This window comes from Stenotrophomonas sp. GD04054, assembly GCF_029836955.1.
Classification (GTDB): Bacteria; Pseudomonadota; Gammaproteobacteria; order Xanthomonadales; family Xanthomonadaceae; genus Stenotrophomonas; species Stenotrophomonas maltophilia_A.
Map to the genome: position 1 here is coordinate 226023 of NZ_JAOECR010000001.1, position 56678 is coordinate 282700.

Annotated in this window: 49 protein-coding genes (2 of these 49 cut by a window edge); 28 read left to right on the forward strand and 21 right to left on the reverse strand. The window is 65.8% G+C overall.

What is annotated here, in order from left to right; all coding sequences use genetic code 11:
• Nucleotides 1-201: the start of a LysR family transcriptional regulator gene (locus N7573_RS01100; RefSeq protein ID WP_121503309.1), read on the reverse strand. It extends 714 nt beyond the left edge of the window; only the first 201 of its 915 coding nucleotides appear in the window; the start codon lies at nucleotides 199-201; its stop codon lies beyond the left edge, outside the window.
• 175 nt (nucleotides 202-376) lie between these two features.
• On the opposite strand from N7573_RS01100, the gene msuE reads away from it, so the two are divergent.
• From msuE to N7573_RS01115, 3 genes are read left to right on the forward strand one after another with little or no spacing between them, the layout of a single operon-like run.
• Nucleotides 377-958, forward strand: a complete 582-nt coding sequence (gene msuE / locus N7573_RS01105; protein ID WP_279911813.1) for an FMN reductase — start codon at nucleotides 377-379, stop codon at nucleotides 956-958.
• A 58-nt stretch (nucleotides 959-1016) separates the two neighbouring features.
• Nucleotides 1017-1994: a DUF1852 domain-containing protein gene (locus N7573_RS01110; protein ID WP_121503311.1), complete on the forward strand. Its 978-nt coding sequence runs from the start codon at nucleotides 1017-1019 to the stop codon at nucleotides 1992-1994.
• Between the two features lie 38 nt (nucleotides 1995-2032).
• Nucleotides 2033-3067: a methionine synthase gene (locus tag N7573_RS01115; protein ID WP_107431956.1), complete on the forward strand. Its 1035-nt coding sequence runs from the start codon at nucleotides 2033-2035 to the stop codon at nucleotides 3065-3067.
• Nucleotides 3068-3122: 55 nt separating this feature from the next.
• On the opposite strand, the gene N7573_RS01120 is transcribed toward N7573_RS01115, so the two are convergent.
• The 3 genes from N7573_RS01120 to N7573_RS01130 form a co-directional block, all read right to left on the reverse strand.
• Nucleotides 3123-4151, reverse strand: a complete 1029-nt coding sequence (locus N7573_RS01120) for a tetratricopeptide repeat protein (protein ID WP_279911814.1) — start codon at nucleotides 4149-4151, stop codon at nucleotides 3123-3125.
• A 114-nt stretch (nucleotides 4152-4265) separates the two neighbouring features.
• The gene (locus tag N7573_RS01125) at nucleotides 4266-4787 is read right to left on the reverse strand and encodes a hypothetical protein (protein WP_279911815.1); all 522 of its coding nucleotides are present in this window, start codon (nucleotides 4785-4787) and stop codon (nucleotides 4266-4268) included.
• A gap of 24 nt (nucleotides 4788-4811) precedes the next feature.
• A complete protein-coding gene (locus tag N7573_RS01130) occupies nucleotides 4812-5024 on the reverse strand; it encodes a hypothetical protein (RefSeq protein ID WP_012511105.1) in 213 nt (70 codons plus the stop codon).
• 245 nt (nucleotides 5025-5269) lie between these two features.
• Here N7573_RS01130 and N7573_RS01135 point away from each other — a divergent pair, with 245 nt between their 5' ends.
• Nucleotides 5270-6517, forward strand: coding sequence for an arsenic transporter (locus N7573_RS01135; RefSeq protein WP_279911816.1), 1248 nt, complete (start codon nucleotides 5270-5272; stop codon nucleotides 6515-6517).
• Nucleotides 6518-6543: 26 nt separating this feature from the next.
• Here N7573_RS01135 and N7573_RS01140 read toward each other — a convergent pair whose 3' ends face one another.
• Both N7573_RS01140 and N7573_RS01145 read right to left on the reverse strand, forming a co-directional pair.
• Nucleotides 6544-7695 carry a serine hydrolase gene (locus tag N7573_RS01140; RefSeq protein ID WP_279911817.1) on the reverse strand — a complete coding sequence of 384 codons (1152 nt, stop codon included), beginning with the start codon at nucleotides 7693-7695 and terminating at the stop codon, nucleotides 6544-6546.
• Nucleotides 7696-7799: 104 nt separating this feature from the next.
• On the reverse strand, nucleotides 7800-9452 hold the full coding sequence (locus tag N7573_RS01145) for an ABC transporter ATP-binding protein (RefSeq protein WP_279911818.1): 1653 nt from the start codon (nucleotides 9450-9452) through the stop codon (nucleotides 7800-7802).
• 113 nt (nucleotides 9453-9565) lie between these two features.
• Between N7573_RS01145 and N7573_RS01150 the strand changes: the two genes are divergently transcribed.
• Genes N7573_RS01150 through N7573_RS01165 form a run of 4 tightly spaced genes read left to right on the forward strand, consistent with a single transcriptional unit; the run spans nucleotide 9566 to nucleotide 15501 of the window.
• Nucleotides 9566-11956 carry a TonB-dependent receptor gene (locus tag N7573_RS01150; RefSeq protein ID WP_279911819.1) on the forward strand — a complete coding sequence of 797 codons (2391 nt, stop codon included), beginning with the start codon at nucleotides 9566-9568 and terminating at the stop codon, nucleotides 11954-11956.
• Between the two features lie 6 nt (nucleotides 11957-11962).
• Entirely contained in the window at nucleotides 11963-13426 is a 1464-nt protein-coding gene (locus N7573_RS01155) for a DUF3526 domain-containing protein (RefSeq protein WP_279911820.1), read from the forward strand.
• Entirely contained in the window at nucleotides 13423-14778 is a 1356-nt protein-coding gene (locus tag N7573_RS01160) for an ABC transporter permease subunit (RefSeq protein WP_279911821.1), read from the forward strand. Before N7573_RS01155 ends, N7573_RS01160 begins: the two co-directional genes overlap by 4 nt.
• A 12-nt stretch (nucleotides 14779-14790) precedes the next feature.
• Nucleotides 14791-15501: an ABC transporter ATP-binding protein gene (locus N7573_RS01165; RefSeq protein WP_279911822.1), complete on the forward strand. Its 711-nt coding sequence runs from the start codon at nucleotides 14791-14793 to the stop codon at nucleotides 15499-15501.
• Here the strand turns inward: N7573_RS01165 and N7573_RS01170 are convergent.
• The 3 genes from N7573_RS01170 to N7573_RS01180 all read right to left on the reverse strand — a co-directional run bounded on the left by N7573_RS01170 (nucleotide 15498) and on the right by N7573_RS01180 (nucleotide 18289).
• On the reverse strand, nucleotides 15498-17339 hold the full coding sequence (locus N7573_RS01170) for an asparagine synthase-related protein (RefSeq protein WP_279911823.1): 1842 nt from the start codon (nucleotides 17337-17339) through the stop codon (nucleotides 15498-15500). The genes N7573_RS01165 and N7573_RS01170 overlap by 4 nt on opposite strands.
• An 11-nt stretch (nucleotides 17340-17350) precedes the next feature.
• Complete coding sequence (locus N7573_RS01175) at nucleotides 17351-18052, reverse strand: lasso peptide biosynthesis B2 protein (protein WP_121503323.1); 702 nt, start codon at nucleotides 18050-18052, stop codon at nucleotides 17351-17353.
• 75 nt (nucleotides 18053-18127) lie between these two features.
• Entirely contained in the window at nucleotides 18128-18289 is a 162-nt protein-coding gene (locus tag N7573_RS01180; protein WP_162292259.1) for a hypothetical protein, read from the reverse strand.
• A 205-nt stretch (nucleotides 18290-18494) separates the two neighbouring features.
• On the opposite strand from N7573_RS01180, the gene N7573_RS01185 reads away from it, so the two are divergent.
• Nucleotides 18495-19421, forward strand: coding sequence for a hypothetical protein (locus N7573_RS01185; protein WP_279911824.1), 927 nt, complete (start codon nucleotides 18495-18497; stop codon nucleotides 19419-19421).
• 627 nt (nucleotides 19422-20048) lie between these two features.
• Complete coding sequence (locus N7573_RS01190) at nucleotides 20049-20570, forward strand: AraC family transcriptional regulator (RefSeq protein WP_279911825.1); 522 nt, start codon at nucleotides 20049-20051, stop codon at nucleotides 20568-20570.
• A gap of 49 nt (nucleotides 20571-20619) precedes the next feature.
• Here the strand turns inward: N7573_RS01190 and N7573_RS01195 are convergent, their stop codons facing one another.
• A complete protein-coding gene (locus N7573_RS01195; protein WP_279911826.1) occupies nucleotides 20620-21624 on the reverse strand; it encodes a PHB depolymerase family esterase in 1005 nt (334 codons plus the stop codon).
• Between the two features lie 197 nt (nucleotides 21625-21821).
• Here N7573_RS01195 and N7573_RS01200 point away from each other — a divergent pair, with 197 nt between their 5' ends.
• The 4 genes from N7573_RS01200 to N7573_RS01215 are packed head-to-tail and all read left to right on the forward strand — an operon-like array spanning nucleotide 21822 to nucleotide 28758.
• Nucleotides 21822-24008, forward strand: coding sequence for a TonB-dependent receptor (locus N7573_RS01200; protein ID WP_279911827.1), 2187 nt, complete (start codon nucleotides 21822-21824; stop codon nucleotides 24006-24008).
• Nucleotides 24009-24040: 32 nt separating this feature from the next.
• Entirely contained in the window at nucleotides 24041-24919 is an 879-nt protein-coding gene (locus N7573_RS01205) for an alpha/beta hydrolase (RefSeq protein ID WP_049461116.1), read from the forward strand.
• On the forward strand, nucleotides 24916-25392 hold the full coding sequence (locus N7573_RS01210) for a MaoC family dehydratase (RefSeq protein ID WP_279911828.1): 477 nt from the start codon (nucleotides 24916-24918) through the stop codon (nucleotides 25390-25392). The genes N7573_RS01205 and N7573_RS01210 overlap by 4 nt, the downstream gene beginning before the upstream one ends.
• 36 nt (nucleotides 25393-25428) lie before the next feature.
• On the forward strand, nucleotides 25429-28758 hold the full coding sequence (locus N7573_RS01215; RefSeq protein WP_279911829.1) for a PAS-domain containing protein: 3330 nt from the start codon (nucleotides 25429-25431) through the stop codon (nucleotides 28756-28758).
• 4 nt (nucleotides 28759-28762) lie between these two features.
• Here the strand turns inward: N7573_RS01215 and N7573_RS01220 are convergent, their stop codons facing one another.
• A complete protein-coding gene (locus N7573_RS01220; protein WP_032127250.1) occupies nucleotides 28763-29437 on the reverse strand; it encodes a response regulator transcription factor in 675 nt (224 codons plus the stop codon).
• Nucleotides 29438-29566: 129 nt separating this feature from the next.
• Here N7573_RS01220 and N7573_RS01225 point away from each other — a divergent pair, with 129 nt between their 5' ends.
• Complete coding sequence (locus N7573_RS01225) at nucleotides 29567-31213, forward strand: fatty acid--CoA ligase (RefSeq protein WP_279911830.1); 1647 nt, start codon at nucleotides 29567-29569, stop codon at nucleotides 31211-31213.
• 127 nt (nucleotides 31214-31340) lie between these two features.
• Here N7573_RS01225 and N7573_RS01230 read toward each other — a convergent pair whose 3' ends face one another.
• The 3 genes from N7573_RS01230 to N7573_RS01240 all read right to left on the reverse strand — a co-directional run bounded on the left by N7573_RS01230 (nucleotide 31341) and on the right by N7573_RS01240 (nucleotide 35748).
• Nucleotides 31341-31832, reverse strand: a complete 492-nt coding sequence (locus tag N7573_RS01230) for a hypothetical protein (RefSeq protein ID WP_049421668.1) — start codon at nucleotides 31830-31832, stop codon at nucleotides 31341-31343.
• 178 nt (nucleotides 31833-32010) lie between these two features.
• Entirely contained in the window at nucleotides 32011-32754 is a 744-nt protein-coding gene (locus N7573_RS01235) for a FadR/GntR family transcriptional regulator (RefSeq protein WP_032127248.1), read from the reverse strand.
• A 102-nt stretch (nucleotides 32755-32856) separates the two neighbouring features.
• On the reverse strand, nucleotides 32857-35748 hold the full coding sequence (locus N7573_RS01240) for a TonB-dependent receptor (RefSeq protein WP_279911831.1): 2892 nt from the start codon (nucleotides 35746-35748) through the stop codon (nucleotides 32857-32859).
• 241 nt (nucleotides 35749-35989) lie between these two features.
• Here N7573_RS01240 and N7573_RS01245 point away from each other — a divergent pair, with 241 nt between their 5' ends.
• The 6 genes from N7573_RS01245 to N7573_RS01270 are packed head-to-tail and all read left to right on the forward strand — an operon-like array spanning nucleotide 35990 to nucleotide 44000.
• Nucleotides 35990-37429 carry a polysaccharide lyase 6 family protein gene (locus tag N7573_RS01245; protein ID WP_343238851.1) on the forward strand — a complete coding sequence of 480 codons (1440 nt, stop codon included), beginning with the start codon at nucleotides 35990-35992 and terminating at the stop codon, nucleotides 37427-37429.
• Nucleotides 37426-39654 (forward strand): oligoalginate lyase, encoded by a 2229-nt coding sequence (locus N7573_RS01250; RefSeq protein WP_279911833.1) that lies wholly within the window; start codon nucleotides 37426-37428, stop codon nucleotides 39652-39654. Before N7573_RS01245 ends, N7573_RS01250 begins: the two co-directional genes overlap by 4 nt.
• Complete coding sequence (locus N7573_RS01255; protein WP_279911834.1) at nucleotides 39651-40955, forward strand: MFS transporter; 1305 nt, start codon at nucleotides 39651-39653, stop codon at nucleotides 40953-40955. The genes N7573_RS01250 and N7573_RS01255 overlap by 4 nt, the downstream gene beginning before the upstream one ends.
• A gap of 60 nt (nucleotides 40956-41015) precedes the next feature.
• The gene (locus tag N7573_RS01260; RefSeq protein WP_049461094.1) at nucleotides 41016-41768 is read left to right on the forward strand and encodes a glucose 1-dehydrogenase; all 753 of its coding nucleotides are present in this window, start codon (nucleotides 41016-41018) and stop codon (nucleotides 41766-41768) included.
• A gap of 14 nt (nucleotides 41769-41782) precedes the next feature.
• A complete protein-coding gene (locus tag N7573_RS01265) occupies nucleotides 41783-42970 on the forward strand; it encodes a GDSL-type esterase/lipase family protein (protein ID WP_279911835.1) in 1188 nt (395 codons plus the stop codon).
• A gap of 10 nt (nucleotides 42971-42980) precedes the next feature.
• Nucleotides 42981-44000: a sugar kinase gene (locus N7573_RS01270; protein ID WP_279911836.1), complete on the forward strand. Its 1020-nt coding sequence runs from the start codon at nucleotides 42981-42983 to the stop codon at nucleotides 43998-44000.
• A gap of 213 nt (nucleotides 44001-44213) precedes the next feature.
• Here N7573_RS01270 and N7573_RS01275 read toward each other — a convergent pair whose 3' ends face one another.
• Nucleotides 44214-45665, reverse strand: coding sequence for a S41 family peptidase (locus N7573_RS01275; RefSeq protein WP_279911837.1), 1452 nt, complete (start codon nucleotides 45663-45665; stop codon nucleotides 44214-44216).
• 87 nt (nucleotides 45666-45752) lie between these two features.
• Nucleotides 45753-47327 carry an alpha/beta fold hydrolase gene (locus tag N7573_RS01280; RefSeq protein WP_279911838.1) on the reverse strand — a complete coding sequence of 525 codons (1575 nt, stop codon included), beginning with the start codon at nucleotides 47325-47327 and terminating at the stop codon, nucleotides 45753-45755.
• Nucleotides 47328-47479: 152 nt separating this feature from the next.
• Here N7573_RS01280 and N7573_RS01285 point away from each other — a divergent pair, with 152 nt between their 5' ends.
• The 3 genes from N7573_RS01285 (at nucleotide 47480) to N7573_RS01295 (ending at nucleotide 49813) form a co-directional block, all read left to right on the forward strand.
• Nucleotides 47480-48340 carry a hypothetical protein gene (locus N7573_RS01285; protein ID WP_279911839.1) on the forward strand — a complete coding sequence of 287 codons (861 nt, stop codon included), beginning with the start codon at nucleotides 47480-47482 and terminating at the stop codon, nucleotides 48338-48340.
• The gene (locus tag N7573_RS01290; RefSeq protein WP_279911840.1) at nucleotides 48337-48783 is read left to right on the forward strand and encodes a hypothetical protein; all 447 of its coding nucleotides are present in this window, start codon (nucleotides 48337-48339) and stop codon (nucleotides 48781-48783) included. The genes N7573_RS01285 and N7573_RS01290 overlap by 4 nt, the downstream gene beginning before the upstream one ends.
• A 289-nt stretch (nucleotides 48784-49072) precedes the next feature.
• Complete coding sequence (locus N7573_RS01295; RefSeq protein ID WP_049401504.1) at nucleotides 49073-49813, forward strand: DNA/RNA non-specific endonuclease; 741 nt, start codon at nucleotides 49073-49075, stop codon at nucleotides 49811-49813.
• 77 nt (nucleotides 49814-49890) lie between these two features.
• On the opposite strand, the gene N7573_RS01300 is transcribed toward N7573_RS01295, so the two are convergent.
• Nucleotides 49891-50928 carry an NAD(P)-dependent alcohol dehydrogenase gene (locus tag N7573_RS01300; RefSeq protein WP_049401503.1) on the reverse strand — a complete coding sequence of 346 codons (1038 nt, stop codon included), beginning with the start codon at nucleotides 50926-50928 and terminating at the stop codon, nucleotides 49891-49893.
• Between the two features lie 116 nt (nucleotides 50929-51044).
• On the opposite strand from N7573_RS01300, the gene N7573_RS01305 reads away from it, so the two are divergent.
• Both N7573_RS01305 and N7573_RS01310 read left to right on the forward strand, forming a co-directional pair.
• On the forward strand, nucleotides 51045-51974 hold the full coding sequence (locus tag N7573_RS01305) for a LysR substrate-binding domain-containing protein (RefSeq protein ID WP_279911841.1): 930 nt from the start codon (nucleotides 51045-51047) through the stop codon (nucleotides 51972-51974).
• A 34-nt stretch (nucleotides 51975-52008) separates the two neighbouring features.
• On the forward strand, nucleotides 52009-52704 hold the full coding sequence (locus N7573_RS01310; RefSeq protein WP_049401501.1) for an HAD family phosphatase: 696 nt from the start codon (nucleotides 52009-52011) through the stop codon (nucleotides 52702-52704).
• A gap of 7 nt (nucleotides 52705-52711) precedes the next feature.
• Here the strand turns inward: N7573_RS01310 and N7573_RS01315 are convergent, their stop codons facing one another.
• Genes N7573_RS01315 through N7573_RS01330 form a run of 4 tightly spaced genes read right to left on the reverse strand, consistent with a single transcriptional unit; the run spans nucleotide 52712 to nucleotide 54765 of the window.
• A complete protein-coding gene (locus tag N7573_RS01315; RefSeq protein WP_049461076.1) occupies nucleotides 52712-52942 on the reverse strand; it encodes a hypothetical protein in 231 nt (76 codons plus the stop codon).
• Nucleotides 52939-53364 (reverse strand): VOC family protein, encoded by a 426-nt coding sequence (locus N7573_RS01320; RefSeq protein ID WP_121503347.1) that lies wholly within the window; start codon nucleotides 53362-53364, stop codon nucleotides 52939-52941. The genes N7573_RS01315 and N7573_RS01320 overlap by 4 nt, the downstream gene beginning before the upstream one ends.
• Before the next feature lie 10 nt (nucleotides 53365-53374).
• Nucleotides 53375-53842 (reverse strand): helix-turn-helix transcriptional regulator, encoded by a 468-nt coding sequence (locus N7573_RS01325; RefSeq protein WP_180837192.1) that lies wholly within the window; start codon nucleotides 53840-53842, stop codon nucleotides 53375-53377.
• Nucleotides 53839-54765, reverse strand: coding sequence for a LysR substrate-binding domain-containing protein (locus N7573_RS01330; protein WP_182266111.1), 927 nt, complete (start codon nucleotides 54763-54765; stop codon nucleotides 53839-53841). Before N7573_RS01330 ends, N7573_RS01325 begins: the two co-directional genes overlap by 4 nt.
• 91 nt (nucleotides 54766-54856) lie before the next feature.
• On the opposite strand from N7573_RS01330, the gene N7573_RS01335 reads away from it, so the two are divergent.
• Together N7573_RS01335 and N7573_RS01340 are read left to right on the forward strand one after the other, a co-directional pair.
• Nucleotides 54857-55897, forward strand: coding sequence for a hypothetical protein (locus N7573_RS01335; RefSeq protein WP_279911842.1), 1041 nt, complete (start codon nucleotides 54857-54859; stop codon nucleotides 55895-55897).
• On the forward strand, nucleotides 55894-56678 hold the 5' portion of the coding sequence (locus N7573_RS01340; protein ID WP_279911843.1) for a hypothetical protein. It continues 97 nt past the right edge of the window; only the first 785 of its 882 coding nucleotides appear in the window; the start codon lies at nucleotides 55894-55896; its stop codon lies off the right edge, out of view. Before N7573_RS01335 ends, N7573_RS01340 begins: the two co-directional genes overlap by 4 nt.

Below are 56678 nucleotides of genomic sequence, written 5' to 3' on the forward strand. Positions count from 1 at the left end.
CGCCAGCAGGTACTGCCCGGCCTGGGTCAGGCGCAGGCTGCGGCCTTCGCGCAGCCAGACGTCGGTGCCGAGCTGCTGCTCCAGCTTCTTCATGCTGTGGCTCAGGGCTGACTGGGTCAGGTTGAGTACGCCGGCGGCAGCGGTCAGCGAGCCCTGTTGCTCGACCTGCTGCACGATGCTGAGGTGGATCCGTTCCAACATGACGATGAATACCGCTCATGGATTGGTGAAGTAATACCATTTTACGTCATGGAAGGGCATGACTAGGATCGGGTCATGCCTTCGGTCGCCTGCCAGCCCGGTCACCTCGCCGGCCTGCAGGACTGCGCCCCCGCAGATTGCCCGAAGGAGCCCCTCCCCTGCTGAAAACGAACAGATGACCCGCCCCCTCCGTATCGTCGCCGTTTCCGGCGGACTGCAGCGCCCCTCCAGGGCTGCAACCCTGGCCGAGCACCTGCTGGACCTGATCGGCGAGGACGTTGCCTGCGAGCCGCACCTGATCGAGCTGGGCGAACTGGCGCCGCAGCTGGCCGGTGCGCTGTGGCGCTCGCAGCTGCCCGAGGCTGTGGAGCGGCAGCTGGTGGCCGTTGAACAGTCAGACGTACTGGTGGTGGCCACGCCGGTCTACCGCGGTTCGTACACCGGCCTGTTCAAGCACTTCTTCGATTTCATCCACCAGGATGCGCTGGTCGACACCCCCATCCTGCTGGCCGCCACCGGCGGCAGCGAGCGCCACGCACTGGTGATCGATCATCAGCTGCGGCCGCTCTTCAGCTTCTTCCAGGCGCGCACCCTGCCCCTCGGCGTCTACGCCACCGACCGCGATTTCGCCGAGGGCCGCGTGCACAACGACGCTCTGATCCAGCGCGCACGGCTGGCGGTGCAGCGGGCGATGCCCCTGCTTGCCCTGTCCCATCGCGCAGCGCCTGCCACTGCCGAGACCGCTGCAGTCCTTTGAATGCCGAATGCCAGCGACCCGCATTCGGATGTCACCTCCGCAACCCGGAACGCCGCCCATGACGACCGAGAACTTCACCTTCAGCATCACGCGCATCCCTTTCAACGAGGACTACCAGCCCGCTGACGGCACGCGCATCACCACCAACTTCGCCAACCTGGCTCGCGGCGAGTCCCGCCAGGAGAACCTGCGCAACACGATCAGCATGATCAACAACCGCTTCAACGATCTGGCGCACTGGGACAACCCGAGCGCGGACCGCTACGCCGTTGAGCTGGACATCATCTCGGTGGAGATGCACATCGATGGAGCCGACGGCAGCGATCCGTTCCCGCTGATCGAAGTGCTGCGCCCGACCATCGTCGACACGCACACCGGCGCGCGCACCGAGGGCATCGTCGGCAACAACTTCTCGTCCTATGTGCGCGACTACGACTTCAGCGTGGTACTGCCGGCCAGCAACGAGGGAAAGGCCACCTTCGGCATTCCGGAAGGCTTCGGTGATCTTCACGGCAAGCTGTTCCAGCACTTCCTGGAATCGGAGGCCTACCGCGCCAATTTCAGCAAGGGGCCGGTAATTTGCATCAGCGTTTCCAGCAGCAAGACCTACCACCGCACCGAGAACCACCATCCCATCCTGGGCGTGGAGTATCGCCAGGGCGAGTTCTCCCCCACCGACCAGTACTTCGACAAGATGGGCCTGCAGGTGCGCTATTTCATGCCGCCGGGCAGCGTCGCGCCGCTGGCGTTCTACTTCCAGGGCGACCTGCTGGGCGACTACTCGAACCTGGAGCTGATCGGCACCATCAGCACGATGGAAGCCTTCCAGAAGATCTACCGGCCGGAGATCTACAACGCCAATTCCGTGGCCGGCAAGGTCTACCAGCCCAGCCTGAAGCACCAGGACTACTCCTCCACCCGCATCGTCTACGACCGCGAAGAGCGCAGCCAGCTGGCGGTCAAGCAGGGCAAATTCACCGAAGAGCACTTCATCAAGCCGTATCGCGCCGTGCTTGAGCAGTGGGCTGCCCGCTGATCCACCGATTTCCCATTCGCCCCAGGACACAGAACGCAATGTCGACGAAGAAACTGCTCCCTACCTCCACCGCCGGCAGCCTGCCCAAGCCCTCCTGGCTGGCGGAGCCCGAAAAGCTCTGGTCGCCCTGGAAACTGCAGGATGAAAGCTTGACCGAAGGCAAGCAGGATGCCCTGCGCCTGTCCCTGCAGGAACAGCAGCACGCCGGCATCGATATCGTCAGCGACGGTGAGCAGACCCGGCAGCACTTCGTTACCACGTTCATCGAGCACCTCAACGGCGTCGATTTCGAGAAGCGCGAAACCGTGCGCATCCGCAACCGCTACGACGCCAGCGTGCCGACCGTGGTCGGCGCCGTGAGCCGCCCCAAGCCGGTGTTCGTGGAGGATGCGAAGTTCCTGCGCCGGCAGACCACGCAGCCGATCAAGTGGGCACTACCCGGGCCGATGACCATGATCGACACCCTGTACGACGCGCACTACAAGAGCCGAGAGAAGCTGGCCTGGGAATTCGCGAAGATCCTCAACGAGGAAGCGAGGGAGCTGGAAGCCGCTGGCGTCGACATCATCCAGTTCGACGAGCCCGCCTTCAACGTGTTCTTCGACGAAGTGAACGACTGGGGCGTGGCCGCACTGGAGCGTGCGATCGAAGGACTGAAGTGCGAGACTGCCGTGCATATCTGCTACGGCTACGGCATCAAGGCCAACACCGACTGGAAGCAGACGCTGGGCTCGGAATGGCGCCAGTATGAAGAGTCGTTCCCGAAGCTGCAGACCTCCAACCTCGACATCATCTCGCTGGAATGCCACAACTCGCACGTGCCGATCGATCTGATCGAGCTGGTGCGCGGCAAGAAGGTGATGGTGGGCGCCATCGACGTGGCTTCCAGCACGGTGGAGACGGCTGAGGAAGTGGCCAACACCCTGCGCAAGGCGCTGCAGTTCGTGGATGCCGACAAGCTCTACCCGAGCACCAACTGCGGCATGGCGCCGCTGGCGCGTGACGTGGCACGGGGCAAGCTGCGTGCGCTCAGCGAAGGGGCCAGGATCGTGCGCGAGGAGCTCTCGGCGTAACCGCTGCAAGCGATCTGCGTCCGGACCTCTGTGCGGGGTCCGGACGCATCGGCACTCAGCGCTTGCGCGCGCGCCGTTCGGGGCACTCCTTCGGATCGAACAGATCGTAGGTCTGCTTGATGGCCAGATTGCGGATCGCCCTGCGGTTTCCCTGCGCTGCAGCCTCACAGGTCCAGTAGATATCCTCTTCCTGGTCCTGGGGCACCCCGCGCCCGATGGAGTACAGGTATCCCAGCTCGGCCTGTGCAGGCGCGTAGCCCGCCATTGCCGCCTTGCGATACAGGTCGGCGGATCGGGCCTCATCCTTCTGTACGCTGATACCCTTGGCATACATCAGGGCGAGCCTGGTCTGCGCCTCCACATCACCGCCATCGGCAGCCGCTGTGAATGCTTCAACCGGGCCAAACGCGCCGGGCGTGTCCATCTCGGCACACCACACCTCGTTCTCCTTGCGATTCAGGCACAGCTCCAGACGGGCCTCCTTGACTCCCGCTAGGCCGAGCTCCTGCACGGCTGCCCTGGCATACCACTGCATGGCCTGGGCCTCGTCTTTCGTGAGGCCGGCGCGTCCCTTCTGATAGAGATTGGCAAGGCTGTACTGCCCGGCCGGCGAGCCGAGTTCAGCGGCTCGGCGGAGCCACAGGACAGCCTGGGCATCATCCTGCTGCGGGCCCAGGCCCTGCAGGTACATGATCCCGAGATCGGACTGTGCGTCCGCATTGCCCTGATCGGCAGCCTTGCGTACCCAGTGCAGGGCCTGAGCGGAATCCTTCGGCACGCCATTGCCTCGCAGATACAGCACACCCAGCATGGACTGTGCCGGCGCATAGCCCTGATCGGCCGCCTTGCGGTACCAGTCCGCTGCCTTCGCTGCGTCCCTGTCGACGCCTGCGCCGCGCAGATACCTGTCCCCAAGTTCATTCTGGGCTTCCGCGTTGCCGGCCTTCGCCGCAGCCATCACGCGATCCCGCTCGGCCGCGTTGTCATTGCCAAGTGCAGGCGTGCTGCAGGCCAGGGCAGCCAGCCCCGCACAGAGTGCGACGCGCCGCAGGGCGCCAATCCATTCTTCCGTGAACGTCTGCATTCTTGATCAACTCCAGATGGATGCCGCAGGTAGACCCGGCAGGTGCCTCGATCAGCAAGTGATCGGGGCCGGGGGCGGCATTATAGGTGCGCGCAGGACCACGTGGCCGAGGTTCTATCTGGGTAGCGGGCGTGCCTGCTCCTGCGCTCGCGACATCGCAGGGGTCCGTCTCAGCGCCAGCGCCTCCTTGATCCGGCCCATCTCGCGCGCCCCGGCCTCGGCCAGGCGGCGGGCCTGCTGCCGCTGCTCCCGCGTAGGCGCCGGAGGTGATGGAGCACCGGTATCTACCAGCCGCGCCACCGCATCGCGCAACCGCAACTGCGGGCAAAGCCGGGCGGCACACCAGCGCTCGGCGTAGCGCTTGGCCTGGCGAGCATTCACGGCGGCCACGACCTTGGGCTGGGGTGATTTCCGCGCGGCGAGGAACAGGCGGACCCCGAGCACGGCATGCGGCACGACGTTGGCCACACAGCGGCCGTTCCACCACAGGTCCCAGCGGTCACCGCTCTGCACCCAGCCGGAGGGCCGGGTAGCGGTCATGAAATCGGGAGGGCTGGAGGGTGAATGCATGGCCCGAAGAATACGGTCGGCCGTCGCATGGAATGAGATTGCGGAGTTGCGCTGGCGACCTCTCAACGCTTCTGCCGTAGCGAAGCCCTCTCACCACTCTGGGCCGAGCAGCTTCTCCACCTCGGTTTCGAGCTTCTTTGCGGCTTCGGCCTGCGAGGCTACCTTGATGCACAGCCCGGACTGCGCGGGACCCGGAGTCAACTGGTAGCGGTTGATGGTGCCGCCGCCGTCGCCATCCAGCTCCACCCGGGCCACCAGGGTTCGGCCGTTGGCATTGAAGATCCAGTCCCGGTATTCGGACATCGTTGATTCCATGCGTGACACTTTGAGTGGCCTTCACTCTAAGCGGAGCGACGGTGAAGAGCGCCCGAAGAAAACGTTCGCGGAGCGTGGGTGCCGGGGGCACGCGGCAAGCAGACAAGCATGGGCTGGGCTCCACAGCTCGGGCGCGGCTCACGGAGTATGATGCCGCCTTCCCCGAACTGCCGTGATTGCAGCGGGCGCGCTCCTGCGAGGTACGCGTCGGCGCCGCTGAGACACCCCGCCCGATGCTCGTTTCCTACTCCTCTTTCCTCATCTGGGCGGCCGTGGCCGTTGCCACCGTCGGCCTGCTGTTCCGGCCGTTCCGCATTCCGGAATATGTGTGGGCACTGGGGGCTGCCCTTCTGCTTCCACTGCTGGGAGCGGTGTCGTTCGGCACGACCTTGCACGCGGTGGCCGAGGGGCGCGATGTCTATCTGTTCCTGGTCGGCATGATGGTGCTGGCCGAGCTGGCCCGGCGCGAAGGCCTGTTCGACTGGCTGGCGTTGTACGCGGTCCGTCATGCGGGAGGCTCGGGACGACGCCTGTTCGACCTGGTGTTCCTGGTCGGCACGCTGGTGACCGTGTTTCTTTCCAACGATGCCACGGCAGTGGTGCTGACCCCGGCGGTCTACGCAGCCTGCAAGGCGGCCCGTGCCAACCCCCTGCCCTATCTGTTCGTCTGTGCGTTCATCGCCAATGCGGCCAGCTTCGTGCTGCCCATTTCCAACCCGGCCAACCTGGTGGTGTACGGCCAGCACATGCCGCCCTTGATGCAGTGGTTGGCACAGTTCGCGCTGCCGTCGCTGGCCGCGATCGGCGCCACCTATCTGGTGCTGCGCTGGGTGCATCGGCGCGAGATCGCGCAGCCGCTGGTGGCGGCGCCGGCGCATCGCCCGCTGACCGAAGGCGGCCGGCTGAGCGCGCTGGGCGTGTTGTTCACCGGCACCGTGCTGCTGGTGACCTCCGCACTGAACGGCCCGCTCGGCCTGGCCACGTTCTGCGCAGGCACGCTGAGTGTGGCAGTGGTGGCGATGCGCCAGCGGCGCAGTCCGTTGCCGCTGCTGCGCCATGTGTCATGGGGCGTACTGCCGCTGGTGGCTGGCCTGTTCGTGCTGGTGGAAGCGGTGGCACAGACCGGTGTCATCCAGACGGCGGCCAGCGCGCTGCAGGCCGTGGCGCAGGCAGCGCCACACCGGGCCAGCTGGCTGGCCGGTGCCGCGGCCGCGCTGCTGAGCAACGTGGCCAACAATCTGCCGGTCGGCCTCGCCGCAGGCTCGCTGGGCCAGATGGCCGACCTGCCGGCGCAGACGCGCGCCGCATTGCTGGTCGGCGTGGACCTGGGCCCCAACCTGTCGGTGACCGGCTCGTTGGCCACGATGCTGTGGCTGGTGGCGCTGCGCCGCGAGGGCGAGCATGTCAGCGCGCTCGACTTCCTGCGCGTCGGCGCGCTGGTGATGCCGCCTGCGCTGATCGGGGCACTGTTGCTGCTCTAGTCGGGGGCTGCCGGGCGCCCCCCGGACTATGGGGTCTTGCCTGCAGCAATCTTCCCGACCAGGGCATCGATCGCCGCTTCCATGGCATGCGCGGTCTGGTCGCCACTCTGATTGGTGATCACGAAGATGCCCAGATCGTGCTCGGGCATGATGTAGATGTAGCACTGTGAGCGCGGTACGCCACCGTGATGGGCATAGTAGAGGCCCTTCTGGCGATCGCCGGCGACGATGTTCCAGAAGTAGCCGATGCTGAACTCGTCGTCGAATCTGGCCAGGGCGCGATGCGATTCCTTTACCACCGGCCCATTGGCCAGTTGGAACTGAAGGTACTTCACCATGTCCGGGACGGTTGCTTTGACGTTTCCGGAAGCGCCCCATGGCAACTGCGGCATCGGCGTGGTCGGTACGGGGTTGTCGCTGTGATAGCCGGCCGCCAACCGCGGCGCTTCGGCATCATCCAGCCTGATCCGGAGGCCGGTCATCGCCGCGGAGTCGCTGAAGAAGCCACGCAGCAGTGATGCGTAGTCGGTCTTGTAGGCCACCTCCAGAACATGCGCCGCCAGCTCGGTCCCTGCGCTGGAGTAGGCGTATTCCTTGCCTGGCATCCGCGGGATCTGCACGGCGTGCAGGTCCCGGAGGAAATCCGTCTTGCCGTAGTGCGCGTAGAGCGCATTGAGTTCGCCCGGCGTGCGGTGATCGGTAAAGTCCTCCAGTACCGTGTTCGCGCGCTCCGGCAGCATGTTCGGCAGGCCACTGGTGTGCGACAGCAGGTGGCGGACGCGGATGGGTTGGCCCTGGTACTGCAGGTTGGGATAGTCGCCCTGCAGGTACGTGCGAACGTCATCCTCCAGGCCCACCCTGCCTTCCAGCACCGCATTGGCCATCAAGGTGCCGGCCAGCGTCTTGCTCAGTGAGCCGATCTCATAGAGCGTGGCATCGGTCGGCGCGCCGGCTGTACCGGCCACCATGTCGCCGCGATGGCGGATGAAGGTCCTGCCCCGGTACACCACGCCGATGGAGGCCGAGTGCAGCAAGGGCTGCTCGATCAGGGTCTGCGCAACCTCGTCGATCTCTGCCCCCGGTTCCTTCGATGGCGCCTTCCCGCCCGTGCATCCGGCACCAAGGAGTACGACGGACACGACGAAGGCATGAAACCAACGTCTGTTTCGAACGGTCATCGAAGTGGCTTCCATGCGTTGGCGCTTGAAGGGCGATCAGGAAAGAGCGCTCACGATAGCCGATTGTGGAGGCGAACACGCTGGCTGCGGAGCGCCTCCTGGCCCTAAGCATCGCCCCTGAGATCAATCACCCGGTCAGTCGGGCTCACGATACCGCGCCGATGGGTGATGGCCACTACGGTTACATCGTTCGCCAGTGCGCGGATATGGTCCATGATCTCGCGTTCAGTGGCCTCATCCAGCGCGGAGCTTGCCTCGTCCAGGAACAGGATCGCCGGCTCGCCATACAGTGCACGGGCAATCGCGATGCGTTGGCGTTCACCGCCGGACAACTTCAGGCCGCGCTCGCCCACCGTCGTTTCAAGGCCCTCGGGCAGCGCCTCGATCAACGGCAGGATCGCAGCCTTGCGTGCGGCACGCTGCAGCCGATCATCATCGCGTGCGCGCCCCAACAGGATGTTGTCGGCCAGGCTTTCGTTGAGCAGGATGACATCCTGCGGAACCACCGCGACAGCGGCATGCCAGGCCGCACGGTCGATCCGGGACAGGTCAAGGCCATCGACCAGGATCCGGCCACGCTGGGGATCGATCGATTTCAGGGCGAGCTTGAACAGCGTCGACTTCCCTGCCCCGGTCGGCCCGATCAGGAAATTGATGCCGCCACGTTCGGCCTCGAAGGACACATCGCTTACCCCGCGACCGTTGCCATAGCGGTGGCTGACCCGCTCGAACGCCAGGCCACCGCTTTCCCCGGCGAAGCGCTGGGCATCGGCCACCTGCTGCTCCTCGGGCGCCGCCCACAAGGTGGAAAGCGGAGCCAGCATGCTCCACGAGCGCGCGACGTCATCGATCGAACGGGCGATCATCTCGAACGGCATGTTGAGCTGGAGCAGCAGCAGATTGAACAGGACGATGTCGCCGACGCTCAGACCGCCGCTCTGGTAGCGCGGCAGCAACAGATGGAAGGTAACGATGAACTCGACCGCCAGGCCGATGCCCAGCAGCGCAATGAAGCCGATCCGCTGCAGTACGTAGGCGCGCCAGCTGTCGCGCACTTCCTGGGCCTTCTGCTCGAAGCGCTGCACCATCCAGGCGCTGCCGCCGAACTGGCGCAGCGTCTCCATGGCATTCATGGCATTGCCGACGAAGCGCGCGTTCTGCTGGCCGGCCTCGACCGCAGCTTCGCGATGGATGCGTGCGCGCCGGGTAGCGATGGCGGAAAGCGTGACGGCTACCGTGCCGTAGGCCAGCACGATGGCCACCACCTGCAGATTGATCAACGCACCCAGCGTTATCAGCGTCAGCAGGATCTGCAGCGCACTGGGAATGAAGGCCACCAGCCCCAGCTGCACCACGATCTTCAGCGCGCCACGGCCTTTCTCCCCTGCAACCTGCAGCTCGGCGGCGTTGTATTCCAGGAAGAAGCTGTTGGTCTTCTTCAGCAGACGGGCGAAGTAGCGGGTACTGGTGATGAAGCCAAGATTCTCGCCGCTGAGGAACGACAGGTACTGCACGGTGTTCTGCAGGGCGCTGCCAGCGCCAAGCATGACCGCATACAGCAGGAAGCCGCCCGCGAGAGCGCCGACCCCGTCGATGGGCAGACGGTCGATCAGGCGTGAGAAAAGATAGGGCGCCGCAACATTGGCCAGGCTGGACAGCACGACACTGCCGGCGATGAGCAGCAGCAGCCTGCGGTCGGCCTTCCAGTACGTGCCCAGGATTTCAGCGACGGGCGGCGGAACAGCAGTCTTCTTCATCGGCCTGGTTCCGGCGTGGACTCAACCCCAGAATGATATGCTATAACATATCCATTCAGGAGCGACGTAGCCACGTCGCAGGCCACTTTCGGATGGGATCGATGGACCGGGGAATGACGAACGTATCCGCTGCCATGCCACGCGCGCTCATGGCCCTCAGCATTGCCGCTGCACTGTTGGCCAGCGTGCCTGCGATCGCCCAGAACCCCGGCGATGCCCGGCGCTCGCGGGCCGCAGGCGCAGCACCCGAGGCGCCGACCGCCACCCTGGACAAGGTGCTGGTGGTCGGCAGCAACATCCGCGATGCCATTGGCGGAGGCGCCTCGCCGGTGATCGTGATCGACAAGGAGGCCATCGACCGCACCGGCGCGGCCACCGTGCAGCAGCTGTTCGAGAAACTGCCGCAGAACTTCGGCGGTGGCGCCAATGGTGCCAACGTCGCCAATCTTGGCGTCGACCGCGATACCGGCAACAACTTCGGCCAGGGCACCGCCATCAATCTGCGCGGTCTGGGAACCGGCACCACGTTGACCCTGATCAACGGCCACCGCGTGACCTCGTCGAACCGCTACCAGTACGTGGATGTCTCGCTGATACCGCTGAGTGCGGTGGAACGCGTTGAGATCCTCACCGATGGTGCCTCGGCCATCTATGGCACCGATGCGGTCGGCGGTGTGGTCAACATCATCCTGCGCCGCGACTTCACCGGGTATGAGACCGCTGTGCGTTACGGCGCCGTGACCACCGGCGGCATGGAGGAATACCAGGCCTCGCAGTCGGCAGGCTGGTCGTGGGATGGTGGCCATGTGCTGGCCAGCTACGAGTTCCTGAAGCAGCGCAACCTGCCGGCGGTGGACAAGGATTTCTCGAAGAACGTGCGGGTCAAGCCGTACGACCTCTACCCCGGTTCGAAGCGCCACAGCCTGTACGTGGACGGCGTGCAGCAGCTCAGCGATGTGCTGACCCTGAACGTGACCGGCTCGTTCGCCAAGCGCGAGATGGACACCACCATTTCCGGCACGGCCGACGAAACCCGGTTGTTCCCGCATACGCGCCAGTTCGACCTGTTCGCCGGACTCACCCTGGATCTTCCACGCGGGTGGCAGGCGCGCCTGGATTCGGGGTTCGGCAGGAGCGATGTGTCCTATCAGCGCACCACCATCACCGGCAGTTCGGCCAGTACGGCGCCACCGACCGATACGAACTCCGAATCCCGCTACCTGGATGTGGTCGCCGACGGCGAGTTGTTCAACCTGCCCACCGGGCCGATACGCGCAGCGTTCGGCGCGGGCTACCGCCGCGATGGCTATGAGCTGATCGATCATCGCGGCCTGGAAAAGCCACTCGACCTGCATCGAACGATCAGGTCCGCCTTCGGCGAGCTCAACATCCCGCTGCTGAAGGACATGCCGGGCGTGCGCAGCCTGTCCCTGACCGCCGCAGCGCGCTATGACGACTACAGCGATTTCGGTTCCACGCTGAACCCCAAGTTCGGCCTGCTGTGGGAGGCGACCCAGGGGCTTTCGTTCCGCACCAGCTACGGCCGTTCCTACCGGGCGCCGGTGTACCAGGACATGCAGTTGAACAACACCGTGGTGGTGGCGAACGTGCCCAATCCGAGCGCAGCCAGCGGCAACACCATCCTGATGATGCTCTCCAATGGCAATCCCGATCTGGGCCCCGAACGGGCCAAGACCTGGACCGGCGGTTTCTCGTTCGCGCCGCCGTCGCTGCCGGGGCTCAAGATCGATGCGAACTACTACCACATCGAATACGCCGACCGTATCGGCAGCGGCTTCGGCGGCAGCTTCCCGTCGCTGTTCCTGCAGTCCACCGCACCTTACGCAGACATCCTGACCACCAATCCCACGCAGCAGCAGATCCAGCAGGCACGCCAGCTGGGCGTATCGGGGCTGGGCCTGTTCGTCTCGCGCGTGGGGCCATATGCGTTGCCGCCAGGCACGGACGAAACCAACAGCCAGGTGATCCTCGACAACCGCTTCCGCAACAACGCCTTTACCCGGCAGCGTGGTGTCGACTTCAGCGGATCCTATGGCTTCGATGCCGGCCAGACCCACATCGGGCTGAACCTGGCCGGGCAGTACATCATCGAGTCGAAGCGGCGCGTGACCAGTACGTCGCCCGAGGTGGATGCGGTGAATTCGGTGTACTACCCGGTGGACCTCAAGATGCGCGGTGGCATCGTGCTGAGCCGGCAGCAGGCCGCGGCGGGGATCTTCGTGAACTACGTGGACAGTTATCGCGACCCCGCCAATGTCGCCCGGCCCCACGTCAGCTCCTGGACGACCGTAGATCTGAACCTCGCCTACCACTTCGGTGCATCGGCGGACCCGCAGCGTGGCACATCGCTTGCGTTCAACGTGCAGAACCTGTTCGACCGGGATCCGCCGTTCATCGTCAACAGCATCAACACCGGCTATGACCCCACCAATGCAACAGCGCTGGGTCGCTTCCTGTCCATGACGCTGACGCACCGCTGGTAAGCCGCCATGCGCGCCGAAGCCCCTGCCCTGTCCCGGTCCGTCATGGCCATCCAGCAGGCGTTTGCTGTTGCGGCAACCCAGCTCACGCTGATGTGGCGCGAGCGGCGCGTGCTGTGGCTCGCCCTTGCCCTGTTGCTGATTGCGGGAGCATCGGTGCTCAGTGGTGCTGCACGCCTGACCCTGCAGGCGCAGGAGCGCCAGGCAATGAGCGAGGAAGAGGCGCGGCTCTGGGACAGCCAGGGCACAATCGACCCGCATAGCGCCGCACATGTGGGGCGTGCCATTGCTGCCCCTTTGCGGCCACTGGCTGCACTGGACCCGGGGCTGACGGACTACCTGGGAACCTCGGTGTTCATCGAAGGCCACGCGCAGAACCCGGCCCGGCACCGTGCCGTGGATGGTGGCACCGCACTCAGCCGCTTCGAGGGTTTCTCTGCGGCGTGGGCGCTGCAGGTGGTGGCGCCGCTACTGATCATCCTCGCCGGGTTCGCCACACTGTCCGGCGATGTGGCCCGCGAGACGCTGCGCCAGGAACTCGGCACCGGCGCCTCGGCCGGCGTGCTGATCTGTGGACGCTTGATTGCCCTGGCGGCCGCCTCGCTGCTGCTGGTGCTGGCCATGCTGCTGATCAGTCTTCCGGGGCTGTCCATCCAGTACGGCGACGCCACGGATCTTGCCGCCCTGCTCGCACTGGCGGCCGCCTACCTGCTCTATCTGCTGGTGTTCTGTGCACTTACCGTGGGGGTGTCGGCACTTGCCGGCTCGGCACGGACGTCACTGGTCGTGCTGCTCGGCTTCTGGGTGGTGTCCACGCTGCTGCTGCCGAGGGTGGCGCCTGCGGTTGCCGAATCCCTGTACCCGACCCCTTCGGCACCGGCGTTCAGGACCGGCGTGACCGAAGAAGCGGAGAACGGCGCGGATGGCCATGACCCGGCCGACAAACGCCTTGATGCCTTGCGCGCGGCGTTGATGGCACGCTACCGGGTCGACAGCGTTGACGACCTGCCGCTGAACTTCCGCGGTGTGGCGCTGGAGTTTGCCGAGGCCAACTCGACGCGCGTCTACAACCGCCATTTCGATCGCCTGCATGCCACCTACCAGCAGCAGGACGCCACCCAGCGCCTGTTTGGCCTTGCCTCGCCGACGCTGGCGCTGCAGTCCTGGTCGCGCGCCTTCGCCGGCACGGATTTCCCGGCGCATCTGGCGTTCCTGCGCGGCGTGGAGGACTACCGTTATCGGTTGATCCAGGCACTCAACCAGGAAGTGAAACTGCACAAGGCACCACAAGGCGGGAAGCATGTGGCCGACATCGCCGGCATCACCCGTTCAGTGCACTACCGGCCGCCGCAACAGACCCTGGCCGGTACCGCTACCGCGCAGCGCGGAAATCTCGTCATTCTGCTGGTCTGGCTGATGCTGGGTTGCGTGGTGGTGCTCATCTCCGCTCGGAAGCTAGGGAGATCGCCATGAACGTTGTGTCGATTGCCCGCTATGAGATCCGCCGATTGTTGCGCGATCGAGCGCTGCCGGTGCTGCTTGTCCTGCTGCTCGGGCTGGGTGCCTACGCCGCGTGGAACGGCCGCGCATGGGTGGACCAGCGGGAGGCGGCCATCGCCCTGATCAAGCAGGAAGAACAACAGACGAAGGAACGCAGCCGGGCATTCGTCGGCAAGGCGCCCTCGGTGCTGCCCCGCGCCCAGCCGGTGCTTGCGCCTGCCGCCATGGCACCGCTGTCGATCGGCCAGGCAGACGCCTACCCCTACACCGCCGATGTGGTCGCGCTGGGCGATCCGACCCTGCTGCTCAAGCACGTCTGGGCCGACATCGGCTATCCAGCGGCACGGGCTGCGGGACGGTTCGACCTCGCCTTCGTCATCGTCTTCCTGCTGCCGCTGGTCATTCTCGTGGCCACCCACGATCTGTGGTCACGTGAGCGCGAGCGCGGCATCGCGGCGCTGGTGCTGTCACAGCCGGTGTCGGCAACGCGTCTGCTGGTGGTCAAGGTGCTGGCCCGTGGCCTGATGGTGCTGCTGCCCGCACTGGCCATCCTCCTGGCGGTGACGATCGGGGCCGGCGCGCGCAGTCCTGCGGGCCTGGCCATGCTGGCCCTGACCGTCCTCCTGTACGGCGCGTTCTGGCTGGCCCTTGCACTGCTGATCGGCTGCCTTGCCCGGCGCACCACCGAGGCGGCCATCGCCGCCGGCGCGCTGTGGCTGCTGATCGTGGTCATGGCGCCGTCGCTGGCGCTGGCCACGGTGAACCTGATCGCGCCGCCACCGTCACAGATGCAGTTCGCCACCGAAGTGAAAGCGATGCAGTCCGATATCGCCACGCGCCAGCAGCGCGAGCATGCGAGGTCGGCGCCAGTGAATTCGCCGTCCCCCGTCATCTCCGACACTGTGCGCCAGGCCTACGCCGATCGGGTTGCAGCTGACCGGGAACTGGAACGCCTGATCGCCTCGCATGCGCAGGCCGAGGCCGCACATCGCCAGGTTCTGGACAAGGTGCGGCTGCTGCTGCCGGCCGTCGCGACACAGGACGCGCTCGACCGCATCGCAGGCTCGGATGCCGACCGCGCGCTCGACTTCCAGGGGCAGGTCCACTCCTTCTGGCAGGCGCGGCGGCTGTTGCACAAGGCCTATCTGGATCGTGACGCGCCGCAGACCTTCGAAGAGTACGACACCCTGCCCCGCTTCCAGTTCCACGAAACAGCCGGCGTCGCCCAACGTGGTGTCCTCGCCGATCTCGCCGCACTGATCATTGCCACCCTGCTTGTCCTGCTTGCAGCCGGTGCATTGCGCAGCCGGCTGGCAACGCCCTGAGGAGACGTCCACATGCTGTCTGCAAAAAGCCTGGTCATGGAACACGGTGCACATCGGGCGCTGGATGACGTCAGCTTCGAGGTGAAGCCCGGCGAGATCTTCTGCCTGCTGGGCGCCAACGGCGCCGGCAAGTCGACCACCATCAAGCTGTTCCTTGCCTTTCTGAAACCCACCTCCGGTGCGGCCGAAGTGGACGGTCTCAGTGCGCACCAGCAGCCGCAGGAGGTACGCCGGCGGCTGCTGTACATCCCCGAGACCGTCGCGCTGTACGACGAGCTGACCGGCTACGAGAATCTGGACTACTTCGCCCGCCTGGCCGGTGTCGAGGAACGCTCGCCAGCGCGGTTGAACGACGCACTCAGGTCAGCCGGCCTGGCGAGCGACGCATTCGGGCGACGCGTGGGTCTCTATTCCAAGGGCATGCGGCAGAAGGTCGGCATCGCACTGGCCATCGTCAAGGAAGCCAGCGCCCTGTTGCTGGATGAACCCACCTCGGGCCTGGACCCAACGGCGTCAGCCGAATTCCATGAGTTGATCGTGCGGGAACGCGATCGCGGCACGGCGATCCTGATGGCCACCCACGATCTGTTCCGCGCCCGGGAAGTGGCGACCACGATCGGCCTGATGCGGGCCGGCCGCCTGCGCAGGACGCTGGATGCCAGCACGATCACCGCGAACGATCTTGAGAGCCTGTACCTGGAAGAAATGAGCCGCAGCGCCTAGGCCACGGCGGCCGCCTGCGCGCCACGCTGGCCGGACCAGCGCCGCAGCCACGCTTCGATGTTGATCTGCGGGCCGAATATGCCGAGCACCTGCGACGAGTGGTCCGGGCCGACCTGCTGGATGCCGGCATCGGCCAGCGCGCTGTCGAGATAGCCGCGCCTGGCCAGCATTCCATCGACCAGCAGATTCCTGATGAACTGCTGGTGCCCCTGGGTGACCGCCACGGAGTGATCATCCAGATAGGATTTCACCTTCCGCGACAGCAGCACCTCCGGCAACAGGCCTTTCATTGCACGCCGCGCGATGGTGCGGTCTTCCGCGTCCGCGATGAGCAGGTGCAGCGGAATGCGCGCGAACAGTTCGACAAGCGGCTGTGCACTGATCGGCGATACGCCATGCCAGTGGCCTGCACCTTCGAAGGGATCAAGGACGCTGGTCGGAAACACCATGCGGCCGATATGGGCCAGCTTGTAGGGTGATACGTGATGCCCCAGCGCCTGCGCGTGGCGCAACCAGGCCGGCTGCAGGCCATCCTGCTCGGCGCGGTCCACCCGCACCCATGGGCAGGGTTTGCCCCAACGACCATTGATGCGGCCTGGCCGCTTGAGCAGACCATGGACCATCGCATCCTTCAGCACGCCGTACAGTGAATCGCCGGACTGCGCGGTTTCGAAGGCGACGCGGAAGAAATCCCGGTCGATGCCGCGTCGCCAGGCGTAGTCGATCGCAGCGGCATTGCCCTTGAAACGCAGGAACACCGCATCACCGCCAACACCGGTGAACTGCACGGTGTCACCGTCGAAGGCCACGTCACGGCGGTGGAGAAGATAGCCGGAACAATGCGCCGGCCGGGCTGTACGCGGGAAGGTCATGATCTCTTCCAGCGCGCAGTGAGCTTGCCTTCGATACTCGATGTAATCGCAACGCCTGCCCGAGGAATCACTGGCCCCTTGCACTGCCATCCGCGCGAACAGCCGTTCGTCGGCGCCGATGCCATCATCGTAGTGGTGGACACACGTCACCTCCGGTGCCGACGGCGCCTGCAACAGGCCGGCCAGGATGATCGAGGAATCCAGCCCGCCCGACAGCTGCAGCTGGATGCGCCGGTGCTGGCTGGCCAGTGCACCGATGCAGCCCAGCAGCGTGGAACGCGCCAGGGACACGGCTTGCTGAAGATCTTCGATCGGCGCGTCGCGGGCCAGCCGCACCACGTCCCACTGGCAGTGCCGGCCCACCGGCTCACCATCGAGGATTGAAACCGCTTCACCCGCTTCGACCGCCGTGACCTCCTGGAAGCCGGTCTGCAGGCCATCACGAAACGGGTACAGCAGCGAGTACGACAGGAAGGACCAGTCAACGCTGAAATCGCGCAGGCCCAGCATCAGGCAGTCTTCCATGTTGGAGAAGACCAGCGTCAACTGGCCCACCGTGGTCATGTAGCACGGGATCTCCGCAGTGGGATCGCGCAGGACGAACCAGCTCGACGTTTCCTGCTGGAAGCCGAACGCCACGTAGCGGCCCCAGTAGTGTTCTACGATGCTGCGGCCCTGGCTGCTGCAGGCGGCGTCCGCTGTGGCGGGATCCAGGTTCACGCAGCAAGGCACTTTGCCTTCGCCGAACGTTTTGTGAAACAGCTTGCCCAGTACCACCAGCGAGTTCGAGCGATTGCATTCGAAATAGCCGTGGTTGTCGCTCTGCACATGGATCGCCGCGCCATTGTCGTTCAACACGCAGGCGATGCCGGGCAGCCTGGCGCCGATCCTTTCCACGATGCGTTCCGCCTGCGCCGTCGCGGATTCCGAGTGGGTGTTCCAGAGCACGGCGATGTATCGGTACATGGCAGGTTTCGTTACAGCACCAGGATGGGAACCATCCGGCGCAGGTTGAAGGGAATGTCGGTCAACACCTGATCGCCGTGCTGCAGCCAGCAATGCGCGGCGAACGGCTGGGTTCTGACCGCGAACACCCAGGCCGGAGCGATGCCGTAGTTCGACAGGAATCCGCGCATCGCCAGGCAGTAGAGAAAGCACTCATCGGTTTTCCTGAAGGCCAGGGGCCGAAGCCAGTCGAACACCCGCACCCGCAGGGCCAGTTCTTCAGCGCCTACCGGCCTGCTGTGGCCGCGATCCGCCCGACGGCGCACGGCCGACACCGTGGAACTGAAAGGAAGGAACGTTCTGCTGCAGGCGGCATAGGCGCACGAGGCGATGAATCGACGCAGGTCACGCGCCACGATGGGTGGACGGCCACGCGGCGCGCCTTCGCGCGCCCAGTACCGAGGCAGCGCAATGGCAGGGCTGGCAGCGGATTTCCCCTGCTGCGGATCCGCGGTGATCAGGCGGCGGTCGATCAATGCCTGCAGAAGCCTGGGCGTGCTTGCGTCGTCGGACTGCAGGGGCCAATCGAGAACGAGCTTGCCAAGGCCTGCGGCGCCGCGTTTTTCAAGGGAGAGATACTTTCCCGTGGCCTGGTCCAGAATCACCATCGCATCGCCGGTGACACAGACGTGGGCGTGCTTTGACAGGAAATACGGGGCGGCAGCCTGCTCCATCATGCGCTCCTGCGCCGGAACCGGAGAAGCGGTGCATGCAGGGCATGCACCGCAGATGCGACATTGCGCGGCAGATCAGGGCGACGTGGTCGGGAACACGCCATCCCACAACGTGCCGTGGTTGTGCGCCTTCGTTTCCGAAACCACCGAGCCCAGCTCGATCAGTTCGCCACCCATGCCCTGATCCTCAGGGTTCTGCTGTCCTGCCACTACACCCAGCTCAATCAGCTCGTTCATGAACATCTCCTATCGTCAGTGGATGTACCCGCGCATTGCGTTGGATCGCGCTGCATTGGATACGGAGCAGCCAAGCCACCATCGCCGCCACATTGCAGGGCGATTGCCGCCAAGGCACCGAAATGTTACGATATAACATATTATTTTGGCGTGACGAATGACGCTGCCTGCCCGCTGTCGATGCGACCCATGAGAGGCAAGAGGGATGAACACCGAGATCAGTGATGACGGGCTGGATCCCACGCTTCTGCTGAAGGGGATGTTTCCCCTGCCGAAGTTCATCCGCTTCGTACGGGAGCGTTGCCCACCGGGCCGCTTTGACGAGGCTGCGCTGGTGGAGGACTGGCGGACGGCTCGTGCCGAGGTGCTCAGGCTGCAGCAGGAGGAAGCCGGTGAGGCGGACGCCATCAATGTCCATGTGTTGCCGGATGAGATGCTGCCGCTGGCTGAGCAGGCGCTGCGGCAACCTTCGATGCACCGCATGACGAGTGTTCTGCCGCGCAGTTGGCAGATGGTCGATATCGATCGACTGGTGATCTTCCAGGAGTGCATCAACCTGCGTCACATCGACCAGTTGGCGGCATCCCTGACCGCCTCGCCCACCGCGCAGGAGGTCATGCAGCTTGTCGCGCGCAGCGGCAGCCATGCACATCCGGAAGTGCGCTTCACCCAGTCCGATGGCAGCTACACCTTCGCGTCCACCTCGAACGACCTGCGTTTCCTCGACGTGGCGACCCTCGATCCGGCTGCCATCACCGATTACGAACCGTTCGGCGCGGCCAGCCACGCCGTCGTCATCTATCTTGGTTTCAGTGACAACCTGATCAGCGCCACCAGGTTTGGCAAGCGCCTGGTGCTGACCAATGGCTCCCATCGCCTGTACCTGCTGCGCCGGCTCGGGTTCCGCCATGCGCCCTGCCTCGTCACCGATGCCTCCGACAGCGACCTCAGCGAGGTTCTGCTGCCGGCAGCGGTCAAGCAGGATCGCGGGTTCTACCTGTCTTCTCCACGGCCGCCGCTGTTCAGGGACTATGTCGATCCCCGCCTGACCTGCGTCGTTCCGGTTACCCGCAAGCACTACGCTCTGAGGGCCAAGCTCGACCTGCAGAGGATCACGGTTCCGGCCTTGTAGGCCTGGCTGTCCAGCTGCTTCGATGTCGTGCGGTCGATATGGCCGGATTGGTGAATCACCTGGCGGAACTGTCGAATGACGCCTGTCGGGTTGACCCATACGCTTCTCATCCTCAACCAGAGAGGATGTCAGCGTGATTGAACAGCCATGGGCTGCCGAACCCGCAGGAAAGGACGCTCCGATCGTCCATGTCCTGATGGGACTGATCTGTGTCTGGCATAAGCGCGAACCGGGATCGGCACGCGATGACGAGTAAGCGCCGCCGTACTGCCCGGCGTAGTTCTGAGTCGTAGGTCCGGCGTGGAGATTTCGATTGCGGGGCTGAGCGAGGTTGGGCCCGACTATCCGGACCGTGTCGATCTTCCGGTGATGGTGCTTGGACTGGAACCCATTCCAGATGCCTGGCAGATGCCCTTCCATGCGCACCGGAAGGCACAGCTGCTGGTTGCCACGCGCGGCTTGATCATGCTGGAGACCGCAGCCGGCCTGTGGGTGGTTCCCCCACAGGGTGCGATCTGGATTCCCGGTGGCCTGTCCCATCGGGCCAGCAGCAGTGGGCGGCCGCACGGGTTCGTGGTGTTCGTGGAACCCGGTGTCGTGCCGGGGCTGCCGACGCACTGCGCTGCAATGGCGATCACCCCGTTCATGCAGGCCCTGCTGCAGCGGGCGTCCGCCCTTCCCGGGCACTACGAGCCCGGCAGCGCGCAGGACCGCCTGATGGCCGTGTTCCTGGATGAGCTGATCGCCGCGCCACCGGAGTGGCTCCATCTGCCCATGCCATCCGATGCAAGGTTGCGCCGGCTTGCCAACGCAATGCTGGACACGCCAGCCGAACGGGCAACGCTTGAAGTCTGGGCGAGCCGGATTGGAATGAGCGAGCGCAACATGTCGCGCCTGTTCTCTGGAGAAACCGGTTTAAGCGTAAGGCGCTGGCGCAGGCAGCTGCATGTTGTGGTCGCGCTGCCGCTGCTGGCCAAAGGCAGGACAGTACAGGCCGTTGCGGACCACCTGGGCTATGACAGTGCCGGAGCGTTCGTGACCATGTTCCGCAAGACCGTGGGTGCGCCGCCCAAGCGTTTCCTGGCGGAACGAGGCACTCGGCAGCGGGCATCGGACGCCGACGATCAGCAGCCGCAGGAGCCACGTTGACGGATGCGGGAGCGCGTGGCTCCCGCACCGGCAAGGATTGTCCTTCCCCTCAGCGCTGGTAGTCCTTCAGGAACAACCAGGTGATCAGCGTGGCATCCGGCCCCTTCGGGTCGGTGAACGGCAGGCCGGACTGGCTGCCGCTCCACGCATGGCCCATGCCCTGCACCACATAGTGCTGCACCAGCGTCATGCCACCGTAGGCGTAGGTATCCACTGTATACGCACGCCCACCCGGCACCTGGCCGTGATAGCTGCTGGTCGGCACGTACTTCACCGAGTCGTTGTCCAGGCCGTCGTCGGCCAGATCATTGGTCTGCAGGAACTGGCGCACGGCCTGCTGGCCGTTCACCGGATTGACGGTGAGATCGGCGCTGCCATGGAACACCAGCACCGGCAGCGGTCGCGGCGACGGCGATCCCGAGCACTGCCAGGCCAGACGGCCATTGCTGTCCGGCGAATAGATGCTGCCGGCCAGCAACGCATAGGCGCTGCCGGAAATCGTGGTCGCACCCTTGAACATGCCGCCGGAGTGGATGGCGCCGGCAGCGAACACATCCGAATAGCAGGCCAGCATGATCGAGGTCATCGCGCCGCCCGCGGAAATGCCGGTGACATAGACCCGGTGCGGATCCACGCTGTAGCCCGCTTTCACCTTGTCCACGATGCCGGCCAGGATCGATGCTTCGCCGCTGTCGCGGGCCTGGTTGATCGGCAGCTGCCAGTTCCAGCAGCGGGCCGGATTGGAGGTGACGTTCTGCCGGGGGTAGACCACGATGAACCCCTCAGTGTCGGCCACATCGTTGAAGCCAGACGCCTCGCCCATCAGGTTCGGCCCGGTCACACAGCCGTGCAGCACCAGCAGCAGGGGCAGTGGTTGGGCCGCGTCGTAGCCGGCCGGCACCCATACCTGGTACTCGCGGGCGCCGAACAGATTGCCGTACAGGCCGATATCCCAATGCCCGGCCGGGCCAGCGGCAAGCGCGCTGCCCGCCATCGCCAGCCAGCTGCACAACATCAGCAGTACCGCCTTGATCGAATCGATTCCGGATTTCATGACCAGATCCTCGTGCGTGAGTCGTGGATGAAGGAGTACCGGGGACCGCTTCCGGCTGGGGGCGCGCCCAGTATCCGCATCCACCGGCCGCTGCCGACTGGACCTAGGTCCACTCGCTGCTGGCCGATGACACCGCTAGCCTTGGCTGCAGGGGTGGCAATGGGCCATCCGCACGCTCATGCCTGGGGGAGGACCGAATGAAACGGAATTGTTTGAGTCTCATGATCGGCGCGCTGCTGGCCACGGGGCCGGTACTGGCACAGGAATCACCGACGGCAGGCAGATCCGCTTCGCCGACCAACCTGGACAGCATCAAGGTCACCGCGCGCAAGCGTGAGGAAACCCTGCAGGAGGTACCGGTTGCCGTCACCGCCTTTACCTCCGAGGCGCTGGACAAGATGAATGTCCAGGACATCAGCGACCTGGACGCGCAGGTGCCCAACCTGACCATCTACGCGGCGCGCGGCGCCAGCAGCACGGTCACCGCCTACATCCGCGGCATCGGCCAGTCCGATCCCACCTGGGGCGCCGATCCGGGTGTAGGCATCTACCTGGATGACGTCTACATCGCACGCCCGCAAGGTGCGCTGCTGGATGTGTTCGATGTCTCGCGCATCGAGGTGCTGCGCGGCCCGCAGGGCACGCTCTACGGCAAGAACACCATCGGCGGCGCGATCAAGTACATCTCGCGCGGCCTGCCCACCCAGACCGAGGGCTTCGCCCAGATCACCGTGGGCAACTACAGCCAGCTGGATGCGAAGGCGGCCATCGGCGGCCCGATTGGTGGTGCCGACAGTGGCCTGCGCGCCCGCGTGGCGGTGGCCAGCATGAACCACGACGGGTTTGGCGAGAACACCTTCAACGGCCAGCCGGTCAGTGACAAGCAGATCAACGCGGCACGCCTGAACCTGGGCGCGTACGCGGGCGATGACTTCGACGTGCAGTTCGCACTGGACTGGATCGACGACCAGTCCGGCATGCGCGGCTCGAAGATGCTGGCGCCCAATCCGTTCCTGCGCGCATACCCGCCGATGGACAGCCGCTATGACATCCGCTCGGGCATGCGCAACCTCAACAACGTGGAGAGCAAGGGTGCCTCGGCCACGGTGAACTGGCGGCCGAACGAGGACATTGCGCTGAAGTACGTGGTCGCCAAGCGTGAATCGGACAGCGAGGCCAACATCGACTTCGATACCGCGCCGGTCAAGCTGGCCGACGTGGGCGGCACCTATCACGACGACCAGGTCAGCAACGAAGTGCAATTGAACTACGATGCCGGCGGCCGGGTGCGCGGTGTGGTCGGCCTGTACCAGTTCAGTGGCGAGGCGGGCGGCCAGATCCAGAACAACTACTTCAGTGCGCAGTTCGCCGACAACCAGGGCAAGGTGTTGACCGACAGCATCGCGCTGTACGCGGACTGGACCTTCGACCTGACCAGCAAACTCAAGCTGGATGTAGGCGCCCGTTACACCGACGAGGACAAGCGCGCGATCGTGCTGAACCGCCTGTACGCCGACCCGGCCTTCAGCCGCCCGGTAGCGGTGACCGCGGACTTCGACAAGAAGACCAACTTCAAGAACGTCTCGCCCAAGGTCTCGCTGGACTACCAGATCACTCCGGACATCATGGTCTACGGCCTGGCCACGCGTGGCTTCAAGTCCGGTGGCTACAACATCCGCGCCAACGCGGTGGCCGTGCCGCGCTCGGCCGAACCGTTCGATGACGAGACCGTGGACAGCTACGAGGTCGGCAGCAAGATGGCCTTCCTCGACCAGCGCCTGTTCCTCAATCTGTCGGCCTTCTACAACAAGTACAAGGACATCCAGCTATCGGTCTTCACCGGCCTGGATACCAATGGTGATGGCATCGACGATTCCTTCTTCGGTGATTTCACCAATGCCGGCGCAGGTACGGTCAAAGGCCTGGAAGTCGAGTACCAGTACCTGCCCAGCCAGCACTGGCTGATTTCCGGCAACCTGGCGTGGCTGGATACCAAGTACGACGAGTACATGGATCGTGGCGTCAATGTGGCCAGGCAGATGAAGTTCACCAATGCACCGGAATTCTCCGGTGCGTTCAACGTGGAATACCGCACCGACCTGGCCAACGGCAGCAACCTGTCAGCGCGGGTGAGCTACAGCTATCAGAGCGAAGTGTGGCCGACCACTGATCTCAGTCCGGTGATCCGCCAGCAGGGTTACGGGCTGGTCAATGCCGGCGTCATCTGGCGCCTGGATGATGCGTGGACCTTCTCGCTGCAGGGCACCAACCTGGCCGACAAGGAATACCGCACCACCGGCTACAACATCCCGGCGGTCGGCACGCTGATTGGCTTCTATGGTCCGCCACGCCAATATAGCCTCAGCGTCCGTTACGATTTCTAGCGCATCCGTTACGATCTCCAGGAAGCTTCTGCATGACGCAGTCTTACGACGACCTGTACTGGAACAGCAATGATGGGTTGCGCCTGCACGCGCGCGACCATGCACCCGATGCGGGGCAGGCAGCGCGTGGCACGGTGGTCTGCATTCCCGGGCTGACCCGCAATGGCGCTGATTTCGATGCGCTTGCCGATGTGCTTACCGCCGAGGGCTGGCGCGTGATCGCGGTCGACCTGCGCGGTCGCGCAGGGTCGGAACGCGCATATGACCCGTCCAGCTACAACCCGCGTGCCTATGCGGATGACATGGTTGCGCTGCTGCGCTCGCAGAACATCGCCAAGGCGGTATTCGTCGGCACCTCGCTGGGCGTGCTGGTGACCATCACCCTCGCCTCGCGCGCGCCCGAGCGGATCGCGGGCGCGGTGCTCAACGATGCCGGCCCCAAGGTGCCGCGTGAGGCGCTGGCACGGATCGGCAAGTACGCCGGCAAGCCGGTGCCGCCGATGGACCTGGTGCAGGCCACCGCTTACGTGGAATCCATCGGCAAGGCCGCGTTCCCTCGCTTCAGTACCGACGACTGGCGGCAGATGGCGGTGCGCACCTTCCGCCCGCGCAGCGATGGGCTGCTGGAGCTGGATTACGATCCGGCCGTGATCCGAACGACACGTCCCTGGCTGCTGTGGTTGCTGCGGCCGGTGCTGTGGCGTGCGGTTCGTGGGCTGACCGCACGGGTGCCGGTACTGGTGGTGCGCGGTGCGCTGTCCGACATCCTGCCGGCCGATGTCGCGCGGCAGATGGCGGCCACCTCGGAAAGTGCCCGCCTGGTGGAAGTGCCGGATGTGGGCCATGCGCCGATGCTGTCCGAGCCAGAGGCACGTGACGCGATCCTGACCTTGCTGGAGCGTGTGGCGTGAGTGCAGACAGCAACCTGCCTCCCGCGCTGCAGGCGTTGCAGCAGTGGGCGGCCAGCGAGCGGGTGAGTGGCGTGACCCACGTGGACCAGGCGCGCATCGATGCCTTTGCCGACGCCACCGGCGACCACAACTGGATCCACGTCGATCCAGGCCGCGCGCAGACGCAGCTGCCGGGCGGGCAGACCATCGCGCACGGTTTCCTGCTGCTCTCGCTCACCGTGCAGGACGATGTGGCCGCCCTCACCGGCTTCCCCGGCATCGCCCATGTGCTCAACTACGGCCTCAACAAGGTCCGCTTTCTGGCGCCGGTACCCAGCGGGTCCGGGGTGCGGGTACGCTCGCAGCTGGTGTCACTGGAGGCGCGCCAGCCCGGCCAGTGGCTGCTGACCCAGCGCAAGGCCGTCGAGCGGGTTGCCGATGGCGAGCTGGCACTGGTCGCTGAGCAGCTGTCACTGATCGTGGTCGCTCCCTAGCACCACCCTGCCCGGTTCTCTCCCTACACTGGAGCGATGTTGACGCCCTCCATCGTCCTCTTCGCCTGCATTGCATGGACCGCACTGCTGTTTGGCGTGGCGCTGTGGGGTGAGCGCCGGGGGCACCGGCTTTCGAAGGCATGGCCGCTCATCTATGCGCTGTCGCTGGCCGTGCACTGCACCGCGTGGACCTACTACGGCGCGGCCTCGCAGGGACTGCAATGGGGCTTCCCGATTCCACCCACCCTGGCCGGCATGGCGTTGATCTTTGCGTTCGGCCTGCCGTTCCTGCTCCGCCTGGGGCGGCTGGCCAAGCAGCACAACAGTGCCACCATCGCTGATCTGGTCGTCGCACGACTGCGTGCCGATCGCGGCCTCGGCTTCACCATCACCCTGGTGGCACTGTTCGGCATCATTCCCTACATCGCCCTGCAGCTGAAAGCCGTAAGTCAGGGCCTGGGCGCCCTGCTGGGCGATCGTTTCGCGCCTGCTGCCGTGCAGCTGGACATGTCGTTCTGGTTCGCCCTGACGATGGCGGCGTTCACCCTGCTGTTCGGTGCACGCAAGGCATCGGCCACCGAGCCCAATCGTGGCATCGTGGTCGCCCTGGGGCTGGAGTCGGTATTGAAGCTGGTGGCGCTGCTCGCCATTGGCCTCTATGCGGCGCTGTCGGTGCGCCAGGCGGGCACGCCGCTGCTGGAAAAGATGGCGCAGCTGCCGCCACCGGCCATCATGCCGGACTATCTGACCATGGTCGCGCTGGGCGCGATCTCCGCGTTCACCCTGCCGCACCAGTTCCATGTCGGCGTGGTCGAGCTGCGCCAGACCTCGGACCTGAGGACGGCACGCTGGTTGTTCCCGGTCTACCTGCTGCTGATCGGGCTGCCGTCGGTGCCGATGGCGCTGGCCGGTGCCGCGCAGCTGCCCGCATCGGTGTCGCCTGACCTGTACGTGCTGGCGCTGCCGCAGGCCGGTGGCCACCACCTGCTGGCCTTGCTGGCCTATCTGGGCAGCCTGAGCGCCGCCACCGGCATGATGATCCTTTCGGGGCTGACCCTGTCGATCATGCTCGGCAACCATGGCTTCGGCTCACGGTTGCTGGACGGTATTGCCGGCGGTGCCGCGGCGGCCGACCTGCGTCCACGCGTGCTGGCCTTCCGCCGTGCCGGCATCCTCGCCGTGTTCCTGATGTCGTGGCTGTACAGCCGGGCGATGAGCGACACCGAGGCACTCAGCGATTTCGGCCTGATGTCCTTCACCGCCCTCTCGCAGCTGGCGCCGGCGGTCCTGCTGGCGGTGTATCGCCCGCGCACGCCTTCTCCGGCCATCATCGCCGGCATCGTGCTGGGGTCGTTGGCCTGGCTGTGGCTGGTGCTGCTGCCGATGGTGATCCCTGCCACGCCCCCAGCCTCGGGCCCCGATGACCTGCACTGGCTGTCCGTGGTCTCGCTGCGCCTGCAGTCGGGCCATATCGCCATCAGCATGGGCGCCAGTCTAGCGGTCAACCTGCTGACGGTTGCGCTGGTGTCGCGCGCGGTGCGTCCCTCGTTGCCGCGACGACGGGATGCGGTGGCAGCAGCCTCGCTGCGCAGGACGGCCGGACGCTTCCTCGGCCAGGAGCGGGCCCGGCAACTGATGGATGGGCATGCCGGGCAGCTGCTGGACGACGACCGGGTCATCACCATCGAACGCGAACTGAGCGCCGTGGTCGGCGCGGGAATGGCGCGCCTGCTGGTGGAGGCCGCTCGCGATGGCGGTGCCGCGCCCTTGGATGCGGTAACCCGTGCTGTAGGCGAAGCCACCCAGGCGCTGCGCTTCAACCAGCGCCTGCTGGAAGCGGCGCTGGAAAACATGAGCCAGGGCATCAGCGTGGTCGACGCGCAGCTGCAGCTGGTAGCCTGGAACAGCCGCTACGCCGCGTTGTTCAAGTTTCCGCCCGAGTTGCTGCAGGTCGGGCAGCCGGTGGTCAATCTGACAGCGTGGGCGCTGGCCGAACTGAAGATCGGCGACGGCCCTGGTGACTCTCGCGACAAGGCCCTGCAGCGTCGCGCCGCACACATGCGGCGTGGCACGCCGCATCTGTCCGAACGGATCTTCCCCGACAACACCATCGTCGAGATCCGTGGCAATCCAATGCCCGGCGGTGGCTACGTGGCCACCTTCACCGACGTCACCGCCTTCCGCCGCGCCGAGGAAGCGCTCAAGCGCAGCAATGAAACCCTGGAGCGCCGCGTACAGGACCGCACCGCACGGCTGGAACAGGCAGTGCACGAAGCCGAGCGCGCGAACGTTGCCAAGACACGCTTCCTGACGGCGGTCGGCCACGACCTGATCCAGCCACTGCATGCGGCGCAGCTGCTGACCGATGCGATGTCGCAGCACATCGAATCGGAGTTCCTCGACAGTTTCCTGCGCCAGATCCGTGGTGCGCTGGACTCCACCGACGACCTGCTGTCCGGGCTGCTGGATATCTCCCGGCTTGAGGCGGGTGGACTGGTCGCCGATCCGCGCCCCTTCGCGCTGTCGACCGTCCTCGATCCGCTCGCGCAGGAGTTCGCGGTACTGGCGGCGGCGCGCGGCCTGCAGTTCCGCCAAGTGCGGAGCCAGGCCTGGGTCCATAGTGACCCCCTGCTGCTGCGCCGGGTGCTGCAGAACTTCCTGGCCAATGCCATTCGTTACACCTGCCATGGCGGTGTGTTGCTCGGTGTGCGCCGCCAGGGACAGGCACTGCTGATCGGTGTGCATGACACCGGCCCCGGCATTGCTCCGGAGCAGCAGGCGGTGGTGTTCGAGGAATTCCACCGGGTCGATCGCAGCAACGGCCAGGGACTGGGCCTGGGCTTGACCATCGCACACCGCATCGCCGACCTGCTGCACGCACCCCTGCACCTGCGCAGCGTGCCCGAGCACGGCTCGGCCTTCTCGATCAGCGTGCAACGCGCAGCACCCCCTGCGACCCCGCGCAGCTCGCCGCCGGCAGCCGGCAGCAGCGCGCTCAAGGGAGTCCGCGTGCTGGTGGTCGACAACGACCCGGACGCACTGGAGGCGATGCGGCAGCTGCTGCTTTCCTGGGGTTGCGATGTCATCGCGGCAGGCCAAGCCGATGACATCGGACCGTCAGCGCACGAGGCGGCGCTGTGGCTGTTCGACTATCACCTGGATGATGGCGATACCGGTGTAGCGCTGTGGAAGCGGCTGGTAGGCATGCATGGGCCGCGGCCGACGGTGATCCTCAGTGCGGATGCCGGCAGCGAGACGCGCGAGGCGGTGCGCGGCGTTGGGCTGTCCCTGCTCAACAAGCCGTTCAAACCGTTGGCGCTGCGCTGGGCGATCAACCACCTGCTGGCGGCCAGTACCACGCCCTGACCGGTCAGGGCTCAGGCAGTTCTTCGATCTGCCGGGACGGATCGGCCAATCCCATTTCGTGCAGCACGCGGATGGCCTGCGCGCGGTTGCGCACGCCCAGCCGCTCCATGATGCGTGTCATGTGCGCCTTGACCGTGCGCAGCTGTACGCCCAGCCGGTCGGCAATCTGCTTGTTGAGCAGGCCCTCGGCCACCAGCCCCAGCACCTTGTACTGATGTGCCGACAGGCTGGCCAGGCGTGCGGCCAGGTCAGCATCCCTGCTGAACGTCGCCACCCGTGCCACCGGTTCGCGCAGCAGCGCCGGGATCCAGCGCTCGCCCTCCAGCACGGACTGCAGCGCGGACTGCAGCTCGTTCAAACCCGAGCTCTTGGGCAGATAGCCCGCGGCGCCAAGGTCGATGGCACGCCGGATGACCTGCGGCTCCTCGTTGGCGGAGACGATGATGATCGCCAGGCCCGGCTGCAACGCACGGATCGTGGCCAGCCCGGCCAGTCCGTGGTTGCCCGGCATGTGCAGGTCCAGCAGCATCAGATCGATCGACTGGTTCTCGATCACCTCCAGCACGCTGTCCAGCGAATCAGCTTCGCTGATCTGCAGATCGGCGACCGCCTCTTCCGCCGCGCGATGCAGTGCCGCGCGGAACAAAGGGTGATCGTCGGCGATGAGCAGGGTGGGCATGTCCTGGCGAGATTATCAAATCGGGTGCGCGCGGGAACAGGTACCTAGGTACGCTGGTGCAGCAGGAAGGGCTTGCTAGTGTGGTGCGGAGAAGGCCGGCGACCGCAACGCCGCCCACGAGGAAATGCCATGTCATCTGCCCCCACTCCCGATGCCAATGCCTATCCACTGCTGATCAAGCAGCTGCTGCTGATGCCGCTGGCGGTGAGCCCTGAACAGGAGATCGTCTACGGCGACCAGGTCCGATTCGACTACCGCACCCTGCAGGCGCGCATCGGCCAGCTGGCCGGCCTGTTGACCTCGCTGGGAGTCGGCCACGGCGACACGGTGGCGGTGATGGACTGGGACAGCAACCGCTACCTGGAGGCCTACTTCGCCGTGCCAATGATCGGTGCGGTGCTGATGATGGCGAACGTGCGCCTGGCCCCAGAGCAGATCGCCTACACGCTGAACCACAGCGGGGCGCGGGTGATCCTGGCCAACCGCGAGTTCCTGCCGTTGCTGGACGCCATCGACGAGCAGCTGCCGGACCTGCGCACGCGCATCCTGCTGGACGATGCAGGCGGTCCGCTGCCGCCAGGCTTCGCCACCGAGTACGAAGCGGGGTTGCGCGATGCCACGCCGATCGTCCGCTTCCCGGACTTCGACGAGAACGCCCGTGCCACGGTGTTCTACACCACTGGAACCACCGGGTTGCCCAAGGGCGTGTATTTCAGCCACCGGCAGCTGGTGTTGCATTCGCTGGCGGCGATGGCCGCGCTTGGCGGTGCACCCCGTCAAGGCCGCCTGCATCGCGACGATGTCTACATGCCCATCACCCCGATGTTCCATGTGCACGCGTGGGGCCTGCCCTACGTGGCTACGGCGATGGGCATCAGGCAGGTCTATCCGGGGCGCTACCTGCCTGCGACGCTGCTGGCATTGATCGCCCGTGAGAAGGTGACCTTCTCGCACTGCGTGCCAACCATCCTGCACATGCTGCTGGAGCATCCAGACGCGGCGCAGACCGACCTGGAGGGCTGGAAGGTGATCATCGGCGGTGCCGCCCTGCCGCGTGCGCTGGCGCAGCGTGCGCTGGCGCGGGGCATCGACATCTTCGGCGGCTATGGCATGTCCGAGACCTGCCCTCTGCTCACCATCGCCCAGATCGACGTGGACAGCGTGACCGATGCCGATGAGGTGCTGTCGCTGCGCACCAAGGCCGGCATACCGGTACCGCTGGTGGACCTGCGCATCGTCGATCCGGACATGAAGGATGTCGCCCACGATGGCATCGCCACCGGAGAGGTCGTGGTGCGCGCACCCTGGCTCACCCAGGGCTACCTGCACGATCCGGATGCATCTGCAGCACTGTGGGCAGGAGGCTATCTGCATACCGGGGACATCGGCAACATCGATGAATACGGCTACCTGAGGGTGACCGACCGGATCAAGGATGTGATCAAGACCGGCGGTGAGTGGATCTCCTCGCTCGCCCTGGAGGACATCATCGCCCTGCATCCGGCGGTCAGCGAAGTCGCGGTGATCGGCATCGCCGACACGAAATGGGGCGAGCGGCCGTTGCCGCTGGTGGTCAGGCAGCCTGGCAGTGAGGTGACCGAAGCGGAGATCATCGAACTGGTCGCCGCGCGAAGCCGCTCAGGGGACATCTCACGGTATGCGATTCCGGAACGGGTCAGTTTCGTGGAATCGATCGAGCGGACCAGCGTGGGCAAGATCAACAAGAAGAAGCTGCGTGGGTTGCATGACCCAGCGACTGGCTCGGGCCGTGGGTGATCTCCGCTTGATCGCCGAGGTCAGTGTTCGCACGGCGAGGTATGGAGCGGCACCCCGGAACCATGATCTCCCGAGGTACCACTGTACTGCAGCAGACCTGGTTCAGTTCTGCCAGGACCGGTCACCCTCAGTCGATGCAGGGTCCCTTCGCAGCGATCTCCGTGCCGGATCCCTTCGCACCGATGCTGGCCGGGCCCTGGCATGCATCAAAGCTGTACTTGATCAGCTTCCACGCCCCACTCGACCACCGGTATGTCCACGACTCGGAAGCACCGCTCGGCAAGGTATTGGAGATCGAGATGACCTCGCCCTCCACACCGCGTGCAGGCAATGGAACAGGCGGGCCCGCTGCACCGGCCGGCTTCAGGCTGCCAGCAGACTGATAGCTGTGCGAGATGGCCAGTTCGCCCGTCTGCAACGCCGGCGCGTAGGCGGGCGAATTCCGTTTGATCCAATCGACGATGTAGCCGGCTTCCAGCGAATCCGGCGCGTACGTGGCCTTCGCAACTACAGTGGCGGTCGTGGTGCCCGCGATCGGTCCTGCATTGACGCTTCCACCGGGGACTCCACTCAGTGCCAGCACCAATGGCAGCGCCGCGCCCAACAGCGAGAACTTCATACCCTGCTCCTTGTGTGTATGCAGCTTTCTCAACGGGCCGTCTATGACCCGCGGGCAGTGTAGGCATTGCGGACAGGCTGGGCATCGGCGCAGTCATGCCCATTTCTCATATCCATCAGGCTTCGAGCGCGAGCTGCCCTGCTGAAGGTCGCAGCGCCGATTGTGTTGAACGCGGCGCTTAGATCCGCGTCGTTGCCATGAACCGTTCGCGGTCCTGCTGCGTGCGGCGGCGGATCTCCTCCAGCGCCTGGCTTTCGGTCGCCTGCAGCATGGCTTCGAACAGGCGCTGGAAGTGATGGCGCATCGCATTGCGCGCGGCCACCGGATCACGCGCGCGCAGGGCTTCGAAGATCGCCATGTGCTCGTCCGCACGGCTGGCGCCATCATCATGGCAGACCCGGGCATAGACCTCGGTCACCCGCGGCAGTTCGCTGCGCATGCGCCAGATCTGCTGCACGAAGAATTCCACCACCGGGTTGCCGGAAAGCCGTGCGATGGCCAGGTGGAAACGGCGGTCGTACTCGCCGGCTTCCGCGTCACTCAGGTCGCGACGGCACAGCGCTTCGGCCAACGCCTGCAGCTCGGCAATGCCGGCATCATCCAGATTGCTGGCAGCCAGAGCGGCGGCCTCGGCCTCGAATACCGCGCGGGCGGCGGTGAGGTCGAAGGCGCTGACATCCGGCAGCCCGCCGGACGCCTGCGTCGGGCGCGGTTTCACATGCACGCCCGAGCCGATGCGGATGGCGATCCAGCCCTGCGCTTCCAGTGCGATCTCGGCTTCGCGGATGGTGACCCGGCTGACACCGAACCGTTCGGCCAGCTCACGCTCGCCCGGCAGCCGCGAGCCCGGCGGAAATTCGCCGTCCTCGATCAGCTTGCGGAGCTTGGCAGCGATGGTCTGGTAAAGGCGGTTGGCGGACATGCGGCTGACCCTTGGCGATTCCTTCCGGGTCCCTGCCCTGCCACCGCGGCCGGCAAGGGTCCGGTTGGAGCGACGGCGCGACCACTGGCCGCGCCGCCCTGTTCAGAACTTGTATCGTACACCGAAATACGCACGCCGCCCGTAGGTCACCACTTCGCGGAAGTTCCCATAAAGCGGCTGGTAGGCCACGCGCGGCTCGTTGGTCAGGTTCATCAGCTCCAGCGACAGCGACAACTGCTTGTTCACCCGGTAGCGCAGGCGCAGGTCCACGCTGGTGTTGTCATCGTAGTAGCGGTTCTGCTGCGCGGTGTTGCCGGTGAAGTCCTGGTAGTAGTGCGAGCGGAACTTGCCGATGGCCTGGATGTTGAAGCGCCCGACGTCCCAGTAGATCGAGCCGGACAGCACGTGCCGCGAGAAACCACTCAGGCCAGCCGGTGGCACGATGGCCGGAATGATCGTGCCATCGCTGGCCAGCTGCTCGCCCAGTCGCGAGTCCTGGGTCTGATAGTCGGCATCGGCGTAGTTGTAGCTCAGCTTGAAACCCAGCCCGTCGAACGGCTTGGGCAGGTACGACAGTCGATGGGTGGCGGTCAGCTCGAAGCCGGTCAGCGTGCTGTTCTCGTCGGTGGTTACCTGTTGCCGCACCGGTACGGTCACGCTCTGGCCGTCGATGGTGTAGGTCTCCGGCACCAGCGCAGTGGCGGTGCCGCCGTTGAACTGCTTCCAGTACACCGCGCCGGCCAGCATCGTGTCCGGGTTCGGGTACCACTCCAGGGAAAGGTCGCCGTTCCAGGACATCAGCGGCTGCGCGGCGGGGTTGCCGCTGGCGCTGATGTCATCCAGCGCGTCGGCCAGGTTGCCGTAGGTGGCATCACTGCTCACATTGATGGTGCGCCCGGCACCCAGCGCGGCAATGTCCGGCCGTGACATCGCGCGATATGCACCGACCCGCAGCAACACGTCCGGGCGCAGCTCGAAGGCCGCGTTGAGGCTGGGCAGCAGCTTGTCGTTGCCCGCCTTGAACACCTGCGTGCTGTACTCGCCGGTGGGTTGCAGGCGGATGGTCCCGTCACCGTTGTCCTCGATGCGCAGCCCGGTACGCACGCCTTCAGAACGAACATCGGTCTTGACCCAGCGCAGGCCGAGGTTGCCGGTCACCGGCAAGCCGAACAGGGTGCTGCTGAACTCACCCATCAGATAGAGCGCGCGTGTCTTCTCGGTGATATCGACATTGTTCGGATCCTGGAAACCCGGATCCAGCCCGCTGTCGAGGCTGCCGCGGAACGACTGGTACAGGCAGTTCGGATCGAAGTACGCCCACGAGGAGATCGTGTTTCCGCTGGCGGCATCCATGAAGTCATCCTGCGGGAAGGGTGCACGGCAGGCCTGGTTGGCGGCGATGATCTTCGCTTTGTCGGCCGCCACGCGCTGGTCGTAGTCGGTTACCAGGGTGTTGTCGCGCAGGCGGTAGTCGGCCTGGCTGGCGCGCACGCCGCCCTTGATGCGGGTGAAGAAACCGGACTCCGGCATGAAGCTGGCATCGAAGCGGCCGGCCTTGATCCTGTGGTCATTCTCGGTGGCGCTGGAGGTCACCCGCGCCGCCCCCGTATAGGCGTCCCAGTTGTTGGGGTCGAAGTTCGGCGCCAGGGCAACACTGGGCACTTCGCCGTGCCAGTCCCAGTCATAGTCCACGTAGCCGGTGGCGCCACTGCTGATGCCGGGAACGACGGCATTGTTGACGTCGCGCTGGTTGGCGCGCAGGCGCGTCATGCGCTCGCTGTCGAGGCGATTGGTGTGCGAGTAGGAAAGATCGGTAGACAGCTCCCAGGCCGGGGTCGGGCGCAGGATCAGGTTCAGGCCACCCCCGGTGTATTCCTCGCCACGCCAGTAGCGGTTGGAGGTGGAATCAATCGAGGTGCTGCCGTGCAGGTGACGCACGATACCGTCTTCGTCAACCTCGCGCTGGGTGATGCCGCGTCGTGCGTTGGACAGGCTCAGATCGCTGCGGTTCTCATACCAGTTGCGCTCGGTGTGCTCGAAATCGAGGTTCACTTCAACCACATCATTTGGCCGCCACTGCAGCGCGGCGAACTCGCTCTGCCGGTCGTTGCGCTCCTGCTTGAGCCGGTAGATGCGGCTGCTCGGCACCAGGTAGTACGGCGCGCCGTTGGCGATGGCCTGCGCGGACACTTCGTTGCAGTTGGCATTGCCCACGTTCTGCGTGCCATCGCAGGCATACCAGGTGGAACCGCTGGTAATGCTCTCTTCCGGATCGGTGCCGTCCAGGCGCTGGAAGCCCAGCGAGATGCCCAGCTTCTGCCCGTTGCCGAACTCGAACTGATCGATGTAGCTGGCGGTGCCGCGATAGCCGATGCCGTCCTTGTCACGGTACTTGCTGTCGTACTCCGCCCAGCTGCCGCGCAGGTCCAGCTGCACTGCACGCTTGCCGTACTCCAGTGGGCGCACTGTTTCCAGGCCGATGGTGCCGGCCACGCCGCCTTCGATGATGTCGGCGCGCTGGGTCTTGTAGATGGCCACCGTGTTGATCAGCTCGGCCGGGAACATGTTGAAGTTCACCGAGCGGTCGCCGCTGCCGTTGGTGATCTCGCGGCCATTGAAGTTGGTGCTGCTGAGGAAAGCGCCCAGGCCCCGGATGGAGATCTCCGAGGCGCCGGTCTTGTCGCGGGTCGAGGCGGCGCCGGTCAAGGTCTCGATCGCATCGGCCAGCGACGGTGCCGGCAGGTCGCCGATGTCATCGGCCGAGAGCACGTCGGCGATGACCGTGTCGTCGCGCTTCTTGTTGATCGAACTCTGCATTGATTCGCGGATGCCGGTGACCTGCACCTGGTCCAGCGTGGTGGGATCCTGCCCTGACGCGTCCTTGCTGGACTGCGCCTGGGCCGCGGGCATGCCCGCCAGCACGGCAAGCAGCGCCACGATCAGGGGTGTGGGGGACAACGAGATGCTGTGCACTGCTCCGGCGGGTCGCCGCATGGTTTCCTCCTCCCAAAGGATCGCCTGCATGCCAGGCGTGGGACGCAGCTTCGGCACGGCGGCATGAAAATGTCAACCAATTGGTATGCGAATGTTCAAATGCCTTTCATCCATACCAGTTGAATGCAATTTAATGTGCTCATGCAGCATGACTTTGCGCGAAAGCTGGCTTACAACGGACCCGGAAGTGGTATGCAGACCCACCCTGAAACGACGGCCCGGCCGTCTCTGGAAGGATTTCATGCGCATTCGTCCGCTTGCTCGACATCCGCTCAACAATCCATCACTGTTTTGCCTGACCACTGGTCTGGCAATGTGTCTGACCACTTCAGCGGCAAGTGCAGCCAGCTGGCTCGTCCACGATGTCGCTGAGTTCACTACCGCCGCCTCGGCGCTGCAGCCCGGCGATGAGATCGTGTTGGCTGACGGCACCTGGACCGACGCGCGGTTGCTGCTGAAAGGCCAGGGCACGGCAGCCGCGCCGATCGTGTTGCGCGCGCAGACCGCCGGCAAGGTCGTCCTCAGCGGACGTTCGGACCTGCGCCTGGCGGGCAGCTACCTGCAGGTGTCCAACCTGGTGTTCCGCAACGGCTATACGCCGGGTGATGCGGTGGTGGCGTTCCGCGAATCCAGCAAGGCGGTGGCCCGCCACAGCCGGGTGACCGGCCTGGTGATCGATGACTACACCAACCCCGATGCCAGCGACCAGGACTACTGGGTATCGCTGTATGGCAGCAACAACCGGTTGGATCATAGCCAGCTGCGCGGCAAGACCAACGCCGGGCCCACGGTAGTGGTGGTGCGCGATGCCACCCAGGGCCTGGACAACCAGCACCGCATCGACCACAACTGGTTCGGACCGCGCCCGGCGCTGGGCGTCAACGGCGGCGAAACCCTCCGCGTCGGCACCAGCGACACTTCGTTGAGCGATTCCAACAGTACGGTGGAGAACAACTGGTTCGAAGGCTGCGACGGCGAGACCGAGATCATCAGCAACAAGTCCGGCGGCAATACCTACCGCGGCAACGTGTTCTACCGTTCGGCCGGCGCGCTCACGCTACGCCATGGCAACGGCAACCGGGTGATCGACAACGTGTTCCTGGGCGACGACAAGGCCGGCACCGGCGGCGTGCGCATCATCAATGCCGACCAGACCGTCAGCAACAATTACTTCGAACGATTGGCCGGCTCCAGCAACCGTTCCGCGCTGGCGGTGATGGACGCGCAGGCCGATCCGCCGCTGTCCGGCTATGCGCCGGTGGTGAATGCCACGATCAGCCGCAATACCTTCGTGGACGTGGCGAAGATCAGTTTCGGCGTCGGCCATGATGAAGCCAAGGGCATCGTGGTCGCCGCCAGCAACAGCCGCTTCAGCGCCAACCTGATCGTCAACCGCACCAGCAGGAACCCGCCGAATGCCGCCAGTTCGCTGGCCGGCATCGACTTCAGTGGAAACGTGCAGTCACCGGCAGCCAGCACCGTATTCCCGGGCGGCGTAGAGGGGCGTGGCGTCAGCCTGCAGCAGGCTGCCAGCGGATTGTGGGTGGCCGCGCCCGCCCTGCCCGCCGTGGGCGCCGATCCTGCCCTGGCGATGACCGCGCGCGAGGCGACCGGCATCGACTGGTATCCAAAGGTGGGCGAAGTTGCCCTGTCACGCACCCGCAATGGAGTTGATCGATGAGGTTGCAGCCGCTGTTCGTCTCCCTGGCCCTGGCCACCCCCTTTGCCCTGCTGCCGGCCGCGCCGCTGTTCGCAGCCCCCGCTGCCGCAGCGAGGCAGGCCGACACCGCGCCGGTGCTGGTGACCGCAGCGCAGTGGCAGCGGATGGCCAGCGAAGGCGGCCGCTACCCGTGGTTCGCCAAGGAACAGGCGCGCACGGAAAAATCGCTGAAGAAGATGATGAAGGCCGGCATCGACGTGCCGGTACCGAAGGACAAGGGCGGCGGCCGCACCCATGAACAGCACAAGCGCAACTACCAGGCCCTGCTGGCGGCCGGCACCCTGTACCGGCTTACCGGCGACAAGGTCTATGTCAACTACGCGCGCGACATGCTGCTGCAGTATGCCAGGCTCTACCCCACCCTGGGCCCGCACCCCGAAGGCCGCGGACAGATTCCAGGCCGCGTGTTCTGGCAGGTGCTCAACGATTCGGTGTGGCTGGTCAACGCCATCCAGGGCTACGACGCGATCCGCGACGCGCTGTCCGCCGAGGACCGCGACACCATCGAATCGAAGGTGTTCCGGCCGATGGCTGAGTTCCTCGTCAGCGAGCCGAAGAACTACGACCAGATCCACAACCACGCCACCTGGGCGGTGGCCGCTACTGGCATGACCGGCTACGTGCTGCGCGACCCTGAGCTGGTGGAGAAATCGTTGCGCGGCAGCCAGAAGAACGATCAGTTCGGCTTCCTTCGCCAGATCGACCTGCTGTTCTCGCCCGATGGCTATTACGAGGAAGGCCCGTACTACCAGCGCTACGCACTGGCACCGTTCCTGCTGTTCGCCAACGCCATCGAACGCAACGAGCCGCAGCGCAGGATCTTCGCGCGCCGCGACGGCGTGCTGCTGAAGGCCGTGGATGTGCTGGTGCAGTCCAGCTATGACGGCCTGTTCTTCCCGATCAACGATGCCATCCTGGACAAGGGCATCGATACCGAGGAACTGGTGGCCGGTATCGGCATTGCCTATGCGCGCACCGCTGACGACCGCCTGTTGTCGGTGGCCCAGCAGCAGAAACGCCTGCTGTTGTCCCCCGAGGGACTACAGGTGGCGCAAGCACTGGCCGCCAACAAGGCCAGGCCCTTCGATTACCGTCCGATGCTGCTGCGCGATGGCCCGGACGGCGACCGCGGTGGCCTGGCGATCCTGCGCATGAACGGCGAACGCGGCCAGGCGCTGGTGCAGAAGGACACGATGCAGGGCATGGGCCATGGCCACTTCGACAAACTCAACTGGCTGTTCTACGACAACGGCAATCCGGTGGTGACTGACTACGGCGCTGCCCGCTTCCTCAACGTGGAAGCCAAGCGGGGTGGCATCTACCTGGCCGAGAACCGCAGCTGGGCCAAACAGACCGTGGCCCACAACACCCTGGTGGTGGACGAACAGAGCCACTTCAAGGGCGACTGGAAGCGCGGCGAGGAGCATGCCCCGCAGGTGCGCTTCTTCCAGGCCGATGCCGATACCCAGGTTGCCTCGGCGACCATGCGCGATGCCTACCCCGGCGTGGTGTTCACCCGCACCCAGGCGCTGCTGCGCCACCCCGACCTGGGCCTGCCGGTGGTGCTGGACCTGCTGCAGGTGCACGGCGACAAGGCCGCGCGCTACGACCTGCCGCTGCACTTCAACGGCCACATCGTCACCACCGGTTTCGAGGCAGAACACTTCCCCACCCAGCGCCCGGTGCTGGGCAAGGACAACGGCTACCAGCACCTGTGGCTGGATGCACGCAGCACGCCCGGCAGCGAACCGCGTTCCCTGGCGTGGCTGCTGGATGGGCGCTTCTACACCTACCGATTCGGCAGCAGTGCGCCTGCGCAGGCACTGCTGGTGGAAAGCGGTGCCAACGATCCGGAATTCAACCTGCGCCGTGAACCGGCCCTGCTGCAACGCGTGGACGGCCAGAAGGACGTCACGTTCTTCAGCGTGCTGGAGCCGCATGGCGAGTACAACGGCACTGCCGAGTACGTGCACGGCGCCGACAGCCGCATCAAGGACATCGTGCGCACCCGCGGCGGCGATGCCGAGGTGATCGAACTGCGCCTGGCCAGCGGTGCACGCATCGCCCTCGGCGTGGCCGACGACAGCAGCGCCAAGGGCGAGCACAGCGTGACCGTGGACGGCCATGCCTACCGCTGGAGCGGCAGCCATGCGCGCATGGACCGCAGCAAGGGTGACGGAAAATGAACGGCCCTGCCGTGGTGGCCAACCTGCGCAAGGTGCCGGTGCGTTCAGCAGTGCGCTGGTTGATCGTGGGCCTGATCGCCGTCGCTACGGTCATCAACTACATCGACCGCAATGCACTGGCGGTGATGTGGCCGGAGATCGCCAAGGAAGTGGGCGCGACCAAGGACGACTATGCCCTGCTGGTAACGGTGTTCATGCTGTTCTACGCCGCCGGCCAGTTCCTGTTCGGGCGCCTGTTCGACATGATCGGCACGCGCCTGGGGTTCGCCCTGTCGATCAGCGTGTGGTCGATCTCGATCGCGCTGCACTCGATCACCCATTCGATGCTTTCCTTCAGCCTGGTAAGGGCGATGCTCGGCATCAGCGAAGCGGGTGCGTGGCCCGGCGCGGTCAAGGCCAATGCCGAGTGGTTCCCTGCGCGCGAACGCGCGTTGGCGCAGGGCGTGTTCAACGCGGGTGCGTCGATCGGCGCAATCGTCTCCGCACCCGCCATCGCAGGCCTGTACCTGTGGCTGGGCTGGCGCGGCACCTTCGTGCTGGTCGGTGCGATCGGCTTCCTGTGGCTGCTGCCGTGGCTGTTTGTCTACCGCGCCGGGCCGGACAAGCATCCGTGGGTGAGCGATGCCGAGCGCCGGCTGATCCAGCAAGACCAGGCCGGGCAGCAGACAGAGGCGGCGCCCAAAGCCAGCGTGCGCGAGCTGCTGGCCCATCGCCAGAGCTGGGGCATGCTCGCCTGCCGCTTCCTGCTGGATCCTATCTGGTGGCTGTTCGTGTCCTGGCTGCCGATCTATCTCGCTGAAACCTTCGGCTTCGACATCAAGCAGATCGGCCTGTTCGCCTGGGTACCCTTCGTCGGCGCGATGCTGGGCAGCCTCAGTGGCGGCTGGCTGTCGGGTCGCATGATCCGCGCCGGACACAGCGTGGACCGCGCCCGCAAGCTGGCCATCACCCTGGGGTGCGTGATCATGGCCCCTGCCCTGCTGGGTGCTGTGCTGGCCAACCAGCCGCTGCTGGCGGTGCTGGCGATCGCTGCGGTGCTGTTCGGCTTCCAGGTAGCCATCGGCAACATCCAGACCCTGCCCGGCGACCTGTTCGACGGCCGTTCGGTGGGCACGCTGGCAGGCCTGGGTGGCCTGGCGGCGGTCGCCGGCACCTTGATCACCACCTGGCTGGTGCCGGTGCTGACCCGCCACTCCTACGCCCCGATCTTCATCCTCGTTGCCGCGCTGGTGCCGCTGTCGCTGGCTGCGCTGTGGTGGTGGACCGGACCTATCCAGAAGCTCGACCGTCGCGGCGGCTGAGCCTGGGTCTCCTTCTTTTCCAAGTACATCCATTCCCCCGCAAACCAAGGAGTTTTCCGCATGTCGTTCCAGGACAAGGTGGCCATTGTCACCGGTGGTGGCCGCGATATCGGCCGCGCCGTTTCGATCAAGCTGGCTGCCGCCGGTGCGCGCGTCTGCATCAACTACGCCCATGATGAAGCCAGTGCCCAGGAAACGCTGGCACAGATCCAGGCGGCCGGTGGCCAGGCCATCGTGCATCGCGCCGACGTCACCGATGCCGCCGCCGTGGCCGGCCTGGTCGCTGCGGTACAGGCCGCGTTCGGCGAGCGTATCGACCTGCTGGTGAACGTGGCCGGTGGCATGGTGCAGCGTCGGCCGCTGGCCGACATCGACCCGGCGTTCTTCCACGCCGTGATGGACCTGAATCTGACCTCAACCTACCTGACCACGCACGCGGTGGTGCCGCACATGCGTGACGGCGCGGCCATCGTCAACTTCGCCTCGCAGGCAGGTCGTGATGGCGGCGGCCCGGGCGCATCGATCTACGCCACCGCCAAGGCGGCAGTGATGACCTTCACCCGTGCCATGGCCAAGGAGCTGGGGCCGAAGGGCATCCGCGTGAATGCACTGTGCTGCGGCATGATCGCCACCCGTTTCCATGATGAGTTCACCAAGCCGGAAGTACGCACGGCCGTTGCCGGCGCTACCCCGCTGCGCCGCCAAGGGGCACCGGACGAAGCCGCCGACGCTGCCGTATTCCTGGCCTCGGATGCGGCGGCGTTCATCACCGGTGCGAATCTGGACGTCAACGGCGGCACCTACTTCTCCTGACTGGAATCCTGACCATGCAGCGCTGGACGCTCCTGCTTTCATTGACGATCTGTTCCGCCGCAGCTGCGCCTGGCGCGTTGGCCGCACCGGTCTGGGTCACCGCGTGGACCGCCTCGCCGGCAGCGGACCGCAAGGATGGCACCGCCGAGGCCCCCGTACAGTTCGCCGCGCAGACCGTGCGCCAGGACATGCGCATCGGCAGCCGTGGCGATGCGTTGCGGCTGCGCATCAGCAACGAACTCGGCACGGCGCCGTTACGGGTCGAGGACCTGCGCGCAGGAGTGAAAAACGGCACGTCCGCCCCTCTGCCGGTAACGGTGGATGGCCGCGCGGTCATCGAGGTGCCGGTGGGTGCCGCGCTGCTGAGCGACCCGGTACCGATGCCGGTGGCGGCGCTGCAGGAGATCAGCGTAACGGCCTACTTCCCGCAGCCTACCCATCCCGCCGTGCGCCGCACCGAAGTGCGGGTAGCGGACGGCAGGCAGACATCGGTTGCCGACAGCGTGCGGCTGAGCTACCAGCAGAACGTGTTCTCGGCAGTGATGGTGCAGCGCGCTGATCGTCCCCAGGTGATCGTGGCACTCGGCGATTCCATCACGGAAGGTGCCACCGCCCGTCGCGGCACCTTCAACCAGTGGCCGGAGCGATTGGCGCAGCGCCTGCAGCAGGCCTGCCCGAACCGGTTCGTGGTACTCAATCAGGGCATCAGCGGCAACAAGCTGCTCGACCATGGCCGCAGCCACAGCGCCCTGTCACGATTGGATCGCGATGTGATCGCGGTGGCCGATGCCGATCAGGTCATCCTGTTCGAGGGCATCAATGACATCCGCCACGGTGGTGGCACGCAGCCGCTGCCTGGACGCAGTGCGGCGGACATGCTGCTGGGCTATCAGCAGGTTGCAGCGCGACTGCATGCGCACGGCATCCGCGCCTGGCTGGGTACGTTGACCCCATTCGGTGGTTCCGAGCGCTACGAGCCCGTGTCCGCAGCGACCCGCACCTCGATCAACCAGTGGGCACGCGGTGGGAAGACCGGGTTCGATGGCATCATCGATTTCGATGCCGCGCTGCGTGACCCGAAGGCCGTGGAATCGTTGCCCAACGACATCACCCGCGACCACCTGCACCCCAATGACGAAGGCTACCGGCGCATGGCCGATGCCATCGATCTGCGCATGCTGGGCTGCACCCCCACCGAATGAGAGAGAACCGATGAGCCGCGTCGTTTGTTTCGGTGAACTGCTGCTGCGCCTGGGCGGACCCGGTCGTGAACTGCTGCTGCAGACACCGCAGCTGCAGGTCCACGTGGGGGGCGCCGAGGCCAATGTGGCGGTCTCACTGGCCTGTTTCGGCCACGATGTGCAGATGGTCAGTACGGTGCCCGGCAACGCGCTGGGCCGGCATGCCGTGGCCGAGCTGCGGCGGCATGGTGTGGGCGTGGCAGGTGTGCGTGAAGTCGACCGAGACCGCATGGGCCTGTATTTCCTGGCCACCGGCGCGCTGCAGCGCGCCAGTGAAGTGGTGTATGACCGGGCAGGTTCGGCATTCGCCAACACTGCACTTGCCGACCATGACTGGCCAACGCTGTTGCGTGATGCGCAGTGGCTGCACCTTTCCGGCGTCAGTCCCGCGCTGGGCGCCAATGTGGCCGAATCCGTCTTGAGCGCTGCACGGGCCGCACGCAGGTCAGGCGTGCGTGTGTCCTTCGACGGCAACTACCGACCTTCGCTCTGGCAGCGTTGGGGCGGCAACGCCGCCGCCATCCTGCGGGAGCTGTTCGCAGAGGCGGATATCGTCTTTGCCGACCATCGCGATATCGAACTGGTGCTGGGACTGCGCTTCGCCGAGGACAGCCCCATCGCGCGGACCGAGGCGGCTGCAGCGGCAGCGTTCGCGGCGCTCCCGCACCTGCAGTGGCTGGCCTGCACCCAGCGCGACGTAGTGAGTGCAGACCATCACATCCTGGGCGCGCTGCTGTTGGGACGCGACGGTACCCGTGCGCAGGCCCCCTCGCGGCCATTGCCCGGTATCGTTGATCGCATCGGCGGCGGCGATGCATTCGCGGCAGGCATCCTGCACGGGCTGGCGTCCGGGTTCGATGCAGAGAGCACCGTGCGCTTCGGTCTGGCGGCAGGTGCGCTGAAGCACTCCATTCCCGGAGACTTCAGTCCCGTGCGCGAGGCCGAGGTCTGGGCGCTGCTGGAGAGTGACCAGTTCGACGTCCGGCGCTGATCTCGCTCCGCCGTACATGCCGCTCGGCCTGGCCAGCGGCACACGCACGCCGACCATGTACTTCAGCAGCGCCATGCCAAGCAATGCACCGGGCGTCAGCATTCAACGACGAAAGGCTCCTGCCCGCGATGGCGGCCTGGCAGGACGGGGTGGCGGGATGTTCATGCGATCCTCTCCTGCGGAATTCAGCCCTGCACGAGGCCCTGCGCGCACTTACAACATCAACAGCCACGCTTCCAGCGCCCGGGTGTCGCGCATGTCGCCCATATAGCGATGATCGGGCACGTGCGGTTCATTCGAACCACGTACCCGCCCACGGAACACCTTCATCGGCACCGAGATCCTGGCCAGCCCGCTGGGCAACCGCTCCGGCCGCACGTCCATGTACAGACTGTCGGCGGAGGTCTCGACGCCCACCTGCACCGCGCCCAGCCGCTTCCAGAGGTCCAATGCATCCAGGCAGGCCGAGCCACAGGAAGCATCGGCCACAACCAGGACCCTGCCCTTGCGCACAGGTCCGGCCTGGCTTGCGGCGGATGCTGGATCTGCGCTGGCCTCGGATGGCTCGCGCCACAAAGCCTCACCCCGGCCGCGAGCCTGCGCCATGCCTGCCGTCACCGATTCCAGCATGCGACGCAGCTCAGGCGACGCGTCGGGCGCCTGTTCCAGCTTCTGCAGGAAGCCGCGAAGCCGGGCGATGTTGCCCTCCGAGGTCCGCCACTCTACCCAGCTGCGGTCGGGCAGCGCATCGACAGCGGCCCGGCCCCAGATCAATCGCGCCAGCTCGATGCTCCATTGCGAAGCACCGCCAGTGTTGCCACGCACGTCCAGCACCACCGTCGGTGCCTGCTGCAGCCCTTCGGCTTGCGGAGCAAGCTGTTCAAGCAGCGCGGTCAGTTCCTTGAAGTTCTGCTCCGCAGGGTCGGCATTGAAGCTGCTGGTGGTGATCCAGTAACTGCCATCGGGCATCGCGTGCCAGCCGTTGGGGGGACGGAAGCTGCGCCGGGTATCAGCCAAGCGCTCCTTGCGCTGTGCTGCCTGCAGCGGCTGCCACCGCAGTGCATAGGATGTCTCGCGTCCGCCCACCTGGAAAACGCAGGTACGCAATGCAGGCACGTAAGGATTGCCCTTTTCGAGCAGCACTTCACCGCCACCCTGGATGCGGCTGGCCTGCAGGTTCCAGCGCCCATTGAAGTCACCCACCCGGCGTGCAGCCAGCGTCTGCGCATCACTGCCATCACACGACAGCAATTGCGCGCCCAGCGGCGGATGGCCCGGACCACCATCCACGGTCATGACCACCTGCGCATCGCCGTCGAAGCCGGTCAGGAAGCCCGGCCACTGCGTTGGAAGATCGGGAGCATCGGCAAGCGCGTTGAGGCTGACATGCCCATCGTTGAAGGAGGCCGCATAGCCCTTCATCGTCCACCAGTAGCCCGGGTAGCTGGCGACCCGTTCGGCGCGCGAGCGTGCAAGCGCCAGGGCATCGTCCAGCTGTGCGCCGAAACCAGGATTGCGCAGGTCCACGGCGCCCGGATGGCTGCCGCGCATGGCGGCGTCGGCAGCGTCCAGATCCTTCAACAGCGTATCCGACCAGTCGATCGGCGCGCCTTGCGCGGTAGGTGCCGCAAGCACTGCACCGAGCAACAGCCATGCAATGACCATGGATTCCTCCCTTCCCCGGAACAAACGCCAGTCTCGCAGTTCTACTGCCTGGCGTACCGCGCCCGCCGCAACGGGCGCGGCCTTCCATCAATGCAGCGGCACCTTCAACACCGAAGGCGCATTGGCCGGCGAACTGAAGGTCACCGTGCCACCCAGCTGGCTGATGCCCGCATACCGCAGGTCCACGCTGTCCACCACCAGGGTCAGGCGGCTGCCGGCCGGAAGGTTCCAGCTGCTGGCTTCCAACCGCAGGTCGATGGTCTTCGCCTGCCCCGGCGTGGCACCACGCAGCGTATAGGGCTTGTGGCTGATCAGCTGGCCGTTGCCCAGCACATCCTCGGCGTACAGGTAGGCGTACAGCGTGGTGTTGGCGCGGCTGGGCGTGACGGTCAAGCGTACCTCCGGCGTTCCATCCAGGCGCTGCGCACTCCACTGGATCGGCCCCTGCCAGACACCTGCGGCGTTGCGGCCCACGAAGGGCACATAGGCACCGGGCGGCAGGTTGATCATCTGCAATGCACCGGAGGCCATCGCCACGCCGGAATTGGCGGCGGTCAGCAGCCCGCTGCCGATCCGGTAACTCCAGCCGGTGCTGCTGCCGCTCGCGACCAGGCCGCCCGTGGGCAGCAGAAGTCCTTTGGGTGCGCTCAGCGCATAGCTGACAGCGCCGGCATTGGTCGCCTGCCAGTTCGGATAGGTACTCCAGCTGCCCTTCTGCGATTTCAGCTGTACTGCAGGCTGGCGGTCGATGCCATTGGCTTCACCCTTGAGGTAATGGTCGAACCAGTCGCCCACCGAATCGTAGACCTCGTTGGGAACACCCAGAGCGCCAAAGGCTTCGTTGAGCGCATGATCGCCATGGCGCAGCTGCAACTGCTTGGGGCCTTTCAACCGGGTGAAGAAATCGACCAGCTGGCCCGGCGGGAACAGGCTGTCGTTGAAGGCGTTGGCGAGGAACACCGCTGGCTGGTTGGCGTTGATCTCATCGATGCTGGACCCGGGGCTGCGCTGCGCCGCCACCGGCAACAGCGAATCCACCGCGCCCTGGTAGTTGCCGACCAGTACATTGCGATTGATGGTCGTCAGTTCCGGTCCCGGGCGGCCGGTGGCCAGGCCGGCTGCCACCAGCAAGGCGATGCCCTGCGCGCTGGGGGTGTCGTTGCTGTACAGCGAGGCCTGCAGATCGGCCCAGCCACTCAGCGCCGCCACGGCCTTGATGCGTGGATCGCGCGCCGCCGCCAGCAGGCTGGTGCCTGCGCCGTAGGAGATGCCCGAAACGCCGATCCGGGCCGGATCGGCGCGGGTGTTGTCCAGCGCCCAATCAATCACGGCGCTGACATCTTCGACCGTGGCTGGCCCTGCGATGTCGATGCTGCCGCCGGACTCCCAGAAACCCCGCGAGCTGTAGCTGATCACCACATAGCCGCGCCGCGCCAGCGACTGCGCCACCCCCACATACTCCACGCTGGGTACCGCCCAGCTGCTGGGCATCACCAGCAGTGGATAGTGCCCGCTGCCCGCGTCCTGCGGTTCGATGACAAAGGCCCCGAGAGGCGTTCCATCCCAGCTGGGAATGGTCCGGTGGGTGGTCTTGACCGTAGCGGCCCAGGCGGTGGGCGCCAGTCCGGTCAGCAGGATCAACAGCAGCAATACCTTGCGCATCGTCGTCTGTCCCCGTCGGTGGTGGTGCAACGGGTTGGACCGTACCAGTGCGAATGGTGGGTGGCACCTTGCGACGCAACATGACGTTTGCTGCATTGCCGGCCTATGAGATCGATGCTATGAGAGCTGGGCCCCAAGGATGAATGGACGTCATGAGGTCACGCTTCCTGCTCTTCGCTGTACTGGCGCTATGTGCGCAACGAACCGTGATGGCCAACGAGCAGGCGTTCTCCGATGCGGCGGCCCGCGAGGTCTTCCGGCGCGCCGAACAGCTCTGCAACGGAGACCGGGGTCGATTGTGGGGTCAATCCCTGTGCGGGCCGATGATGCTGGTGGATCCAAAGAGCCGGCAGGTCATCGCCTCGCAGGCAGACGCACATGGTGCGCTGAAGGAGCGCGGCGATGTGTTCGCAGGCCAGCTTCCGTCTGATGCGATCGTCGCCAACACCGCCGTGGACTGGTCCGGCACACGCTGGACGCAGCTGCTCTGGCCACTGCCGCAGGACGCGTCCCGACGCAGCACGCTGCTGGCTCACGAAATGTTCCATCGCCTGCAGCCGGCGCTGCCCATCATCGCACCGGTGGCAGGTGGAAACGAACACCTCGATACGCTTGAAGGACGCTACTGGCTGCAACTGGAATGGCGCGCGCTTGCGGACGCACTCGAATCCACCGATGCAGTAGCGCAGCACACTGCGATGACGGACGCACTCGCATTCCGCGCCGAGCGCTACCGCCGGTTCCCTGCGGCCGCGCAGGAAGAAGCGGCGCTGGAACTGAACGAGGCCTGGCCGAGTACACCGGCGTGTTCGTCGGCAATCCGACGCCGTCGACACGTATCCAGGCGGCACTGCATGACCTTCGCGCACACGTGGGTGATCGCAGCTTCGTCCGCTCTTTCGCCTATGCCACCGGCCCGGCCTATGGCCTGCTGCTGGACCAGGCGGCACCTGGCTGGCGCGGCGACCTCGCCCACCAGGCTCGCGATCTCGGCACGCGTCTGGCCGAAGTGACGCAGGCCCCATTGCAGCTGGACGCGACCACGCTGGGAGCGGCTGCCGCGCGCTATGACGGGCCGGAGCTGCACGAAGCCGAAACGCTGCGCGAGCAGCAGCGCCTTGCGCAGCTGGAACACAACCGTGCGCGCTTCGTGACAGGCCCGGTCGTGCGCCTGGATCTGCGCAACATGCGCATCCAGTTCGATCCCAACACCATGCAGCCGTTGCCAGGCCAAGGCATGGTGTATCCAGCAATGCGGCTGTCCGACATCTGGGGCAGCCTGGATGTCACCGACGGTGCGTTGCTGCACAGCGACTGGAAGGTCGTATTCGTGCAGGCCCCGGCAAGTGCTGAACCGCCACTGGAGGGGCCGGGGTGGTCGCTGAGCCTGAAGCCGGGATGGTCGCTGGTGCCGGGAACACGCAAGGGCGACTACGTGTTGAAGACGAACCCCTGACCATCGCTACAGGCAACGCGATGTCCTAGCACGCCTGCGTTTCATCCATGCGCCGCATGATCTGACACATCTCCAGTGCTTGCGCGCTGTCACAGCTTCGTCGTTTCGCCATTGACCGAAAGACGACAGCTTGTGACGCTTACGACACCGCACGGCCTCCGCGGCCCTGTCATCGCGGTCACGTCCCACGCATTCCGCACTACCCGACTACGCAGTGTCCTCACATGACCTCGCTCCGGCCCGGTCGTGGCGGACGGCTGCGTCCTGAATCCTCTGCTGGAGAATCGCAATGCGCCTTGCAGGTTTTTTCTTCGCGTTCGTCCTCAGTACCTTCGCCGGTGCCGCCCAGGCCCAGGTCGTCACCCTCAACAAGGGCGGCTTCGTGCTCACCTACGACTGCAGCATCCACAGCGCCACCCGCTACGAGTACACGCTCACCGCCGACACCGGCTCCGCCGCGCGCCCGTCCAGCTTCTACAAAGACCCCGACCTGCCGGCCGGCTGCCTCGGCCAGAACAGCACCGCGTCGTATGCCAGCATCCGCAGCGGCTATGACCGCGGCCATCTGGTGACCTCCAACCACATGGACTACAACGCGACCTACATCCGTCGCGCCAACTACATGTCCAACATCGTTCCGCAGGTTTCCAGCTTCAACCAGGGCATCTGGGTGAAGGCCGAAAACGTGGCCGAGTGCTACCGCGACATCGCGCCGGTGGATGTCTACGGCGGCGTGGTCTACGGCGACGCGTCCAACGATTACTTCCTTGCCAGCCACGGCATTCCGACCCCGGAGTTCTTCTGGAAGACGATCATCACCCGCGACCCGAACACCGGCACCGCCAAGGCGATCAGCTGGATCATCCCGAACGAAGCGAACCTGGGCAGCCTGGACAGTTACCTGGTGACCATCGCCGACCTGGAAGAGCTGCTGGGCGCCAGCTATGTGGCCATCAACGCGCCGGCCTCGCTGAAGGCCATGCTGCCGGCCACGACCTGGCCGCAGCCGGCGGGCTGTGATCTGAGCTGATCCGCCAGGACGCCCGTGCGGTCGCGAATCCGACCGCACAGGCGCACTTCGCCTGGACAGGTACGGCGCAGTTGGATTCAGTGCTCTGCCACCTGCATCACCACTTTGCCGAACGGCCCCTGCTGCAGTGCTGCCAGTGCCGCAGGCAGGCCGGCGAACGAATGCACGCTGTCGATGACAGGCTGCAGGCGCTCGCGTTCGATGAAGACGTTCATCGCCTCGAAGGCCCGGCGATGGCCAACCGAAACCCCCTTCAGGGTCGCGCGGCGCAGCATGAGAGGAACCGCCGGCATGTGCAGGTCGGGATCCTCGAGGAAGCCGATCTGCAGGATGTGCCCGCCCACTGCGAGCGCCTCCACGCTCTGGGCGAGGTTGCCGCCTCCCAGCAGCTCAAGCACATGATCGACGCCCTGCCCTCCGCTCAGCTCCATCGCTCGCGCGCCCCATGCAGGATGTTGCCGCGTGTTGATCGACGCCCATGCACCCAGCCGTTCTGCAAGGGCAAGCTTGCTGTCACTGCGTGAAGTCACGATTACCCGGGCTCCCAGCCGCTGGGCGAACTGCATCCCGAACAAGGAAACGCCACCGGTACCCTGCACAAGCACGGTCTGGCCAGGAGCGAGTTGGCCGGCCTCGACCAGTGCAAACCAGGCCGTCAGCGCCGCCACCGGCAACGTGCTGGCCTGCAGGTCAGACAACGAGGGGGGCGTAGCGACTGCCACGTCCTCCGGCAGCACCACATACTCCGCCAGCACGCCCGGCAGCGGACCGCCCAGGGACAGTCCGTGCTGCAGCATCTCGGGCGGAGGCGCGCCATCGAGCCACTGCGTCCAGAAATTGCCCATCACCCGCTGGCCAACGCTGAAGCGTCGCGCTGGGCTTCCGGTTTCGACAATGACGCCGGCCATGTCCGAAGCGGGAACAAACGGGTGTGGCAGCGGACCGGACAACAGTCCGCCGTCGATCACCAGGCGATCGCGGTAGTTGAGCGACACGGCACCGACCTTGACCAGTACCTCACCAGGGCCTGGCCTGGGAATGGGGCGCCGTACGCAGCGCAGGTGAGCAAGGCCCGGGGCATCGAGCTCCCAGACCTTCATGGTCGAAACAGACATGGGAAATCACTCATTGGCGCGCGGAAGTGCGCCAGGAAAGTCTATTGACGCAAGGAGGTGTTCAGTGACGGGATATTGTCGATAAACTGAATCCATAAATTCCCCAATTGACGCATATGACCAGCTACAGTGCGGCGCGCCTGCAGGGCATCAGTGTGTTCGTCCAGGCCGTGGACGCCGGCAGCTTCACCGCAGCCGGCCTGCGCATGGGGCTGAGCAAATCGGCCGTTGGCAAGAGTGTGGCCACGCTGGAGCGGCGACTGGGCACCCGGTTGCTGGATCGCACCACGCGCAGGCTGGCGCTCACTGTCGAGGGCGCCGAGTTCTACCAGGTCTGCCGGCGCATCCTGGCCGAACTGGACGAAGCCGAATCCAACGCAGCGTCGCGGCGGCAGGAGGTTTCCGGCCTGTTGCGGGTCAGCCTGCCGGTAGCGTTCGGGCAGCGCTGGGTGATACCGGTACTGATCGGACTGGCGCAACGCCATTCGCGGCTGCAGCTCGATGTCAGCTTCACCGACCGCAGGGTTGATCTGCTCGAGGAAAACGTCGATCTGGCCGTCCGCCTGGGGCCGCTTGACGACAGCAGCTCGCTCTCTGCCCGGGCGCTCGGCCGCCAGCATGCCGTGATATGCGCTGCACCCGGATACCTGGCGGCACGTGGCGTCCCGGTGCGCGCCGAGGATCTTGCCGGACACGACTGCATCACCTTCGGCCGGCAGGGGCACGCGCTGCCCTGGACGGTGCCGGACGGCTCCGGCGGGCTTGTCCAGCACCGCATTGAAGGGCGCCACCGCATCAGTGACGGCGATGCGCTGCGTAGCGCATTGCTGGCCGGGCTGGGCATTGCAGAAGCGACCACCTGGCTGGTGGGGGACGCGCTGCGCAGCGGCGCACTGGTGGCCGTATTCCCTGCCACGGGTAGCGCGGGCGCGCCCCTGCATGCGCTCTGGCCTACCACCCGCGACCTTGCTCCCAAGGTGCGTGCCGCAGTGGATGCGCTGGTCGAGGCGTTCGTTCCGTCTCCACCGTGGGAAAATACCCGCTGATCGCCCCCATGGCTGTTGTTTCAAGGAGCTGTAGATGTCCCGTTTCCCCTTCGATGCCGTGCTGTTCGACTGCGATGGCGTACTCGTTGATTCCGAGCCGCTGGTCGCTCGCGTGCTTTCGGAAATGCTGACCGAGCGCGGCTGGCCGCTGACCCCGGCGCAGGCCGGTGAGGTGTTCCTGGGCCAGTCCGTGGCCCATCTGGCCGGCCTGATCGAAGAACGCACCGGCAAGCCGTTCACCGAGGAATGGCTGGAAGAGTTCCGCCAGCAGCGCAACCGCGCGTTGGAACGTGACCTGGTTGCCATCCAGGGTGCGCCCGAGGCGGTGCGTGCGATCGCGGTGCTCACCGGCGGCCGGATTGCATGCGCGTCCGGCGCCGATCTGCACAAGGTGAAGCTGCAGCTGGGCAAGGTCGGCATCCTTGATGCCTTCGGGGCCCACGTGTTCAGCGGCCAGGACATGCCGCACACCAAGCCGCATCCGGATGTCTATCTGGCCGCCGCCGCTGCGCTGGGCGTGGACCCGAAGCGTTGCGCGGTGATCGAGGACACTGTTACCGGTGCAACGGCCGGTGTGGCCGCTGGCGCAACCGTGTTCGGCTTCAGTGAAGGCGGTCCGCACCACAGTACGCCGGAGGCCCTGCGTGCAGCGGGTGCACAGGTGATCTTCCAGCGCATGGAAGACCTGCCCGCCCTGCTTGCCGCCCATGCGGTCGACGCGGTCGCCTGACCTTGCCTCAGCCCGTAGCGCCGAGTGCGGCGCTGCGGCGCCTTCCGGCGTAGTGCAGCACGAACAGGTAAAGGCCGGTGAACAGTTGCAGGAACAGGGGTGGCAACGGCGAGTAGGTGAGCCACGCCGCAGGCTCGCCCTGTCCCATCGCGCGCACTACGAAGTTGGCGATCACCGCCAGGGTGAACACGATCGAGGTCCAACGGTGCACGGGCCGTGCCCAGCCACCGCGGCTCATTGCCGGCGCCTCGTCTCGGAGCGGGCTTCGATCATCTTCCAGCCATTGCCTGATGGATCGCGGAATCCGGCGTCCACGGCGCCATAGCGCTCGATCGGCTCCTGGGTGAATTCCACGCCCAGCGCCAGCCATTGCGTGTAGCACGCCTGGCAGTCATCCACGGCCAGCACCAGCGGCGGCATTGCGCCCTTGGCCACCAGCTGCTGCAGCGAAAGCGCGGTGGCCGCATCGTGAGTGGGCGGGCCAGGCACGAACAGGCCCAGCTGGAAACCGTCCTGGCCCGGGCTGCGTACCGTCAGCCAGCGGTAGCTGCCGTTGCGTACATCGGTATGCACCTCGAAGCCGAGCTTGCCGACATAGAACGCGAGCGCCTCATCCTGGTCGCGCACATACAGGCCGACCGTGTTCACAGTGTTCGTCATGGGACCTCCCTCAGGTGGGGTCCACATTAGCAACCGCCTCGCGGCGACGCTTCTCCAAAACTGCGATCTTAAGGTCCGGTCGCTGTGCGGCACGTGCGTGGCATTCCGGCACGCTGGCCGACGCCGCCTGGCCTGCACGCTCACGCTCACGCTCACGCACATTGCCCGGGCTGTCACCGGTGATGTCACGGAAGATGCGGCCAAAGGTGCCCAGGCTGCTCCACCCGGTCTGCACGGCGATTTCGGTGACCGGCAGGTCGGTGTCACGCAACATCGCCACGGCCCGTTCGATGCGGCGGCTGAGAAGATACCGGTGCGGCGGCAACCCGAATGCCTGCTTGAACGAGCGGGCGAAGTGCGCCGGCGACACCGCACTGACCTCGGCCAGGCGTGTGACTGGCCATTCCTCATGGCTGGCCCGGTCCATCCGGTCCTTGGCACGCAGCAGGCGTCGCAGCAGTTCGGGGCTCTGGTTCACGGCGTCACCGCTTGCGCCAGATGATGGCGTGCTGCGTGCCGCGCCTCGGCGGCCTGTTCGACCACCCAGTCACGGAATGCGATGACCTTGGCGCTGCCACTCCGCGCCGAGGGCGCCACGAACCAGAAGCTGCGACCGTCGCTGGCGACACCCGGATGCGCCTGCACCAGGCGCCCGCTCTCCAGCTCGGCCTGGAACAGGATCGGCGAACCGATGGCGATGCCCTGCCCTGCGATCGCGGCACCGACATCCAGATGCTCGACGGCGAAGGGCGTGACCAGACTCCCTGGTGCCGGCGGTGGAAGGTGCCCGTGCGCGGCGAACCACAGGGCCCACCAGTCCGGCCGACCGAGCAGGGGAATCTCCAGCGCGGTGCTGCCCAGCCCACGGGCCGCCGGCAGCAGCGCCGGCGCACACAACGGCATGAAAACGCTGGGGAACAAGGGCGTGGCCTGCAGCCCAGGCCACTCGCCATGCCCGTTGCGGATGGCGGCATCGAAGTGGCCGGCGGCAAGATCCTGCGGCTCTGCCGACAGATCCAGTTCCAGCAGGAGCTGCCGATGGCGGGCGCGGAACGTACCCAGCCGCGGCGTCAACCAACTGGTGCCCAGCGTTGGCAGTACGGACAGGCGCAGTCGCTCCGCATCCATGCCAGCGGCGCGCATGAAGCTGGCGCGTAGTGCGTCGAATGCCCGGGTGGCTTCCTGCGCGACGCTGGCACCCACCACCGTCAGTTCCACGTGCTGTGCGTGGCGCAGGAACAGGCAGGTACCGGTCTGGGCCTCCAGCCGCCGCACGTGATAGCTCACCGATGCCGCAGTGGTGTCGAGCTCCTCGGCGGCACGCGCGAAGCTGCCCAGCCGCGCCGCCGCCTCGAAGGCGCGGATGGCGGCAAGCGATGGCAGCTGGCGTTGGGTGACCATAAGTGTGGCTTAGCCTGAGCCCCGATATCTGCGTGGTCAATCCCCTTCGTACCCGCAACGATGGGGGCACCTTCGGTAGGGGATCACGCATATGGATCGACGGCAGTTCCTGGTCACCCTGGCCGCCACGGCCGCGTCCGCCGCCCTGCCCGCCGGGTGGGCCCTGGCCAGTCACAGCGAAGACTGGAAATGGTTGCAGGGCACCTGGCAGGTCCGGCACCAACGCCTGAAGGAGCGGCTGGTGGGCGATACCCGCTGGGAAGCCTTCACCGGCGCCAGCGCGGTCTGGCTCACCCTGGGCGGGCTCGGCACCATCGATGACAACGTCATGGCACTGCCTTCGGGTCCCTACAGGGGCCTGGGCGTGCGTGCCTTTGATCCGGTGTCTTCCACGTGGTCGATCTGGTGGATCGATGGCCGCAATCCTGCCCATATCGAAGCCCCCGTACGCGGCGGTTTCAAGGGCGATGCCGGCAACTTTCGCGGCACCGACCGGATCGACGGACGCCCCATCGACGTGTGGTTCCGGTGGCACGCCATCCATGGCGAGGAGCCGTGGTGGGAACAGGCATTCTCCGACGACGCCGGTGCGCACTGGGAGGTGAACTGGCGCAACTGGTTCCGCCGCACGGCTGCGGCCCCCTCGCCGCTTCCGAAGCTGCCGGATGCACCGGGCGATTTTGATTTCCTGGTGGGCCATTGGAACGTGCGCCATCGTCGCCTGCGCGCCCGGCTGGCAGGCAGCGATGCGTGGGACGCGTTCAACGGCACCCTGCACAACTGGCCGGTACTGGGAGGATTCGGCAACGTAGGTGACAATCTGATGGACGTGCCAGGAGCACCGCTGCGCGGCATGGGCATCCGCGCCTGGAATGCGGCTGAGCGGCACTGGCTGAGCTGGTGGCTGGATGGCCGGGAACCGACCCGGATCGGCGCGCCGCTGCGCGGTGGTTTCGAGGCCGGTGTCGGTCGCTTCTTCGGCGAAGACCAGCACGACGGACGAGCGATCCAGACGCGGGTGATCTGGTCACGCATTACCCCGCGTTCGGCGCGCTGGGAACAGGCGGCCTCGACCGATGGTGGACGCAGCTGGGAAACCAACTGGGTCAGCGACTTCGAGCGGCAGGCATGAAGGCGCTGCTGGCCGTGATGCTGCTGGTGTCTGCGTCGCCTTGCGCGTCTCCATCCAGGGTGCTGCAGATCGTCGGCCCGGCCGAGCGCTTTGCTCCGGGCATTGCATCCACGCAGTACGACGAGATTCGACTGACCTTGAGCCCGGACGGAAAGACCGCACTGTGGTTCAGCCGCAACCGGCCCGGCGGTCCGGGCGGGTATGACATATGGGTTTCGCGCCACGACGGGCAGCGCTGGCGGCCTGCGACGCCGGTGCCGTTCAACACGCCGGGACGTGACTTCGATCCCGCCTTTTCCGCCGATGGCCGCGCGGTGTATTTCTGCTCGGATCGAGCAGGCGGCCAGGGCGGCGACGACCTGTATCGGGTCAGCGTGGGGAGCGACGGTCGATTCGGGGAGCCGGTCAATCTTGGCCCCGCAGTGAACAGCGCGGCCGATGAGTTCGCGCCGATGCTCTCGCCAGACGCAGCCACGCTGCTGTTCTCCAGCAATCGTGCAGGCGGTGCGGGTGGCCATGACCTCTACGTCGCAGCGATGGTCCGTGGTGAGGCGCAGCCCGCGCGGCCACTGCCCGGAGACCTCAATACCTCGGCGCAGGAGTTCGATGCCACCTTCCTCGGGGATGGCCGTACTGTGGTCTTTGCCCGCGCTCTCGACTTCGGCAGCGCACCGGTGCGCCAGTTCATTGCCTACGAATGTGGAGGCCGTTATGACGCGGGCCATGCATTGCCCTCGCCCTTGAACGAGGCGTCCAGCGACAGCTACGGCGCGATGCTGGA

Excerpts from the sequence above, each read along its gene's own strand:
- N7573_RS01155 (WP_279911820.1), top strand. The coding sequence starts at position 11,963 with ATGCGCGCCGAAGCCCCTGCCCTGTCCCGGTCCGTCATGGCCATCCAG.
- N7573_RS01180 (WP_162292259.1), bottom strand. The coding sequence starts at position 18,289 with ATGAACGAGCTGATTGAGCTGGGTGTAGTGGCAGGACAGCAGAACCCT.
- N7573_RS01110 (WP_121503311.1), top strand. The coding sequence starts at position 1,017 with ATGACGACCGAGAACTTCACCTTCAGCATCACGCGCATCCCTTTCAAC.
- N7573_RS01265 (WP_279911835.1), top strand. The coding sequence starts at position 41,783 with ATGCAGCGCTGGACGCTCCTGCTTTCATTGACGATCTGTTCCGCCGCA.
- N7573_RS01305 (WP_279911841.1), top strand. The coding sequence starts at position 51,045 with ATGACCAGCTACAGTGCGGCGCGCCTGCAGGGCATCAGTGTGTTCGTC.
- N7573_RS01185 (WP_279911824.1), top strand. The coding sequence starts at position 18,495 with ATGAACACCGAGATCAGTGATGACGGGCTGGATCCCACGCTTCTGCTG.
- N7573_RS01250 (WP_279911833.1), top strand. The coding sequence starts at position 37,426 with ATGAGGTTGCAGCCGCTGTTCGTCTCCCTGGCCCTGGCCACCCCCTTT.
- N7573_RS01115 (WP_107431956.1), top strand. The coding sequence starts at position 2,033 with ATGTCGACGAAGAAACTGCTCCCTACCTCCACCGCCGGCAGCCTGCCC.
- N7573_RS01220 (WP_032127250.1), bottom strand. The coding sequence starts at position 29,437 with ATGCCCACCCTGCTCATCGCCGACGATCACCCTTTGTTCCGCGCGGCA.
- N7573_RS01255 (WP_279911834.1), top strand. The coding sequence starts at position 39,651 with ATGAACGGCCCTGCCGTGGTGGCCAACCTGCGCAAGGTGCCGGTGCGT.
- N7573_RS01225 (WP_279911830.1), top strand. The coding sequence starts at position 29,567 with ATGTCATCTGCCCCCACTCCCGATGCCAATGCCTATCCACTGCTGATC.
- N7573_RS01270 (WP_279911836.1), top strand. The coding sequence starts at position 42,981 with ATGAGCCGCGTCGTTTGTTTCGGTGAACTGCTGCTGCGCCTGGGCGGA.
- N7573_RS01285 (WP_279911839.1), top strand. The coding sequence starts at position 47,480 with ATGAGGTCACGCTTCCTGCTCTTCGCTGTACTGGCGCTATGTGCGCAA.
- N7573_RS01130 (WP_012511105.1), bottom strand. The coding sequence starts at position 5,024 with ATGTCCGAATACCGGGACTGGATCTTCAATGCCAACGGCCGAACCCTG.
- N7573_RS01135 (WP_279911816.1), top strand. The coding sequence starts at position 5,270 with ATGCTCGTTTCCTACTCCTCTTTCCTCATCTGGGCGGCCGTGGCCGTT.
- N7573_RS01330 (WP_182266111.1), bottom strand. The coding sequence starts at position 54,765 with ATGGTCACCCAACGCCAGCTGCCATCGCTTGCCGCCATCCGCGCCTTC.
- N7573_RS01300 (WP_049401503.1), bottom strand. The coding sequence starts at position 50,928 with ATGTCTGTTTCGACCATGAAGGTCTGGGAGCTCGATGCCCCGGGCCTT.
- N7573_RS01200 (WP_279911827.1), top strand. The coding sequence starts at position 21,822 with ATGAAACGGAATTGTTTGAGTCTCATGATCGGCGCGCTGCTGGCCACG.
- N7573_RS01295 (WP_049401504.1), top strand. The coding sequence starts at position 49,073 with ATGCGCCTTGCAGGTTTTTTCTTCGCGTTCGTCCTCAGTACCTTCGCC.
- N7573_RS01335 (WP_279911842.1), top strand. The coding sequence starts at position 54,857 with ATGGATCGACGGCAGTTCCTGGTCACCCTGGCCGCCACGGCCGCGTCC.
- N7573_RS01175 (WP_121503323.1), bottom strand. The coding sequence starts at position 18,052 with ATGGAGCAGGCTGCCGCCCCGTATTTCCTGTCAAAGCACGCCCACGTC.
- N7573_RS01165 (WP_279911822.1), top strand. The coding sequence starts at position 14,791 with ATGCTGTCTGCAAAAAGCCTGGTCATGGAACACGGTGCACATCGGGCG.
- N7573_RS01145 (WP_279911818.1), bottom strand. The coding sequence starts at position 9,452 with ATGAAGAAGACTGCTGTTCCGCCGCCCGTCGCTGAAATCCTGGGCACG.
- N7573_RS01310 (WP_049401501.1), top strand. The coding sequence starts at position 52,009 with ATGTCCCGTTTCCCCTTCGATGCCGTGCTGTTCGACTGCGATGGCGTA.
- N7573_RS01120 (WP_279911814.1), bottom strand. The coding sequence starts at position 4,151 with ATGCAGACGTTCACGGAAGAATGGATTGGCGCCCTGCGGCGCGTCGCA.
- N7573_RS01275 (WP_279911837.1), bottom strand. The coding sequence starts at position 45,665 with ATGGTCATTGCATGGCTGTTGCTCGGTGCAGTGCTTGCGGCACCTACC.
- N7573_RS01160 (WP_279911821.1), top strand. The coding sequence starts at position 13,423 with ATGAACGTTGTGTCGATTGCCCGCTATGAGATCCGCCGATTGTTGCGC.
- N7573_RS01245 (WP_343238851.1), top strand. The coding sequence starts at position 35,990 with ATGCGCATTCGTCCGCTTGCTCGACATCCGCTCAACAATCCATCACTG.
- N7573_RS01260 (WP_049461094.1), top strand. The coding sequence starts at position 41,016 with ATGTCGTTCCAGGACAAGGTGGCCATTGTCACCGGTGGTGGCCGCGAT.
- N7573_RS01280 (WP_279911838.1), bottom strand. The coding sequence starts at position 47,327 with ATGCGCAAGGTATTGCTGCTGTTGATCCTGCTGACCGGACTGGCGCCC.
- N7573_RS01170 (WP_279911823.1), bottom strand. The coding sequence starts at position 17,339 with ATGTACCGATACATCGCCGTGCTCTGGAACACCCACTCGGAATCCGCG.
- N7573_RS01150 (WP_279911819.1), top strand. The coding sequence starts at position 9,566 with ATGACGAACGTATCCGCTGCCATGCCACGCGCGCTCATGGCCCTCAGC.
- N7573_RS01240 (WP_279911831.1), bottom strand. The coding sequence starts at position 35,748 with ATGCGGCGACCCGCCGGAGCAGTGCACAGCATCTCGTTGTCCCCCACA.
- N7573_RS01190 (WP_279911825.1), top strand. The coding sequence starts at position 20,049 with ATGGCGATCACCCCGTTCATGCAGGCCCTGCTGCAGCGGGCGTCCGCC.
- N7573_RS01235 (WP_032127248.1), bottom strand. The coding sequence starts at position 32,754 with ATGTCCGCCAACCGCCTTTACCAGACCATCGCTGCCAAGCTCCGCAAG.
- N7573_RS01195 (WP_279911826.1), bottom strand. The coding sequence starts at position 21,624 with ATGAAATCCGGAATCGATTCGATCAAGGCGGTACTGCTGATGTTGTGC.
- N7573_RS01215 (WP_279911829.1), top strand. The coding sequence starts at position 25,429 with ATGTTGACGCCCTCCATCGTCCTCTTCGCCTGCATTGCATGGACCGCA.
- msuE (WP_279911813.1), top strand. The coding sequence starts at position 377 with ATGACCCGCCCCCTCCGTATCGTCGCCGTTTCCGGCGGACTGCAGCGC.
- N7573_RS01320 (WP_121503347.1), bottom strand. The coding sequence starts at position 53,364 with ATGACGAACACTGTGAACACGGTCGGCCTGTATGTGCGCGACCAGGAT.
- N7573_RS01140 (WP_279911817.1), bottom strand. The coding sequence starts at position 7,695 with ATGACCGTTCGAAACAGACGTTGGTTTCATGCCTTCGTCGTGTCCGTC.
- N7573_RS01205 (WP_049461116.1), top strand. The coding sequence starts at position 24,041 with ATGACGCAGTCTTACGACGACCTGTACTGGAACAGCAATGATGGGTTG.
- N7573_RS01230 (WP_049421668.1), bottom strand. The coding sequence starts at position 31,832 with ATGAAGTTCTCGCTGTTGGGCGCGGCGCTGCCATTGGTGCTGGCACTG.
- N7573_RS01315 (WP_049461076.1), bottom strand. The coding sequence starts at position 52,942 with ATGAGCCGCGGTGGCTGGGCACGGCCCGTGCACCGTTGGACCTCGATC.